Source organism: Streptomyces sp. NPDC051569, from assembly GCF_044454085.1.
Classification (GTDB): domain Bacteria; phylum Actinomycetota; class Actinomycetes; order Streptomycetales; family Streptomycetaceae; genus Streptomyces.
Genome location: NZ_JBITDJ010000017.1, coordinates 1 through 55771, shown reverse-complemented (window position 1 = coordinate 55771; position 55771 = coordinate 1). Strand labels below are relative to the sequence as shown.

Genomic DNA, 55771 nt, shown 5'->3' with positions numbered 1-55771 from the left:
TCCCCAGCGCTCCTCGCGGACCCGCTCGAAGGCCTCCTCGATGGCCTGGCCGCGCTCCAGCAGCGAGGACGGCGGCAGCGTCGTCCTGATGACCACGACCGCGTTGAAGTACGACGGCTGGGAGCCGGGCTCGACGCCCCACGGCTCCGTCTCGTAGACCGGGGAGACCGCCTTCACCCGCAGACCGGGGGTGTCCTCCAGGGCATCGACGGCGCCCTGGAGGGTCTCCAGCCGGTTGCCGAGATTGGAGCCGAGGGAGACCACGGCCCGCTGCGGATTGGAGAGCGTGACGTCCGCCGCGTCCACCTGCGCGACCACGGAGGCGGGCACCGGCTGAACGGTCGGGTCGCTCTGCCCGTCGGTGGAGAACACACTCATACTCGGCTCCGCGTGATGGTGATGGTGACATCGTCGAAAGGCACGGTGATCGGGGCGTCGGGCTTGTGGACGATCACCTCGACCTCCTGGACGCCGTCGTGCTTCAGGCACTGCTGGGCGATGCGTTCCGCGAGGGTCTCGATCAGATTGACCGGCTCGCCCTGGACGACCTCGACGACCTCCTCGGCCACGATTCCGTAGTGCACCGTCTTCGCCAGGTCGTCGTCTACGGCCGCCGGGCGGGTGTCCAGGCCGAGGACCAGATCCACGATGAAGGTCTGCCCTTCCTCGCGCTCCCGGGGGAAGACGCCATGGTGCCCACGGGCCTTGAGGCCGCGCAGCGCGACACGATCCACGCGAATCACTCCTGCTGTCGTTGGTCGTCGGGTCATCCGGCCGCGTGCGGGCGGCGCGGTGCCCTTCTTCGAATCTACCCGCGGGCACCGACAGAGCCCGCCCGTGGGGGCCGGGACGCGGTGTGCGACTGGTAGCCGCCCATACCCATGGAGCCACGAACCAATCCCCGTGGGCGGTGACCCGCTCAGGCGGGTGTCTCGTCGTCCGCTTCCTCGTCGGTCTCCGTCAGGACGGGGGAGCCGTGGTGCGACCACAGCTTCCAGCCGTCGGACGTGCGCCGGAACACATTGGTGGCGACGACCAGCTGCCCGACGAGCGGTCCCAGCTCACCGGCCTCCTCGGCGGGGCCGCCGCTGAGAATGTTCTCGGTGCAGGTCACCACGGCGGTGTCGGCGGCGACCGAGACCACCACATCCGTGAGGAAGAACTGGATGTACTCCGTGTTCGCCATGATCAGGGCGTACGAGCGGAGCACCTCGCCGCGACCGCTGAGCACGGGCCAGCCCGGATGGACGCAGGAGACCCCGTCGCCGTCACCGTCGCCGTCCAGCCAGAGCCCGGACAGGATGTCGAAGTCGCCGCTCTCCATGGCCTCGTAGAAGGTGGTGTTGGCCAGTTCGACCCGCTCGCGTTCCGTCCGGGCGCTCACTGGGCCGTGCCTTCCGCCGTGTGGTGCGCCGCGCCCCCGGGGGTGTACTCCGCCGCGCCCTCGACCGCGCGCGCGACGCGTACGGCGTCCGCCGTGGCCCGTACCTCGTGCACCCGGACGGCCCAGGCGCCCTGGTGGGCGGCGATCGCGGAGATCGCGGCGGTGGCCGCGTCCCGTTCGCGGGCGGGCGGCGGGGAACCCTCGCCCGCGAGGACATGGCCGAGGAATCGTTTGCGCGAGGCGGCGACCAGCAGTGGGCGGCCCAGGGCACGCAGCTCGGCCTGGTGCGCGAGGAGCGCGAGGTCGTGCCCGGCCTGCTTGGCGAAGCCGAGGCCGGGGTCGACGACCAGGTGTTCCGGGGCGATGCCGCCCGCGATCACCGCGTCCATCCGCTCCCGCAGCTCCGCGACGACCTCGGTGACGACGTCGGTGTAGACCGCGCGGCTGTTCATGTCCTGGCTGAAGCCGCGCCAGTGCATGACCACGAAGGGCACCCGGGCGGCGGCGACGGCGGGCACCATGGCCGGGTCGGCGAGACCGCCGCTGACGTCGTTGACCAGGACGGCGCCGGCCGCGACGGCCTGCTCGGCGACGGCGGCGCGCATGGTGTCGACGGAGACGATGACGCCTTCGGCCGCCAGGCCGCGTACGACGGGGACGACCCGCCTCAGCTCTTCTTCCTCGTCGACCCGGGAGGCTCCGGGCCGGGTCGACTCGCCGCCGACATCCACCAGGTCAGCGCCCTCGGAGGCGAGATCGAGGCCACGTTTGACCGCGGCGGTCGTGTCGAACCAGCGGCCGCCGTCGGAGAAGGAATCGGGCGTCACGTTGATGACCCCCATGACCGCACAGCGGTCCCACTCGGGCAGGCCCTGGACGGTGCCGCGTCCGCGCAACGTACTCATATGTCCACCCTATGGGGTGTCGCGCGTGCGGACCGGCGAAGCCTTCGGAGGGGGCCCGGGCCCTGTCCGGCCGCGCGCGCCTCGTGGCCGGCCGGGGCCTGGACGGCGTGCGTGCAGGGCCGGGGGCGGTCGCCGGGAGTGAGGCGGCGCAGGGGGCGGGGCAGCGCGAGCGTCACGAAGCCCTCCGCCCGCATCGCGGCGAGGCCGATCCGGGGCAGTTCGCGGCTGGAGCGGAAGACCACGTAGCGCGGCTCCCAGCGCGGCCGGAACTTGGCGTTGAAGCGGTACAGCGACTCGATCTGGAACCAGCGCGAGAGGAAGACGAGCACCCCTCGCCAGCCGCGCAGTACGGGGCCGGCGCCCAGGCGTTCGCCACGGGCGAGCGCCGAGCGGAACATCGCGAAGTTGAGGGAGACCCGCGCCACGCCCATCCCGGGGGCGGCCCGCAGGGCGGCGACGATCAGCAGTTCGTTCATGCCGGGATCGGCGGACCGGTCGCGGCGCATCAGGTCCAGCGACATGCCGTCCGTACCCCAGGGGACGAAGTGGAGGACGGCCTTCAGGTCGCCGTACGGTCCCGGCGTGTCCTCGCCGGGCCGGTGGGCGGTGGCGATCACCGCGTCGCCGTCGGCGGGGTCGCCGATCCGGCCGAGCGCCATGGAGAAGCCCCGTTCCGTGTCGGTGCCCCGCCAGTCGGCGGCGGCCCGGCGGATCCGCTCCAGCTCTGCTTCGGAGAGGTCACGGACCCGCCGGACCCGCGTCTCGTAGCCGGCCCGCTCGATGCGCGTGACCATCTGGCGTACGTTCCGCATGGCGCGTCCGCGCAAGGAGAAATCCGGCACGTCCACCACCGCTTCGTCACCCAGCTCCAGCGCGTCGAGTCCCGTCTCACGGGTCCAGACCTCGCCGCCGGTCTCGCTGCAGCCCATCACGGCCGGCGTCCAGGAGTGGGCCGTCGCCTCGTCCATGAAGCGTTCGATGGCGCCCGGCCAGGCCTCCACGTCGCCGATGGGGTCGCCGCTGGCGAGCATCACCCCGGAGACGACGCGGTAGCAGACGGCCGCCTTGCCGCTGGGGGAGAAGACGACGCCCTTGTCTCGGCGGAGCGCGAAGTGGCCGAGCGAGTCCCGGCCGCCGTGCGCCGTGAGCAGGACGCGCAGCCGCCGCTCGTCGTCCTCGGTGAGGAGCGCGGCCGGGTGTTCGGGACGGAGGGCCAGATAGATCGTGGTCAGAGCCGTGAGCAGGCCGAGCGCGCCGAGGGAGTAACCGACCGTGCCACCGACGATGCCGCTGTAGTCGACCGGGCCCTCGAAGCCGAAGAGGCCGTACAGCACATGCTCCAGACGCTCGCTCAGGCCGGGGCTGCCGAGGGTCCGGTGCGGATGGGCACTGACGATGACCAGACCGAGCCCGATGGATCCCGCGCCCATCACCACGAAGTTCGCCAGCGCCCTCCAGCGGCTGCGTGGGTCGGGCAGGGCCGCGAACTGCCCCCGGTGGCGCAGCAGGAGAGCGAACAGCGCCAGTGAGAGTACGGCTCCGACGACGGAGTGCCGGTAGAGCTGCGCCGCCGCGCCGGCCGGCAGCAGGAGGACGGCGGCCCGCCAGGCGCGGCGCTTGCGCCGCTTGAGACCGTGGGCGAGCAACAGCAGGAGGACGCCGACGCTCAGGGACAGAGCCGCGGCGAACGGGCCGAGCGCGCCGGGCAGTACTTCGGCGACGCTGTGCATGCGGCTGTGCCGGAAGCGCGGGAAGACACCGGCGGCGATGTCGAGCAGGCCGATGAACGTACAGGCGGCGCCGACCAGCGCGGGGACGGACTCCGGGCGCGGGCGGCCGGACAGACGCCCTGTCACCACCCGGCCGGGATGATCCCGATCCGGAACCGAACCTGATTTATCCCCATCTAGCGTGACAGACATCGCTTCCCGGCTTCCCGTGGCTCTGTGAGAGAGCATGGTGCCCGCGTCGCCCTTTCAGGCGGCACCGGACATTTGTGACCTCTAGGACGGGGCTTGCGGGAGACGGGTTCACCCGCGTCAAGGAAAATCTCCCGCGAGAAAGCTCGGTCGATATGGGTCTTACCAGCCGCACCCTCCTCGCTCTGGCTGTCCTGCTGGCCGTGCTGCTGTTCGGTGCCACCATCCGGCTGTGGCCGCGGCTGTCGCGGCGCACGCCGCGCGCCGTCGCGGGCAGGGTCGTCCTGCTCCTCGCGACGCAGGTGGCGGTCTTCGTCGCGATCGGCCTCGCCGCGAACAACTCGTTCCTCTTCTACGGCTCCTGGGCGGATCTCGTCGGCCGCCGGCAGGAGCTGGGCGCGGTCGTCGACCAGGCGGCCGGCGGCCGTCACATCACGGTCGTCGACCGGCGGCGGCCGCCCGTGCCGGGTGCCGCGAGTCCTCTGACGGCCGGCCAGATCCAGAAGATCGTCGTCGGCGGCGTGGCCTCGGGAATCGACAGCTCCGCCTACGTCTACCTGCCGCCCGAGTACTTCCGGCCGCGGTACGCGCACACGACGTTCCCGGCGGCCGTGGTGCTCACCGGCTACCCGGGCATGGCGGAGAACCTGATCCAGGCGCTGCACTATCCGGAGACGGCCTGGCGGCTGGCCAAGGAAGGCAGGATGCGGCCGATGGTCCTGGTGATGCTGCGGCCCACCGTGGCGCCGCCCCGTGACACGGAGTGCGTGGACATCCCGGGCGGCCCGCAGACCGAGACGTTCTTCGCCAAGGACCTCCCCAGGGCGGTCTCCCAGACCTACCGGGTCGGGACCGCGGCCCGGAACTGGGGCTTCGTCGGCAACTCCACCGGCGGCTACTGCGCGCTGAAGATCGCCCTGCACCACCCGGAGCAGTTCGCGGCGGGCGCCGGGCTCTCCGCGTACTACAAGGCCGCCGAGGACCCGACGACCGGCGATCTCTTCCACGGCGACCAGCGGCTGCGCGACCGGGCCGATCTCCTCTGGAGCCTGGACCATCTGCCCCGGCGCGCGTCGTCGTTCCTCGTCACCAGCTCCGAGCGGGGCGAGGGGAATCTGAAGGAGACGCGGAAGTTCATGGCGGCGGTGAAGGCGCCCGCGCGGGTCTCGTCGATCATCCTCGACAGCGGCGGGCACAACTTCACCACCTGGCGCCGGGAGATCCCGCCCACCCTGGAGTGGCTGAGCGGCCGGCTCAGCTCCGACTGACCGTCCGGCCGCCGCCCCTCCCCCGTCGCTTTCCCGCCGGGCCGCCGGCGCCCGGTCAGCCGATGGTGTCCAGCTCGACCTCGGTACGGGGAATGGCGTGCGCGTCCGCGTCGATGGAGCGGCGCAGCGCCTCGTGCAGCCGGGCCGGGGTGAGGACGCCGAGGAACCGCCCGGTCTCCTCCTGGTCGATGACCGCGATCCAGCCCGCGTCGTGCTGGAGCATCGTGGCGAACGCCTGCTTGAGGGAGGCGCCGACGGGCAGCCAGGCCTCCATCCGCCGGGCGTGCTCCCGTACGGTCCCCTCCGCGCCGGTCTGCTCGCAGGAGATCCAGCCGTGCAGCTTGTCCGCCGAGTCCAGGACGACGGCCCAGCGTGCCCCGTCGGCGGCGAGCTTCGCCGCGGTCCGCCGCAGCGGGTCGTCGAGGTGCACGACGGGCGGCTGCTCCAGGTCGCCCTCCTCGATGGGGGTGACCGAGAGCCGCTTGAGGCCGCGGTCGGCGCCCACGAAGTCGGCGACGTACGGGGTGGCGGGGGTGCCGAGCACGGCGGCCGGGGGGTCGAACTGCTCGATCCTGCCCTGCCCGTAGACGGCGATACGGTCACCGAGGCGGACGGCCTCCTCGATGTCGTGCGTGACGAAGAGCACGGTCTTGCGGACCGCCGCCTGCAGCTTGAGGAACTCGCTCTGCAGATGGTCGCGTACGACGGGGTCGACCGCGCCGAACGGTTCGTCCATCAGCAGCACGGGCGGGTCGGCGGCGAGTGCGCGGGCCACTCCGACGCGCTGGCGCTGCCCGCCGGAGAGCTGCTCGGGATAGCGGTCGCCGTAGACGGACGGGTCGAGGCCGACCAGGTCGAGGAGCTCGGCGGCGCGTGCCCGGCCCTTGGCGCGTTTCCAGCCGAGGAGATGCGGGACGGTCGCGGTGTTCTCCAGGACCGTTTTGTGCGGAAAGAGGCCGACCTGCTGGATGACGTAGCCGATGCGGCGCCGGAGTTCGACCGGGTCGATGGCGGATATGTCGTCCCCGTCGAGGAAGATCCTTCCCTCGGTGGGCTCGATGAGACGGTTGACCATTTTCATGGTGGTGGTCTTGCCGCAGCCTGAGGGTCCGACGAGCGTGACCAGTTCGCCCTGGGAGACCTCGAAGGAGAGGTCGTCGACAGCGGTCGTGCCGTCCGGGTACCGCTTGGTGACGTGCTCGAATCGGATCATGGTTCCCCATTGTGAGCCGTGTGTTGTGAAGGCCATGTTGCTGGAATGTGGCGGACTTCCGAGAATGTCACTGGTTCGAGTTAGGGTCCTGTGACAGGTGAAAAACATACGTGAGCGATGACGGGGGAGGTGGGGGTGGATGAACACGCAGGGATGTCTGGCGGCGAACGACTGGATCTGTGGCGAATATCTCCGCTCCCGTAGCCAGGAGTTGATCGACGCCACGGTCCAGCACGTCTGGATCACGGTGATCTCGGTCGCTGTCGGGCTGCTGGTGGCTTTTCCGCTCGCGCTGCTGGCACGGAGCAGGCCCCGATCCGCCGGACCCGTACTGGGGCTGACGACCCTGCTCTACACGATCCCCTCGCTGGCCATGTTCTCGCTGCTGCTGCCGTTGTTCGGGCTGTCGGCCGGTCTCGTGATCACCGGCCTGGTGCTCTATTCCCTGACCATTCTTGTGCGGAACATCATGGCGGGACTCGCATCGGTCCCGGAAGAGGCGCGGGAGGCGGCCCGTGGAATGGGTTACGGACCCGGGCGGCTGCTCTGGGAGGTCGAGCTGCCGCTGGCACTGCCCGCGCTGATGGCGGGCCTGCGGATCGCGACGGTCTCGACGATCGCCCTGACGACGGTCGGTTCGATCATCGGCAGGGGCGGGCTCGGCAATCTCATCGCGGACGCGCTGCCGAGCTTCTTCAAGGCCCAGGTGCTGACGGCGTCCGTGCTGTGCGTGCTGCTCGCCGTCGCCGCGGATCTGCTGCTGCTCGGGGCGCAGCGGATGCTGACCCCCTGGACCCGAATACGTACGCCGCGCGCGACGAAGGCGGTGGGCTGACCATGGGTGTTCTGGGAGAGGCCTGGGCCTGGCTGGCGACCGGTGCCAACTGGTCCGGTGACAGCGGAGTCCGGCACCGGCTCATGGAGCATGTGTACGTCAGCGGCGTCGCGCTCGCCCTCGCCTGCGCGATAGCTCTGCCCCTCGCCCTCTTTCTCGGCCACATCGGCAAGGGCGGCGCGCTCGCGATCAATATCTCCAACGTGGGCCGGGCGATCCCCGTCTTCGCCGTGCTCGCCCTCTTCATGGTCTCGCCGCTGCGCAACGCGGGCTATGTGCCGACGATCATCGCGCTCGTCCTCTTCGCCGTCCCGCCCCTGCTGACCAATGCCTACGTCGGCATGCGGGAGGTCGACCGCTCGGTGGTCGAGGCGGCCCGGGGGATGGGCATGTCCGGGCGCCAGCTCTTCGTACGGGTGGAACTGCCCCTCGCGTACCCGCTGATCATGACCGGCCTCAGGTCCGCCGCCGTGCAGGTGGTGGCCACCGCCACCATCGCGGCCATGGTGGGCCAGGGCGGTCTCGGCCGGATCATCACCCTCGGCTTCAACACCTACAACACCGCGCAGGTGGTCGCGGGCGCGCTCCTCGTCGCGCTGCTCGCGCTCCTCGTCGAAGGTGCCCTGGTGGTCCTGGACCGGGTCGTCGACCCGTCCCGCACCACCGCACCGGCCTTCGGAGCCCGGGCCTCCCGCGCCCCGGCTCCGGCCGCCCCGGCTTCCGCCGCCTCAGCTTCCTCCGGCGCGTCCAGCGCGTCCGGGGACGATCACTCGCCCGGCGACCGGACACCCGTCCGCAAGACCGTGTGACGACCGGCCTTCTGGCCTCTTGGAGATGGTGAACCTCATGAGCAAGACCTCACGCATCGCGGGTGCGGTAATCGGAGCAACGGTTCTGGCCGTGTCACTCGCCGCGTGCGGCGGTGACAGCCTGGAGAAGGACAAGGGCGGCGCGGCCCCCGCGTCCGGCTCCGGCTCGGGCGCCGGCTCCGGGAAGAAGATCCCGCTCGTCATCGGTGCGGCGGCCTTCACGGAGTCCAAGGTGCTGGCGGAGCTGTACGCGCAGGTGCTCGGCGACGCCGGCTACGCGACGTCCATCACCACGGTGAACAACCGTGAGCTGTACGAACCCTCCCTGGAGAAGGGCGAGATCGACGTCGTACCGGAATACGCGGCGACGATCACGGAATTCCTCAACGCCAAGGTGAACGGCGCCAACCCGAAGCCGCTCGCCTCCAGTGACGCGGCGGCGACCGTCGCCGAGCTGAAGAAGCTCGCGGAGCCGCGCGGGCTGAAGGTGCTGTCCGTCGGCGAGGCCGTCGACCAGAATGCCTTCGCCGTCACCAAGGAATTCGCCGAGAAGAACAAGATCACGACGCTTTCCGATCTTGGTAAGTCGAAGATCAAGGTGAAGATCGCGGCCGGCGACGAGTGCGAGGTCCGGCCGTTCTGCGCGCCCGGTCTGAAGAAGGTCTACGGCATCGACGTCACGGGAATCGACCCCAAGGGTGTCGGTACCCCGCAGGCCAAGCAGGCCGTCAAGGACGGTGTGGACCAGGTGGTCCTCTCCACCACCACCGACGGCACGCTGGACAGCTTCGGACTCGTGGTGCTGGAGGACGACAAGAAGCTCCAGAACGCCGACAACGTGGTGCCGGTGGTCAATGCCAAGGACGCCGGTTCGCCGGAGATAGCCGACATCCTCAACAAGCTGACCGCCGCGCTGACGACCGACGATCTCGCCAAGCTGAACCTCAAGGTCGACGCCGAGCGCGCCAAGCCGGCGGACGTCGCGAAGGAGTACCTGGAGTCCAAAGGTCTGGTCAAGAAGTAGCCCCGGATCGGCCGGCGCGGCGTAAATCGCGTCAGGCAAAACGGAGTTCTGTAGAGGAAACAGAAGTGGAAGGGGAGGGGAGTCGGCAACGGGCCGGGAAAGATTGTCGGACCGATCCCCCGTTCGGCCTCCACGCACGGTAAATTTCAGGCCATGCCACGTGGACGCCACCGCCATTCCCCACCCCTCCACAAGCTTCTGACGCCGGCCTCGGTCGCCGGGGCCGCGCTTGTCTGCGCCACGGGCGCCTGGCTGTTCGCCGATCCCGTGGTACTCCGCTCGCTGGTCGCGGCGACGGCCGTGGCGGCCGTCAGCGGTGCCGTCCTCATGCGGGGCTGGGACCGGAGCGCCGGCCGCCGCGTCGCCGAGCTGACCCGCGCGCGGGAGAGCGACCGGTGGAAGACCGAGGAGCGCGTGGCCGAACTGGAGGCGGAGGCGGAGGAGTCGCGCGAGCTGCGCCTCAAGCTCGACACGAAGCTGCGCGCCAAGCGGGTCGAACTCGCCGGACTCCGGGGCGAACACGCCGCGCTGCTGCGGCGGTACGCCACGGCGGAGACCGAGCGGGCCAGCGCGCTGGAGGGACGGCGACAGCTCGCCCTGGAGGCGTCCGCCACCCCCGCAGCCCTGCCCGTGGCGGGCGGTACGCTCCCGGCGTCGGCGTACGTCAGTGCCGCGCGGGCCCTGGACGACCTGCCGCGCAACGGCGCGGCCCAGCAGGTCAAGCGGACCGTCGAGGCCGCACGCGAGCGTGATCTGGCCGAGCGGGCCCGGGAGGCTGAGGAGCCGCAGGGGAAGCACGCGGCGGCCGTCGGGGGAGAGCAGCACAGCCGCCCGTCGTCCGCCCTCCCCGCCCTCCCCGCCCTTCCCGCGCCCCCCGCTCTCCCGGTGCCCCGGGTCGCCGCCGCGTCCGCGATCGTTCCGTACGAGCCGCTGCGCCGCCCGGTGCGACGGCCCGAGGGAAGGTTCGACTTCTTCGGCGCGCAGGCCGCGCAGGCCGCCCAGGCCGCCCAGAGCGGGCTCCGGACGGCCGAGGTGGTGGAGGTGCCCGCGCCGACGGCCCAGTTGGCGCGGGTGGCGCGTGAGGACCTCGCCGACGTGGTGGGCGAGGAGGCCCTCGCCGAGCGGCGGCCCGAGGACCGGGTGGCCGGTCAGGTCATCGATCTGACCGCGCACGACGAGACCGAGCAGCTCGACCTGGTCCGGCTGCGCGACGCGGTCAGTTCCTGACTCCCGCTGACTCCCGCTGACCCCCGCGGCCCCTGCCGACCGCGCGAGCGTGGCGAGCGTGGCGACCGCGCGAGCGTGGCGACTACTTGTCGATGTCGCCGACGACGAAGAACAGCGATCCCAGGATCGCCACCATGTCGGCGACCTGCGTCCCGGGCAGCAGTTCCGTCAGCGCCTGGATGTTGTTGAACGAGGCGGAGCGGAGCTTCAGCCGGTACGGCGTCTTCTCGCCCTTCGACACCAGGTAGTAGCCGTTGATGCCGAGCGGGTTCTCGGTCCAGGCGTACGTGTGACCCTCCGGGGCCTTCAGCACCTTCGGCAGCCGCTGGTTGATCGGTCCGGGCGCCAGCTCCGCGATCCGGTCCAGGCAGGCGTCCGCCAGGGCCAGCGCGTTGTGCGTCTGGTCCAGCAGGCATTCGAAGCGCGCCAGGCAGTCGCCGTCCTCGCGGGTGATCACCTTGAGCGTGTCCTGGAGCTCGCCGTACGCCAGATACGGCTCGTCGCGGCGCAGGTCGAAGTCGACGCCCGAGGCGCGCGCGATGGGGCCGGACACCCCGTAGGCGTGGACCGCCTCGCGCGACAGCACCCCGACACCGCGCGTGCGGGCCCGGAAGATCTCGTTGCCGAGGACCAGCCGGTCGTACACGTCCATCCGGGACCGGACGTCGGCCACCGCGTCCCTGGCCCGGCCGAGCCAGCCGGCCGGCAGGTCCTCCTTGAGGCCGCCGACGCGGTTGAACATGTAGTGCATCCGGCCGCCGGAGACCTCCTCCATCACGGTCTGCAGCTCCTCGCGCTCCCGGAACGCGTGGAACACCGGGGTGATCCCGCCGAGTTCGAGGGGGTACGAGCCGAGGAACATCAGGTGGTTGAGCACCCGGTTCAGCTCGGCGAGCAGTGTCCTGGTCCAGACGGCTCGCTCCGGCACCTCCATGCCGAGCATCCGCTCGACGGCCATCACCACGCCCAGCTCGTTGGAGAACGCCGACAACCAGTCGTGGCGGTTCGCGAGCATCACGATCTGCCGGTAGTCGCGCGCCTCGAAGAGCTTCTCCGCGCCCCGGTGCATGTAGCCGATGACCGGCTCGGCGTGCCGGATCACCTCTCCGTCGAGGACGAGACGGAGGCGGAGCACACCGTGTGTGGAAGGGTGCTGGGGCCCGATGTTGAGCACCATGTCGGTGCTTTCCGCCGCGCCGCCGATGCCGACCGTCGTCCGGGTGGTCTCCGTCATGGGCGACAGTCTCTCAGAGCGCTGTGCAAGGCGGGCAGCGTGGTGCCGACGGGCTGGGTCAGCCAGCCGAAGTCGCCGAGGCCGCCCCGCGCCGTGAGTTCCGCCGCCTCCCCGGCGCCCGCGAGCGCCCGCACGTACCCGGCCGGGTCGGTCGCGGCGAGGGACAGCGCCGGGCGGCGGCCGCTCACCCCGAGCCGGTGCAGCGCCTCACGCTGGGAGGTGAGCTCCGCGCCGGGCAGCGCGCAGGCGTCCAGTGCCACATGGGCGGTGAGATCGCAGCTCCCGTCCGGGACGGGGGGCACCTCCCGGCCCGCCCGGAAGCCGGTCAGCGTACCGAAGGGCGGCCGGGCCTCCCGTACGTGCGCGTAGTCGGCCGCGACCGCGTACCCCCGCTCCAGCGAGGCGACGGCCGCCGCCCACGCCTCGTCCCGGGGCCGGCCGATCTCGGCCCGGCTGCCGGGCCCGGCAGCCGGCCACCAGCGCTCCAGCCAGTGCGCGTCCTCGCCCGCCACCGGCTCGCCCAGCTCCTCGGAGCCGTCCGGCCGGACGAGGACGTACCGGACGACGCCGTCCTCGTCGGTCTCGGCGATGTCGACGGGGACGTTGTCCAGCCACTCGTTCGCGAAGATCAGCCCGCGGACGCCGGCGGGCGGCTCCGCGCACCACTCGACGCGCGGGTCCAGACCGGCGGGGCGCGGCGCGCGCTCGACGGCGTACGGCCGCACCGCGAGCCCGCCGGGGACGGCGGCCAGGACCCCGGTCAGCAGTTCACCGCGGCCCGCGCCGATGTCGACGAGCGCGACCTCGTCGGTGCCCAGCGCGCGGGCGGCGGCGGTCAGCAGCCGGGCGACGGCGGCGGCGAAGAGCGGGGAGGCGTGCACCGAGGTGCGGAAGTGCCCGGCGGGTCCCTCCGGTCGCAGGTAGAAGCCTTCGGGGCCGTACAGCGCCTCCTCCGAGGCCGTACGCCACCGGCGCGGCCGGGCCGCCGGATCCGGCGGCCCGGCCCCCCGCGAACCGTCTTCCTCGCCCCGCGGCCCCGCCCACCGACACGTCTCATCCGTCACGGCGTCAAGTGTCCACCTTGGGGAGTAGGCTCCGGCCGACCGGATCGGCCCCCCGGGTGACTCCCCCGCCTTCCCCGCCTCCCTACGCTGGGTGACGTGCAGCGCTTCTACGACTTTCTCCGCCGACACCCGACGGGCGTCGACAGCTTCTGGGCTGTCCTGCTCTTCGGGTTCTCGCTGCTCTGGGCGGTCGTGGCGAACACGGGTGTCGGCCCCCGGCTGCTGGCCATCGCGGTGGTGCTGCTGCTGAGCGTGACCGTGGCGCTGCGACGCCGGGCTCCCGAACAGATGCTGCTGCTGGTGGCGGGACTGGGCGTCGCCCAGACCGCGCTGAACGTCCGCGCCAATCCGGCCGACTTCGCGTTGCTCGTCGTCATCTACACGGTGGCCGCGCAGGGTGGCCCGCGCTGGGCCAGCCTCTTCGCGCTGATCGGCGGACTCACCGCGGCGCCGGCGTCGCAGCTGCGCTGGCCGATACAGGACGGCAGTGTCGCGGGACGGGTCTTCTTCACCGTCGTGATGAGCGTGCCGTTCGTTCTCGCCTGGGTGCTGGGCGACTCCATGCGCACCCGCCGCGCCTACTTCGACCAGCTGGAGGAACGCGCCACCCGGCTGGAGAAGGAACGCGAGGCGCAGGCCAAGGTGGCCGTCGCCGCCGAGCGGGCCAGGATCGCCCGTGAGCTGCACGATGTCGTCGCGCACAACGTCTCGGTGATGGTGGTCCAGGCGGACGGCGCCGCTTACGTGCTGGACGCCGCCCCCGACCAGGCCAAGCAGGCGCTGGAGACCATTTCCAGCACCGGCCGCCAGGCGCTCGCCGAGATGCGCCGGCTGCTGGGGGTACTGCGGACCGGCGACGCCCAGGAGAGCGGCGAATACGTACCGCAGCCCGATGTCCAGCAGATAGAAGACCTGGTCGAGCAGGTACGGCGCGCGGGCATCACCGTGGACTTCAAGGTCGAGGGCACCGCGCGGTCACTGCCCAGCGGGGTGGAGCTGACCGCGTACCGGATCGTGCAGGAAGCTCTCACCAACAGCCGCAAGCACGGCGGCCCGGACGTCGGCGCGAGCGTGCGGCTGGTCTACTTCGACGACGGTCTCGGGCTGCTCGTCGAGGACGACGGCCGGGGCGCGGCCCACGAGATGTACGTGGACGGCGGCGCCGACGGGCGCGGTCACGGGCTCATCGGGATGCGGGAACGGGTGGGCATGGTCGGGGGCACACTGGACGCCGGGCCGCGCCCGGGCGGCGGCTTCCGGATCAGCGCCCTGCTCCCGCTGAAACCGGCGCACTGACCGAGCCCCTTACGCCGCCGAGCCGCCGCCGTCACCGAGCCGCCGCCGTCACCGAGACCCGCCGTCACCGAGACCCCGTCATACGAGACCCGCTGTCACCGAGACCCGCCGCCACCTCCGATCCGATGGACAAGGACCCCCAGATGTCGATCCGCGTGATGCTCGTCGACGACCAGATGCTCCTGCGCACCGGTTTCCGCATGGTGCTGGCCGCGCAGCCGGACATGGAGGTCGTCGCGGAAGCCGGGGACGGCGCCGAGGCGATCGCCAACCTCCGCACGACCCCCGTCGACGTCGTGCTGATGGACGTACGTATGCCCCGGCTGGACGGCGTCGAGGCGACCCGCCGTATCTGCGCCGAGCCCGGCGCCCCGAAGGTGCTCATCCTGACCACCTTCGACCTGGACGAATACGCCTTCTCCGGGCTCAAGGCGGGCGCCAGCGGCTTCATGCTCAAGGACGTGCCGCCGAGCGAGCTGCTGAGCGCGATCCGCTCGGTGCACAGCGGTGACGCGGTCGTCGCGCCGTCCACCACCCGGCGACTGCTCGACCGCTTCGCGCCCCTGCTGCCGAGCGGCGGCCGGCGGCAGCACCAGGAGCTGGACCGGCTGACCAGCCGGGAGAGCGAGGTGATGCTGCTCGTCGCGCAGGGTCTGTCGAACGGTGAGATAGCGGGGCGGCTGGTGCTCTCCGAGGCGACCGTGAAGACCCATGTCGGCCGGATCCTCACCAAGCTCGGCCTGCGCGACCGGGTGCAGGTGGTCGTCCTCGCCTACGAGTCGGGGCTGGTGCGGGCCGGCGGCAGGGGCTGAGGCGCGGCATCCCGGCCGGGCACCCGGCCAGGTCAGCGCCGAAACCCCTCCTCAACGCGGCGCTGGCCCGGCCAGGTCAGCGCCGTACCCCCTCCTCGGCGCGGCACTCCCTCGTCAGCGCAGCATCCCCTCCAGGAAGTCGCTCCCGAGCCGGGCCACCACGGCCAGATCCAGCTGGTGCAGCACATAGCGGCCCCGGCGCTGGGTCGTCAGCAGCCCCGCCTTCTTCATGACCGCCAGGTGCCGGGAGACCTCGGGCGCGGTGATGCCGCACGCGTCGGCCAGCTCGCCCGTCGTGTACGCGCCACGGGCGAGGCTTCGGCACAGCCGCATCCGCAGGGGGTGGGCGATCGCCTCAAGACGCAGCTTGACCGTCTCGACGGGGGCCGCGCCGGTCAGCTCACGGGTCGACACCGGGTACTGCACGACGGGCTGCCGGCCGGGCGCGTGCAGGGCGAACAGATGCGGTCTGCCGAAGGTCGTCGGCAGGAACGTCAGGCCGGTGTCCCGGGCGGTCGTGACGCCGTGGCACAGCTTGTCCACCACGACCCGGGTACGGAGCCCGTCCGCCTCCAGCGTGGTGGCCGGGGAGACGGCGGCGAGGGCCGCCGCGAGGCCCTCGTGGCGCAGCAGCTCCGTCTTGTGGCGGGCGTCGGCGGCCAGCTGGACCCGGATGCGCCGCCAGGTGTCCGCGAAGAACGCCTCCTCGCAGTCCTCGAAGAGCCGCCGTATCCAGGCCCTGACGGCCGGTGGGTCGGTGAGCATGCGCTGGATGAACGCGGCCTGGTGGGGTCCGCGCGCCGCCGCCAGCTCCAGCACGCGCCGCCGCACGCCCTCGTCGACCAGAGGGGACGGGAAGCCGCTGTACTGATCGGCCGAGGAGATCTCCAGCGCCGCCGCCACATAGCTCTCGTCGTCCAGCAGGTCGAGATCGTCCAGCTCTTCCGCGAGCGTCTCCCGTGGCCTCGCGGGCAGCAGAAGGTCGGAGCGGGTGGACCGCCAGAGGAAGTCCGCCTCGTGCAGCCGGTCGGCCAGCTCGGGTTCGAGCGCGGCGGAAGTGGTCGTGATCCAGCCGTGCAGCCGGGCGTGATGGGCCGGCTCGGAGAGTGTGTGCAGCGCGGCACCCAGCTCGGCCAGCGGGGACGGGCCGAAGGTGATCCGCTCGTGGGGCAGACCGGTGATGTCGATGAACACGCTCATGGGTCCATGCTGCCCGCCGGCACTGACAACCGGGCCGCCGGTGCCGGTGCGGGCGCCCGTCCCCGGCCACCGGCTCCCCGGGGCCCGTCCGGCCGGGAGGCCCGGGAAGCCGACCGGGCGCAGGCTTGAAGGCGGGGACGGCATCCAGCGCACAGGCTCGACGGCTGCCGCACGGCACGGCCTCCCGGCGGGAGAGGCCGACCCGGCTCCCTACGCCCCGCGATCCCGCTCCGTACGCCCCTGATCCCCGCTCCGTACGGCCCTGACCCCGGCCCCGAGCCCGGTCCGCGGGGACCGCCGCTCATTCCGGACCGGTTATTCCGGACCGGGCTTTACACAGGCTTTTACACAGCCACGGAGCGGTGCGAAACGCTGGCGTAGCATGACCAGAAATCGTCCGGTACCCCCCGCGGACTGGAACGGAAGGCGCCGCCGCGTGAACCCATCAGCAGCACAGGACCCCCTCGACCCACGGGACCGGCCCGCCCGGCTCACCGTCGGTGTCGTCGGCGCGGGCCGGGTGGGCCCCGCCCTCGCCGCCGCCCTGCGGCTCGCCGGCCACCGTCCCGTCGCCGTCTCCGGGGTCTCCGACGCGTCCGTACGCCGAGCGGCGGCCCTGCTCCCCGACGTCCCGCTGGTCACCCCCGCCGAGGTCTTCGCGCGGGCCGAACTGGTGCTGCTGACGGTGCCCGACGACGCCTTGCCGGGACTGGTCGAGGGGCTCGCCGAGACCGGTGCCGTACGACCCGGGCAGCTGCTCGTCCACACCTCGGGCCGGTACGGCGCCCGGGTCCTGGATCCCGCTCTGCGCGCCGGCGCCCTGCCGCTCGCCCTGCACCCCGCCATGACCTTCACCGGCAGCTCGGTGGACGTCCAGCGGCTGGCCGGCTGCTCGTTCGGGGTCACCGCTCCCGAGGAGCTGCGCCTGGCGGCCGAGGCGCTGGTCATCGAGATGGGCGGCGAGCCCGAGTGGATCGCGGAGGAGTCCCGTCCGCTCTACCACGCGGCCCTGGCGCTGGGCGCGAACCACCTGGTCACGCTGGTCGCCCAGTCGATGGAGCTGCTGCGTACGGCCGGGGTCACCGCCCCCGACCGGATGCTCGGCCCGCTGCTCGGCGCCGCCCTGGACAACGCGCTGCGCTCCGGCGACGCGGCCCTCACGGGACCGGTCGCGCGCGGCGACGCGGGCACGGTCGCCGCGCACGTCGCGGAGTTGCGCAAGCACGCGCCCGCCACCGTCGCCGGATACCTCGCGATGGCCCGGACCACCGCCGACCGGGCGCTGGCGCACGGCCTGCTCAAGCCGGAGCTGGCGGAGGACCTGCTCGGTGTCCTCGCGGCGCACGGCGAGGGTCCGGGTTTCGGGGGCGGTTCCGGGGAAGGCCCCGGAGAGAGCACGGGGGGCACCCGATGAGCTTCGAACTCGCTCCCACGCGCGCGGACCTCGACCGCCTGCTCGACCGGCGCCCCACGCGGGGCCGTACCGCTGTCGTGATGACCATGGGCGCGCTCCACGACGGACACGCGACCCTGGTGCGGGCCGCCCGCGCCCATGTCGGACCGGACGGCTTCGTCGTCGTCACCGTCTTCGTCAACCCGCTCCAGTTCGGCGCGGGCGAGGACCTCGACCGCTATCCGCGCACCCTCGACGCGGACCTGAGGACCGCCGAGGGCGCGGGCGCGGACGCCGTGTTCGCGCCGTCCGCCGACGAGGTCTACCCCGGGGGCGCGCCCCAGGTCCGCATCACGGCGGGCCCCATGGGCGAGCGGCTCGAAGGCGCCTCGCGCCCCGGCCATTTCGACGGCATGCTCACCGTCGTCGCCAAGCTGCTGCACCTCACCCGGCCCGACGCCGCGTTCTTCGGCGAGAAGGACGCCCAGCAGCTGGCCCTGATCCGCCGGATGGCCCGCGACCTGAATTTCCCGGCCGAGATCGTCGGCGTACCGACCGTCCGCGAGGACGACGGGCTCGCGCTCTCCAGCCGTAACCGCTATCTGTCCCCGGCCGAGCGGCGGACCGCCCTCGCCCTGTCCCGGGCGCTGTTCGCGGCCCGTGACCGCCTCGGCGCCCAGCACGCCCTGCGCGCCCGTGCCGAGTCCCTGCCGGCGGCCGGCTCCCGCGCCGCCGCGCTCGCCGCGCTGGGCGAGGCACGGCTCGCGGCCGACGCGCACGCGGTGGCCGCCGCCCGGCCGTCGGAGACCTCCGCCCCGGCCGAGCACGAAGGTGCCCGCCCCTGCGGAGCCGATGCCGTACGGGCCGCCGCCCGGGACGTCCTCGACCTGGCGGTGCGTGCCGTGCCCCCGCTGACCCTCGATTACCTGGCCCTCGTCGACCCCGCCGACTTCACCGAGGTACCGGACGGCCACACCGGCCGGGCGATCCTCGCGGTCGCCGCGAAAGCCGGCTCCACCCGGCTGATCGACAACATCCACCTGACCTTCGGAGCCCCCCAGTGACCGGAACCGGAATACGGCTGACCGCCCCCGCGCCCGGCTGGGCCGTCGAAGCCGACGTGGTCGTGGTCGGCTCCGGCGTGGCCGGCCTGACGGCCGCCCTGCGCTGCACCGCCGCCGGGCTCCGTACGGTCGTCGTCACCAAGGCCCGCCTCGACGACGGCTCCACGCGCTGGGCGCAGGGCGGTATCGCCGCGGCGCTCGGCGAGGGTGACACCCCCGAGCAGCACCTGGCCGACACCCTCGTCGCGGGCGCCGGCCTGTGCGACGAGGAAGCGGTGCGCACCCTGGTCACCGAGGGCCCGGCCGCCGTACGCCGGCTGATGGAGACCGGCGCGCGCTTCGACACCTCCGCCACCGGCGAGCTCCAGCTCACCCGGGAGGGCGGCCACCACCGGCGCCGTATCGCCCACGCCGGAGGCGACGCCACCGGCGCCGAGATCTCCCGGGCCCTGGTCGAAGCGGTCCGCGCCGCCGCGCTCCACACGGTCGAGAACGCGCTGGTGCTCGACCTGCTGACGGACGAGCAGGGCCGCACGTCCGGTGTCACCCTCCATGTGATGGGTGAGGGGCAGCACGACGGGGTCGGCGCGGTCCACGCCCCCGCCGTAATCCTGACCACCGGCGGCATGGGCCAGGTCTTCTCCGCGACGACCAACCCCGCCGTCTCCACCGGGGACGGTGTGGCGCTGGCGCTGCGGGCGGGCGCGGAGGTCTCGGACCTGGAGTTCGTGCAGTTCCACCCGACGGTGCTGTTCCTCGGCGCCGGGGCGGAGGGCCAGCAGCCCCTGGTCTCCGAGGCGGTACGCGGCGAGGGCGCCCATCTCGTCGACGCCGACGGGGTCCGCTTCATGCTCGACCAGCACGAACTGGCCGAGCTGGCGCCGCGCGACATCGTCGCCAAGGCGATCATGCGCCGGATGCGCGAGCAGGGCGCCGCGCACATGTACCTGGACGCCCGGCACTTCGGCGCCGAGATGTGGGCGAGCCGTTTCCCCACGATCCTGGCCGCCTGCCGCGCCCACGGCATCGACCCGGTCACCGAGCCGATCCCGGTGGCCCCGGCAGCCCACTACGCGTCGGGCGGGGTCCGTACGGACCTGCGCGGCCGGACGACCGTGCCGGGGCTGTACGCGTGCGGTGAGGTCGCCTGTACGGGGGTGCACGGCGCGAACCGGCTGGCCTCCAACTCCCTGCTGGAGGGCCTGGTCTTCGCGGAACGCATCGCCGCCGACATCGTCGCCGACACCGGGTGGGCGCCGCGCGGCGTTCCCGAGTGGCAGGCCCTTCCGGCGGAGCCCGCCGGCACCCTCCATCCGCCCCTCATACCGGCCGACGCGCGCGCCGGGATCCAGCGCATCATGTCCCAGGGCGCCGGCGTGCTCCGATCCGCCCGCAGCCTCGGGGAAGCCGCCCGGGCGCTGGAGGCGGTCCATCTGAGCGCGCTCCGGACGGACACCCGGGACGTCCAGGCCGCCCAGGACACCCGGGACGCCCAGGACACCCGGAACGCCCAGAACACCCGGGCCACCCCGATCCACGCGGGTCCCGGCAAGCCCGCCGTCCCCGGCGTCGACTCCTGGGAGACGTCGAACCTCCTGTGCGTCGCGCAGGTGCTGGTCGCCGCCGCGCTGGAGCGCGAGGAGACCCGCGGCTGCCACTGGCGCGAGGACCGGCCCGAGCGGGACGACACCGACTGGCGCCGCCATCTGGTCATCCGGCTGCTGCCCGACCGGCGGCTGGTGGTGCGCCGTACCGGGACGGCCGCCTTCCCGCCCGTGGACCCCGTATTCGTACCTGTCCCCGCAGACCCCGACGCCCCCAGGGAGCCGTAACCGTGAGCACGCCCGAAGAGAATCCGCGTCCCGAGCCGGTGGACGTACCGCTGATCCAGATCGGCGCCCCGGCCGCTGCCGCGGGCGGCTGCGGCGACGGCTGCGGATGCTCCGGCGGCGAGGACGGCTACGAGCTCGACGACCTGGAGTGCGGTCTCGACCCCGCCCTCGCCCAGCTCCTCGCCGACGCGGGCCTGGACCCCGTCCAGGTCGAGGACATCGCGCACGTCGCCATCGAGGAGGACCTCGACGGCGGGGTCGACATCACGACCGTCGCGACCGTCCCCGAGGACGCCGTCGCCACCGGTGACTTCACGGCCCGCGAGGACGGCACGGTCGCGGGCCTGCACATCGCCGAGGCCATCATCTCCCTGGTCTGCACGGAGGAGTTCGAGGTCGAACGGCACGTCCTGGACGGTGACCGCGTCGAGGCCGGCCAGACGCTGCTGAGCGTCACCACCCGCACCCGCGACCTGCTCACCGCCGAGCGCAGCGCGCTCAACCTCCTGTGCCGGCTCTCCGGCATCGCGACCGCCACGCGCGCCTGGGCCGACGCCCTCGAAGGCACCGGCGCCAAGGTCCGCGACACCCGTAAGACCACCGCGGGGCTGCGCGCCCTGGAGAAGTACGCGGTGCGCTGCGGCGGCGGTGCCAACCACCGGATGTCGCTCTCCGACGCGGCGCTCGTCAAGGACAACCACGTGGTCGCGGCCGGCGGTGTCGCGGAGGCGTTCAAGGCCGTACGGCAGCAGTTCCCCGACGTACCGGTCGAGGTGGAGGCCGACACCCTCCACCAGGTGCGCGAGGTCCTGGACGCGGGAGCCGATCTGATCCTCCTGGACAACTTCACGCCCGCCGAGACGGCGGAGGCCGTCGCCCTCGTCGCGGGCCGCGCGGCCCTGGAGTCCTCCGGCCGGCTGACGCTCGGCAACGCGCGCGCCTACGCCGAGACGGGCGTCGACTTCCTGGCCGTCGGCGCGCTGACCCACTCCTCCCCGATCCTCGACATCGGCCTGGACCTGCGAGAGGCCACCGCCTGATGCTGCTCACCATCGACGTGGGCAACACCCACACCGTGCTCGGTCTGTTCGACGGTGAGGAGATCGTCGAGCACTGGCGCGTCTCCACCGACGCCCGCCGTACCGCCGACGAACTCGCGGTGCTCCTGCAGGGTCTGATGGGGACGCACCCGCTGCTCGGCGACGAGCTGGGGGACGGTGTGGCGGGCATCGCGATCTGCTCGACGGTCCCCTCCGTCCTGCACGAGCTGCGCGAGGTGACCCGCCGCTACTACGGCGACGTCCCCGCCGTGCTCGTCGAGCCGGGCATCAAGACGGGCGTACCGATCCTCGTGGACAACCCCAAGGAGGTCGGTGCCGACCGCATCATCAACGCCGTCGCGGCGGTCGAGCTGTACGGCGGCCCGGCGATCGTCGTCGACTTCGGTACGGCGACGACCTTCGACGCGGTCAGCGCGCGCGGGGAGTACGCGGGCGGTGTCATCGCGCCCGGCATCGAGATCTCGGTGGAGGCGCTCGGCATCAAGGGCGCCCAGCTCCGCAAGATCGAGCTCGCGCGCCCGCGCAGTGTGATCGGCAAGAACACCGTCGAGGCGATGCAGGCGGGCATTCTGTACGGCTTCGCGGGCCAGGTCGACGGCGTCGTGACCCGGATGGCGCGCGAACTGGCCGACGACCCGGAAGAGGTCACGGTGATCGCGACCGGCGGCCTTGCCCCGATGGTCCTCGGCGAAGCCTCCGTGATCGACGAACACGAGCCGTGGCTGACGCTGATCGGCCTGCGCCTGGTGTACGAACGGAACGTCTCCCGCATGTGATCCCGGCGGCCGCCGCTCACAGCGCCCGGCCCGGCGAGATCGGCCAGGCGAGATCGGTCCGGCGAGAACGGCCAGGCGAGAACGGCCCACCCGGCCCGGAGCGGCGGGTGGGCCGTTCGGCGGGCGGGCCGCGCCCAGGGGTGGGTGTTAGGCCGATTTTGTCCCTTTGGCGCGTAGTGTCGCCGCATGCCCACGCCCTACGGATCCCGCGGCGGCATGGCCTTCGGCGCTGACGAGCTGTGTGTGCTCCGACGTGCCCTCGCCGTTGCCCTCCAGCCCGCCCCGCTCGCCGACGAGGACCTCCAGGCGTGCCTGCGGCTCGCCGACTCCGTGGACGAGGCGGTACGGGAAGCGGGCCGTCTGCGGGCGTTCCTGGTGGCCGATCTCGGCCGGTACCGCGCGGCGCTCCCCGGCTCCCTCACCGGTTACCTGGAGCTGCTCCAGGACGCCCTGGCGGCCGGCTACCTCCCCCGGCCCGACGACCTGGCGGCCCTGCGCGCACTGCGCGGCAATCCGGTCGCGGCGGCGCTGCTCGACCGCTGCCGGCGGCTCGCCGAGGAGTCGGTACGCGCCCGCTTCGCGGGACACGCGATGGCCGCGCCCCCCAACCCCACCGCCCCGGCGCCCCGCATCCGGCTCCTCGCCCTCCCGGGCGGGCTCTCCGGCGGCCACCGCGCCGCCGACGACCGGCCGCAGCAGCCCCGGACCCCCCGCGAACCCGCCCCGTCCCGGCCGCCCACGCCCGAACGGCCGGTCCCCAAGCCGTCGGAGGTCTTTCCGCCACGCCGCCGCCCCGCGCCCCCGCCGGAACAGCGGGCCGCCGGATAGTTACTCTGGTCGGTATGGACTATGTATCCGCGCTTGTGCCCCCCGTGGTGATGGCCGCTTTCTTCATCGGTCTCGTGGTGACGATCGTCAAGAGTCAGGGTGGCCCGAACAAGGCCAAGGAGGACGCCGCCGTGGACGCGGCGATCGCCCGCGCGGACGCCGCCCAGCAGCAGGGCCGCACCCCGGACGCGCAGGGCGTCTGACGCACACATATGACCTGGACGTACGACTGATTTTCGGTCGTACGTCCTTTTTGTTACGTCATTAACCTTTCATTGCGACTTCTCCCACTATGGTGACGCTGTGCCCCGACAATTGGGAGATCTGGAAGACACGGTCATGACACGCGTCTGGCAATGGAACCGTCCGGTGACCGTCCGAGAAGTCCTCGAAGACCTTCAGCAGGAACGCTCCATCGCCTACACGACGGTCATGACCGTAATGGACAATCTCCATCAGAAGGGCTGGGTGCGCAGGGAAGTGGACGGCCGCGCCTATCGATATACGGCGGTCTCCACTCGCGCCGCCTACGCGGCGGCACTGATGAACGACGCCTGGTCGAAGAGCGACAACCCCGCCGCCGCCCTGGTCGCCTTCTTCGGCATGATGTCGCCCGAGCAGCGCCAGTCGCTGGAGGACGCCGTCCGTATGGTGCGCACCGACAACCCGGAAGAGGCTCCCGGAGAGGCCACGGAAGAGGCTCCCGGAGAGGCGGTCGAAGAGGCGGTCCAAGGGGCCCCCGAAGAGCCCCCCGAGGGCGCCGACCGCGACCAGGAGACCGGGAGATAGCGTCCCTGTCATGCCCTCAGCGCTTCCGCTTCCCAATGCCGCAGCAAATGCCCTCACCATCCGGCGGGCCAGGACCAGGGATGTACCGGCTGTCCGCCGTCTCGTCGACCCTTACGTGAGCGAAGGCATCCTGCTCGACAAAGCGCCGGTGACGCTTTACGAGGACATCCAGGAGTTCTGGGTCGCGGAACGCGACGAGGACGCCTCGGTCATCGGCTGCGGGGCCTTGCACGTGATGTGGGAAGACCTCGCCGAAGTGCGCACGCTCGCCGTGGATCCCACGGTCAGAGGCGCCGGCGTGGGGCATCACCTGCTGGACAAGCTGCTGGAGACCGCCCGCTGGCTCGGAGTGCGGCGCGTATTCTGCCTCACCTTCGAAGTCGAGTTCTTCTCGAAGCGCGGCTTCGTGGAGATCGGCGAGACTCCCGTCGGGGGAGATGTCTACAGAGAGCTGCTGCGTTCCTATGACGAGGGCGTTGCGGAGTTCCTCGGTCTCGAACGGGTGAAGCCGAACACCTTGGGCAACAGCCGGATGCTTCTGCACCTGTGACCGCCGGAAGCAACCGGAGCCCTATGTCCGAATCGCGCACGTTTCCCGTCTTCTCACGGCACTGAACCTCTGCCGAGGGTTTGTGTTTTCCTGAGAAAAGCGGTTTCCTTTCCGCGTACTGCATTTTTCGATGAAAGGAAATCCGGTGGCACAGAAGGTTCAGGTCCTTCTTGTCGATGACCTCGACGGTGGCGAGGCGGACGAGACAGTCACGTTCGCTCTGGATGGCAAGACGTACGAGATCGACCTCACGACCGCCAATGCGGACAAGCTCCGTGGCGTCCTTGAGGCGTACACGAAGAGCGGTCGGCGTACCGGTGGCCGCGCCGCCGGCGCCCGCGGCAAGGCCCGCATCGCGGCCGGTGGGAACAAGGACACCGCGGAAATCCGCAAGTGGGCCAAGGAGAACGGCTACAGCGTCAACGACCGCGGCCGCGTTCCCGCCGAGATCCGGGAAGCCTACGAGAAGGCCAACGGCTGAGCGGTCGGCATTTGAGTCGGCCGCGCATGAGAACCGACGTCATTTCCGCGCAGCAAACGGGCCCGGTGGCACTCCGTCGCCGCCGCGTCCACGAGCCGTACGAGATCGGGGGCATCCCCACCCCTGCCCCCGCCGCCGGTGCCACGCCCGGTCAGGGCGAGCGTCGGGAGCGTCGGCTCCACCTCGCGCCCAGGCTCGGGGGGCCGCAGCCATACGGCGGCCCCCCGCGCGGCGGCGTGCGGCGACCACGGTGGTGCGGGGGCGGCCATCCGCCCGTCCGCCCCGAGCACGGTCAGACCCAGGGCGATGCCGCCCCATTCCAGCCAGTCGAGCAGCCCAGGCAGCTCGTCCGCGCTCCCTGCGGCCACCAGTAGCCGCATCCGCTCCCCGCAGAGCGCCACAGGCCCCGTCATGGGCGCCGCCGGGCCGGTCCGTCGCAGCAGCGCCGCCCCCGCGTCCGCGGGCAGCTCCAGCACATCGAAGCGGAGTCCGGTCAGCAGCTGCACGGGAGGCCCGTCCGCCGTGGCCCAGCCGAGTTCGTATCCGTACCAGCGCGCGTGACCGCCGTCGAGCGGACGGCGGGGCAGCGGGAACGGGAGCGCCATGCCCCGAGCAACTCCCGAGCCGTGCGCGGAGTTACGCTGCGTCCGCGACCGGTCGCGGGGTGTTCCCATATCCGGACGCGCGGGCGCACTCCGGAGCGCAAGGGTGTTCGCCCGTAGCTGAGGGAATCGGGGCACTCGGCATGGAGTGTGAGTCCCCGCGGGTAAGACATTCCTCGTGAGAGGGGGCGACACGCGGTTTCGGGCGTCTCACGTTCGCCATCGGCGTACTGGTGGTGAGGGTATCTGCCTGGCCTGCGGGAACATCATCTCGCACCATCGAGTTGGAGCAGTTGTCCGGCGTTCGGGGCATGGTGGCCTGGGACAGGTGTCGGCAGTTGGAATGAGCGGTCCCCGCTTGCGGGACTAAGCTGCGGAAGGACAGGGAGGGGACCGACCCCTTTACTGCCTGACCGCTCTGAGGAGCGATTAACGATGTTCGAGAGGTTCACCGACCGCGCGCGGCGGGTTGTCGTCCTGGCTCAGGAAGAAGCCCGGATGCTCAACCACAACTACATCGGCACCGAGCACATCCTCCTGGGCCTTATCCACGAGGGTGAGGGTGTCGCCGCTAAGGCCCTGGAGAGCCTCGGGATTTCGCTCGAGGCGGTCCGCCAGCAGGTGGAGGAGATCATCGGCCAGGGCCAGCAGGCCCCGTCCGGACACATCCCCTTCACCCCTCGTGCCAAGAAGGTCCTGGAGCTGTCGCTCCGCGAGGCCCTTCAGCTGGGCCACAACTACATCGGCACGGAGCACATCCTCCTCGGCCTCATCCGCGAGGGCGAGGGCGTCGCCGCCCAGGTCCTCGTGAAGCTGGGCGCCGATCTCAACCGAGTGCGGCAGCAGGTCATCCAGCTGCTCTCCGGCTACCAGGGCAAGGAGGCCGCCACCGCCGGCGGTCCTGCCGAGGGCACGCCCTCCACGTCCCTGGTCCTCGACCAGTTCGGCCGGAACCTCACCCAGGCCGCTCGCGAATCCAAACTCGACCCGGTCATCGGGCGCGAGAAGGAGATCGAGCGGGTCATGCAGGTGCTGTCCCGCCGTACGAAGAACAACCCGGTCCTCATCGGCGAGCCCGGCGTCGGCAAGACGGCGGTCGTCGAGGGACTGGCGCAGGCCATCGTCAAGGGCGAGGTGCCCGAGACCCTCAAGGACAAGCACCTCTACACCCTCGACCTGGGCGCGCTCGTCGCCGGTTCCCGCTACCGCGGTGACTTCGAGGAGCGTCTGAAGAAGGTCCTCAAGGAGATCCGCACCCGCGGCGACATCATCCTGTTCATCGACGAGCTCCACACCCTGGTGGGTGCGGGCGCCGCCGAGGGCGCGATCGACGCCGCCAGCATCCTCAAGCCGATGCTGGCCCGTGGCGAGCTGCAGACCATCGGTGCGACGACACTCGACGAGTACCGCAAGCACCTGGAGAAGGACGCGGCCCTGGAGCGCCGTTTCCAGCCCATCCAGGTCGCGGAGCCGTCGCTGCCGCACACGATCGAGATCCTCAAGGGCCTGCGCGACCGCTACGAGGCGCACCACCGCGTGTCCATCACGGACTCCGCGCTGGTCGCCGCCGCGACGCTCGCCGACCGCTACATCTCGGACCGCTTCCTGCCGGACAAGGCGATCGACCTGATCGACGAGGCCGGCTCCCGGATGCGTATCCGCCGGATGACCGCGCCGCCGGACCTCCGCGAGTTCGACGAGAAGATCGCGGGCGTCCGCCGCGACAAGGAGTCGGCCATCGACTCCCAGGACTTCGAGAAGGCAGCTTCTCTCCGCGACAAGGAGAAGCAGCTGCTGGCCGCGAAGACCAAGCGGGAGAAGGAGTGGAAGGCCGGCGACATGGACGTCGTCGCCGAGGTGGACGAGGAGCTGATCGCCGAGGTCCTGGCGACCGCCACGGGCATCCCGGTCTTCAAGCTCACCGAGGAGGAGTCCTCGCGGCTGCTCCGCATGGAGGACGAGCTCCACAAGCGCGTCATCGGCCAGAAGGACGCCATCAAGGCGCTCTCGCAGGCGATCCGCCGTACGCGAGCCGGTCTGAAGGACCCCAAGCGTCCCGGTGGCTCGTTCATCTTCGCCGGCCCGTCCGGTGTCGGTAAGACCGAGCTCTCCAAGACGCTCGCCGAATTCCTCTTCGGCGACGAGGACGCGCTGATCGCTCTCGACATGTCGGAGTTCAGCGAGAAGCACACGGTTTCCCGTCTCTTCGGCTCTCCCCCCGGCTACGTGGGTTACGAAGAGGGCGGCCAGCTCACCGAGAAGGTCCGCAGGAAGCCGTTCTCCGTCGTCCTCTTCGACGAGGTCGAGAAGGCCCACCCCGATATCTTCAATTCCCTTCTCCAGATCCTGGAGGACGGTCGGCTGACCGACTCCCAGGGCCGGGTCGTGGACTTCAAGAACACGGTCATCATCATGACGACCAACCTCGGGACCCGGGACATCTCCAAGGGGTTCAACCTGGGCTTCGCGGCCCAGGGCGACACCAAGACCAACTACGAGCGGATGAAGAACAAGGTCAACGAAGAGCTCAAGCAGCACTTCCGGCCCGAGTTCCTCAACCGTGTCGACGACACGGTGGTCTTCCACCAGCTCACCGAGGAAGACATCATCCAGATCGTCGACCTCATGGTCGCCAAGGTGGACGAGCGCCTGAAGGACCGGGACATGGGCCTTGAGCTCAGCCCGTCCGCCAAGTCGCTCCTCGCCAAGAAGGGTTACGACCCGGTCATGGGCGCCCGGCCGCTGCGCCGGACGATCCAGCGCGAGGTCGAGGACATCCTCTCCGAGAAGATCCTCTTCGGTGAGCTGCGCCCCGGTCACATCGTGGTCGTGGACACCGAGGGCGAGGGTGAGGACAAGAAGTTCACCTTCCGTGGCGAGGAGAAGTCGGCTCTGCCGGACGCTCCTCCGATCGAGCAGGCGGCCGGCGGCGCCGGTCCGAACCTGACGAAGGACGTGTGACGCCGGCGCTCACGCCGCTGGGCTGAGTGACCGCAGGGGCTGCCCCGGACCGTAGGAAACGGTCCGGGGCAGCCCCTTCGGCATGCCTGTCCGGCGGTGTCCCGGTGGTGTTCCGGCGGTGATCCGGGGCGGCGGGGCCTTGGTCCTGAAACGGGCAGGCTTCCGGCCCGGCGGCCGTGACAAGCCGCACAGGGGTTCGCGCGCCTACTAGCCGGAGTAGTGGCGGAGCCGGGCGGGGCCCGGGTCCTCGGTCCGGCCGCGGCCGGGACCTTCGGCCCCCGGCCGGGCCGGGCACCGGCCGACCGGGTCGGTTCTCCGGTGCCGCAGGCGCCCGCCTGCCGCCGAACCCTGCCAAATCGGCACCTTCCGGGCGGCTTCCGCCGGAGTGGCGCGGCCCGTCAAGGGGCGGATTGCCCGGGAACCACCTACGGCGCTATGTCGTAGATGGGGGGTTTGGTCTGAGATGGTGTCCGGGTTACCAAGGTGAGGCAAGCCGGTGCTGGTGTGCCGGTCCGCTCATGCACGGAGGTTTCCCGAATGTCGCAGCGCAACCTGTCCCGTATCTCCCTCCCGCCCGTCCTGCGTACCCGGGCCGGCGTCGTCGCCGCCGGAGTCGGCGTGACGCTGGCGGTCGGAGCCGGGTCCGCGTTCGCCGCGACCGGCGACAGTGGCAGTGTCAGTGCCAAGGTGACCGCCACCGCGACCGCCACCTCGGTGGCCTCGGCCGTGCAGCAGCAGGCCGTCGCGCAGGGCAAGGCCGCGGTGAATGCCCACGAGGTCGCGGTGAAGGCCCACGAGGCCAAGCTCCAGCAGGCGAAGGCCGCGGCGGTCCAGGCCAAGGCCCAGGCCCGGGCCAACGCCAAGAAGGCGGCCTCCTGGATCGACCCCGTCAAGCACTACAAGCTGAGCGCGGGCTTCGGCCTCGGCGGCAACATGTGGCAGCACAAGCACTCCGGCCAGGACTTCGCCGTACCCACCGGCACGGCGGTCCACGCCACGCACGGCGGCACGGTGGTGAAGGCCGGCTCCAACGGCGCCGGTGACGGTCCCGCGTACGGCAACGCCATCGTGATCAAGCACAAGAGCGGCACGTATTCGCAGTACGCGCACCTCTCGAAGATCAAGGTGCACATCGGGGAGCGTGTCAACACCGGTGAGCTGATCGGGCTCTCCGGCGACACCGGCAACTCCACCGGCCCGCACCTGCATTTCGAGATCCGCAAGACCGCGAACTACGGCTCGGCCATCAACCCGGTGCCGTTCCTGCGCGCGCTCGGCACCAAGGTGTGACGTTCCGGTCCGGCGCCGCCGCGCGTCGGTCCGCCGCGCGTCAGGGCGTGACCAGGTGGGCCTGGCTCACCAGGCCGATGGAGACCTCAAGGATGGCTTCGCGCTTCTCTTCGGGGTCTCCTTCGACGTCCCGGAGGGCGAACGCCCCGGCGTGCATGGTGAAGAGCGCGCTGGCGCAGCGGACCCGGTTCGTCATGGACGCGTTCGGGTCCTGGATCAGGTCGAGCATGCCCAGCATGCGGTCCTTGAAGCTCTCGCCGATGCTCAGGTCGCGGACGGTCGCCTGGTTCTCCTGCATGAAGCGGAAGAGCGGGGTCGCGGCCGTCATCGCCTCGCTGTAGCGGCGCAGGATCTCCTGCTTGGTCTCCAGGGTGTGCGGCTGGGTCCCGCCCCACGCGATGAGCTCGTCGATCGGCCGGGTCAGATCCTGGAAGAGGCTGATCAGGATGTCTTCCTTGGTCTTGAAGTGGTAGTAGAGCGCCGCCTTGGTGACATCCAGCCGTTCGGCGATCTCCCGCAGCGACGTCTTCTCATACCCCTGTTCGGCGAAGAGCTCCAGGGCAATGTCCTGGATGCGCTGGCGGGTGTTGGTCCGCCGCGACTGCTGCGTGCTGCCCATGGTGCTCTCCCGACATTACTTACTTGACGCCCGGTAAGTTAAAGGTCTACCTTCCCCAGTGTAGTAACTTGCCGGGCGGCAAGTAAGTGTCAGGGAGTTCAGGGGAGTGGGAAAGATGAGTACGACGGGGAAGACAAGTCCGGCCGGGAAGCCGGAGAAGGCCGAGCCGCAGCCGCGCAGTGTGCGCGTGGTGCTGCTCGCGCTGATGATCGCGATGTTGCTGGCCATGCTGGACAACATGATCGTCGGGACCGCGATGCCGACGATCGTCGGAGAGCTGGGCGGCCTCGCACATCTGTCCTGGGTGGTCACCGCGTACACGCTGGCGACGGCCGCCTCCACCCCCATCTGGGGCAAGCTCGGCGACCTGTACGGCCGTAAGGGCGTTTTCCTCAGCTCGATCGTGGTCTTCCTGATCGGCTCCGTCCTCAGCGGCATGGCCCAGGACATGGGCCAGCTCATCGGCTTCCGCGCCGTCCAGGGTCTGGGCGCGGGCGGTCTGATGGTCGGCGTCATGGCGATCATCGGTGACCTGATCCCGCCCCGCGAGCGCGGCAAGTACCAGGGCATGATGGCCGGCGTCATGGCGCTCGCCATGATCGGCGGACCGCTGGTCGGCGGCACCATCACCGACCACCTCGGCTGGCGCTGGAGCTTCTACATCAACATCCCGCTGGGCGCGGTGGCCCTCGCGATGGTGACGGCCGTCCTGCACCTGCCCGCCAAGGACCGGTCGAAGGCCAAGGTCGACTACCTGGGTGCCGGGTTGCTGACCGTCGGCATCACCGCGATCGTGCTGGTCACCACCTGGGGCGGTACGGAGTACGACTGGACCTCGTCGACGATCCTCGGCCTCATCGCGCTCGGCGTCGCCGCGCTCGCCGCCTTCATCTTCGTCCAGACCAGGGCTGCCGAACCGATCCTGCCGCTGCACATCTTCCGCAACCGCAACTTCACGCTGATGTCCGTGATCGGCTTCCTGACCGGCTTCGTGATGTTCGGCGCGGTGCTGTTCCTCCCGCTGTACCAGCAGTCCGTCCAGGGCGCCTCGGCCACCAACTCCGGCCTGCTGCTCCTGCCGATGCTCCTGTCGATGATGGTCGTCTCGCTGATCGCCGGCCGGGTCACCAGCAGCAGCGGCAAGTACAAGATCTTCCCGATCATGGGCGGCGGGCTGATGGTCGTCGGTCTCTTCCTGCTCGCGCAGATGGACACCGAGACCTCCCGGCTCACCTCCGGGATCTACATGGCGGTGCTCGGCGCCGGCATGGGCTTCCTGATGCAGATCACCATGCTCGTCGCGCAGAACAGCGTCGAGATGAAGGACATGGGCGTCGCGTCCTCCTCCACCACCCTGTTCCGTACGCTCGGCAGCTCCTTCGGTGTGGCCATCATGGGCGCGCTGTTCACCAGCCGGGTGCAGGACGAGATGACCGCCCGGGTCGGCTCCGGCGGCAGCCTGCAGTCCGCCCAGCTGGACGCCGCGAGCCTGGCGAAGCTGCCGGCCGTCGCGCGCGAGGCCTACCAGCAAGCGGTCTCGTCCGGCACGCATGCCGCGTTCACCCTGGGTGCCTCGATCGCGGTGCTCGGCTTTGTCGCGGCCTTCTTCGTCAAGGAGATCCCGCTGCGCGGCGCCGGCCCCAAGCCGGTGGACGAAGCGCTCCCGACGACGGACGGCAAGGTCACCCAGTCCGCCTGACCTCCTCCGGCACGGCACCATCGACCTGCTGACACGGCCCCGGCGCACCCGCGCCGGGGCCGTGTCAGCAGGTCGTGCTGTCCCTCCGTCATCACGCCCCTGCTGCCCGGCCGAATGCCGCCCGGCTGAATCGGCGGCGACGTCAGGGCGTGCCCGGGCCCTGACCGGGGATGACCGGGAAGGTGCCGGTGGCTGTCGGGGCCTGCTCCGGGAGCCAGAGGACCGCGATCGCGCCTCCGGTGCCGTGCGGCGCCACATTGCGGAAGGTGAGCCTGGCCCCCAGGACGCGGGCCTGGCCGGCGGCGATGGTCAGGCCGAGACCGTGGCCGTGGCCCGCCCGGTCGCTCGCGCCCGTACGGAAGCGGCTGGGGCCCTCGCGCAGGAGTGCCTCCGGGAAGCCGGGGCCGTGGTCGCGTACGCGTACCACCCGGCCCTCGACCGTGACCTCGATGGGGGTACCGCCGTGCTTGGCGGCGTTGGCCAGCAGGTTGCCCAGGATGCGTTCCAGCCGCCGTGGGTCGGTGTTGACCCAGGACTCGTGCACCACGTGGACCGTGATCTCCGGATCCAGTGCGGCGACCCGCCGCGCGACGAACTCGCCGAGGGAGAGCTCCTGGAGTTCGGCGCGCTCCGACGCGCTGTCGAGCCTGGCCACCTCCAGGACCTCCTCGACCAGCGTCCGCATGGCCCGGGCCCGGTCCTGCACCAGCTCCGTGGGGCGGCCCGGCGGCAGCAGTTCGGCCGCCGTGAGGAGCCCCGTCACCGGCGTGCGCAGCTCGTGGGCGATGTCGGCGGTGACCCGGCGCTCGGCCTCGATCCGTTCGTTCAGCGCGTCGGTGAGCGCGTCGACCGCGCGGGCCAGGTCGTCCGTCTCGTCGCGTACGACCCCGCCGACCGCTTCCCCGACCCGTACCTCCGTATTGCCCTGCGCGACCCGGCCCGCCGCCGCGGCGGCCCTGCGCAGCCGACGGGAAAGCTGTCCGCCGATCAGCACACCGAGCGCGCAGCCGCCGAAGACCACCGAGACCGAGCCGATGATCAGGGCCCGGTCCAGGTCTTTCATGATCGCCGTGGAGCGGTCGGCGAACGGGTTGTGCAAGGAGAGCACCGTGTCGCTGCCCACCGGGACGGCCGCCCAGACATCGGGCGCGCCGTGCGCGGTCTCCTGGAGGTACGTCGCGCGCCGCCCCTGTTTCATCTTGCGCATCAGGTCGTGCGGCAGCGCCGGGTCATTGACCTTCGTGCCGAATTTGGGCTCCTTCGTCGACTCGTAGATCCGCTCCGCGAGCAGCAGCCGCTCCAGCTGCACCTCGCGCGCGTTGTCGAGCATCGAGACGCGGGCCGCGTTGTGCACGACGAGGCTCAGCGCCATCGCGACCAGCGCGCCCACGACCGCGATCGCGATGCTGATCTTCCACCGGACGCCGGTGCGCAGAGCGAGCCTCTTCATATCTTCAGTTTCATGCCTTGAGCTTGTAACCGAAGCCGCGGACCGTGTCGATGCGGTCCTGTCCGATCTTGGTGCGCAGCCGCTGGACATGGACGTCCACCACCCGCGTGTCACCGCCCCAGCCGTAGTCCCAGACCCGTTCGAGCAGCTTGTCGCGGGAGAGCACGGTGCCGGGCGCGGACGAGAACTCCAGCAGCAGGCGCATCTCCGTCGGCGTCAGCGCCACCGGCAGGCCCGCCCTGCGCACCTCCATGCCCTCCGTGTCGATCTCCAGATCACCGAAGGACAGCACCCCGGGCTCCCCGGGCTCCCCGGGCCCGCCCGTCCCGCCGCCGCCCGCCGCCCCACCCGCATGTCCGAAACGGCGCAGTACGGCCCGGATCCGGGCGACCAGCACCGCACCGTCGAAGGGCTTGGTCACGTAGTCGTCGGCGCCCGCCTCCAGGCCGAGCACCACGTCGATCGAGTCGGCGCGCGCCGACAGCATGATCACGGGCACGGTCGACTCGTCGCGGATCCGCCGGCACAGACTGACCCCGTCCAGGCCCGGCAGCATCACGTCCAGCAGGGCGATGTCCGGCCGGTCCGCACGGAACGCGTCGAGACCGGACAGCCCGTCCGGCATGGCGGTGACCACGAAACCGTCGCGCTCCAGCGCGAGCTGGGTCGCTTCGCGGATCACGTCGTCGTCCTCGACGAAGAGCACATGGGTGTCGGCCATCCCTGCCCTCACCTCTCGCTCGGCGCGGTCGGCCGAGGCACGGAGACGTCTCCGTGGCCGACCGTCGGGCTGAAGTCGTTACGCACCCGGAAGCGCTCGCCGAACGTGTCACCGGTCCAGCTGTAGGTCACCACTTCCTCGGCGGAGGGGTACGACAGCGGGTCGCCCTTCGCGTACACCTCCTGGGTGATGACCAGTTCGCCGCGATCGATCGCGGCGTGGATCGCGGGCTGCTCGGAGGTGAAGACGTTCTCGTACCGATCGTCCTCCACGCGGTACACGTACGTCCCGATGCCCACCGCGTCACCGCAGGTCATCACGTTGATCACCACATCGGGGACGGTGCCGCCGGTGAGACGCCCGTACGAGGTGTCCACCGGGTACGCGTCCTCGGCGCACGGCTTGAGGTCGGCCTTGATCCGCTCGCTCACCCTGGGGTCGTGCCGGAGCAGCGACACCGGGTCGACGGTCCTGGCGGCCGGCGCCCGGGACGCCGTCGGTGCCGGGGTGTTCCGCGTCACCGGCGCGGCCACGGCCGCGCCCTCGTCCCTGGTCCCGGTCCCGCCGGTCGAGCAACCGGCCGCGAGTACGCCGAAGGCGGCGAGCCCGGCCATGGCCGATGTACCCGCCGCGAACGATCTGCGCCCCGCCCTGTCAGGACCTCTCAGGCCGCGCACCTTTCCTGCCCCCGTTCCTCACGACCGGTACGACGATGACGGTCGCTCCGCCGGTCCCGCCCGTCACGCCGGAAGACCGCGCTCTGCTCCGCGTCCCGCCGGACGCGGGCCGCCGACTCCCGGCTCTCCAGCTCCTGACGGAGCCGGGCCAGTGCGCGGTGCAGGGTGCTCTTGACCGTGCCCGCCGACATTCCGAGCGCCGCGGCCGTCTCTTCCGTACTCATCTGCTCCCAGTGTCGCAGCACGACGACGCTGCGCTGCTTGGGAGCCAGCACGCCGAGGATGTCCATCAGCAGGGCGCGGTCGGCGCGCTGTTCGGCGCCGTCCTCCACGCTCGCGTCGGGCAGCTCCTCGGTGGGCACCTCATCGAGCTTGCGCGCCCGCCACCACTCCGTACGGGTGTTGATCATGACGCGGCGCAGATAGGCGTCCGCGAGGGACTTGTCGGCGATGCCGTCCCAGCGGCCGTACGTACGGGCCAGCGCCGTCTGCAGCAGATCCTGCGCGTCGATGGGGTCGGCCACGAGGCGCCGGGCGCTCCGCAGCAGGGCCTCCTGCCGGGTACGGACGTACTCCTCGAATCCGAGTACCTCACCCTGCGCCATGCCGACCGCCTCCGACCCCGTGACCATCCACGCCATTTCCCCGACGCCCCTGAAATTACGGAGCGCGTGTCACGGAGCTGTGCGGGACAGCCGTCGGCGGACGCACGGCTGCCCATCGGTTGTGTAACGACCGGACGAATCGCCCGGCGGCCGCCCCCAGGGGCCCCTCGGGTCACGTGGGTCGTCGTGTCCCTCGGTCTCGCGGGCCCCAGGGCCGGCTCTCAGGTCACGGGGTCACGGGGGGCACGGGGATCACGGGGGTCACCGGGGTCACGGGCGAACCGGTGTCGGGCCGGCCCAGCGGCAGCCGGTACACCCCGCTTTCCATGGGTTCGACCAGTCCGTCGGCCACCAGCCCGTCCAGTGCCCTGGCCCGCTGGACCGGCTCGTCCCACACCGCGTCGAGAGCCCGCTGCGGTACGGGGCCGACCGCGTCGCGCAGGACGGCGAGCAGCTTGCCGCGCACCTGGCGGTCCGTGCCCGCGTAGGTCTGGCCGCGCCGCTGCGGCCCGTCGTGCGCCGGTTTCCCGGCCAGCCGCCAGGCGCAGTGGGCCGCGATCGGACAGGGCGCGCAGGACTCGTTCCGCGCCGTGCAGAGCAGCGCGCCCAGCTCCATGGAGGCCGCGGCCCAGCGCGACGCGGTCGGTTCGTCCTCGGGCAGCAGGGCGCGGGCCAGCTTGCGCTCGGCGGCAGTGGTCGCGGTCGGCGGGTACTGCACGCCGGTCACCGCGCGGGCGAAGACCCGGCGCACATTCGTGTCGAGGACGGCATGGCGCTGCCCGTACGCGAACGAGGCCACCGCCGCGGCCGTGTACTCACCGATCCCGGGCAGCGAGAGCAACTGCGTGTGATCGCGGGGGACGTCACCTCCGAACCGCTCCGTTATCGCCTGGGCGGCGCCGTGCAGGCGCAGCGCGCGGCGCGGATAACCGAGCCGGCCCCAGGCGCGGACCGCTTCGCCGGGAGGCTCGGCCGCCAGATCGGCGGGGCGCGGCCAGCGGGCGAGCCACTGCTCGTACACCGGCAGCACCCGGTTCACCGGGGTCTGCTGGAGCATGAACTCGCTCACCATGACCCCCCAGGCGCCTGCCTCGGGGCGGCGCCAGGGGAGGTCGCGGGCGTTCGTCTCGAACCACGCGATGACGGGGGTGTGGAGGGCGGCCGGCTCACCGGCCGCCGCTGGGGTCGCGGAAGTCGCAGGGGTAACAGTCATGGCACCACCGATCCTGGCACGTTCCGGAGCGTGGACGGTGCAGCCGGCGGGCGGATGCCGGAGGTTGTCGCCCGTTCCCGGTCCGCGGGGCCCCGCCCGGGGGCCAGGCATTCCCCGGCGGCGGACCGTACGGAACGTGCCGGGGCGTTCACGTGACGCGATTGCCGGAGTGCGCCCCGGCGGAAGGAGGGCCGCCTCCGGCCACTCCGGGATGATGATCCGTAAAACTTGCGAAGACGGGCGGCATGTGGGGCGGGAGTTGGCGACGATCTCTCGTAGAGTTCGGGCCGTGGGATCTTTGCGCAATCCGGTCGGGCCGCTTCCCTCCACCATCTACTGGCGTCGGAGGGCAGTAGCGGCGACGCTGATCGCGCTGCTCGCGTTGCTGGTCGTATGGGTCGTCAGCTTCGGTGGAGGCGGCGGCAAGAAGGGCGGCGGCGACCGGGCGGACGGCGCCGGTCCCGCGACGACCATCACTCCGGGACCCACCCCTTCCGGCCCCGCCATCAGCGAACAGCCGGGCGGACGTGACGAGTCGGGCGGTTCCGGCGAGAACGGCGGCGACGGCGGCACGGGCACGGGCACCGGCGGTGGCGACGGCGGCGGCGACAGCGGCAAGAACGGCGATCCCGCCGCCACCGGAGGCGCGGGCGGTACGGACGGCGCCGGCGGCGCGGCGGGCACCGGCGCGACGGGCGGCAGCGGTACGGGGAGCAGCGGCACGGGCGGCAGCGGCAGCGGCAGTACGGGCCGTCAGGTGCCGGCCGGCTCCAGCCTCCCCAACTGCCCCCCGGCCCAGCTGACTCTGCGGCTGGACACCACGAAGGTGGCCTACGAGCCGGGCGAGAAGCCCGCGTTCCGCCTGATCGCCACGAACACCTCGGCCACCACCTGCAAGGCGGACTTCGGGCCGAAGGCCGTGGTGCTGACGATCACCGACGCCGACGACGACCAGGTCTGGTCCTCGAAGGACTGCCCCAAGGCCGGCAGCCTGCTCTTCGAGGTCCCGGCGGGCGCGACCATCACCCGCACCGTCGAATGGGACCGCAAGCAGAGTGCGCCGAAGTGCGCCACCCCGCCCGCGGCGGCGGTCGGCGCCGGGACTTATCTGGTGGAGGCCAAGGCGTCGGGCGCGTCGGTGAAGCAGGGCCAGAAGTCCATCCGGCTGGAAAAGGACTGACCGGCCCACCGGCGGAGGCGGAAGCCCACCGCGACGAGAACGCCCCGGCCATGACGGCCGGGGCGTTCCGCGTGTCACATCCGGCGCGTGTCACGTCCGGCGCGTGTCACGTCCCGCGCGTCAACGCGCGGTGCCCGCCGGGCTATACGTACCGCTCCAGGATCGACGACTCCGCCAGCCGCGACAGGCCCTCCCGCACGCTGCGGGCCCGTGCCTCGCCGACGCCGTCCACCGTCTGCAGATCGTCGACGCTCGCCGCCAGCAGCTTCTGCAGCCCGCCGAAGTGCTCGACCAGCCGCTCGATGATGGCGCCCGGCAGCCGCGGCACCTTGGCCAGCAGCCGGTAACCACGCGGCGAGACCGCGGAGTCGAGCGTCTCGGGCGATCCGCTGTATCCCAGGGCCCGCGCCACGACCGGCAGTTCCAGCAGCTCGCCGTGGCTCAGCGAGTCCAGCTCGGCGAGCGCCTCGTCGACCGTACGGGACCGCTTCGCGGTCGGCTCAGGGACGTAGTCGCGGGCGACCAGATCCCGCTCCGGCTCCACACCCGCGATCAACTCGTCCAGCTGGAGGGAGAGCAGCCGGCCGTCGGTGCCCAGCTCGACCACGTACTCGGCGATCTCCGTGGCGATCCGGCGGACCATCTCCAGCCGCTGCGCGACGGCCGTCACGTCCCGGACCGTCACCAGGTCCTCGATCTCCAGCGCGGAGAGCGTGCCCGCGACCTCGTCGAGCCGGAGCTTGTACCGCTCCAGCGTGGCCAGCGCCTGGTTGGCCCGGGACAGGATCGCCGCCGACTCCTCCAGGACCCTGCGCTCCCCGTTCACGTAGAGCGCGATCAGCCGCATCGACTGCGATACGGAGACCACCGGGAAGCCGCACTGCTTGGACACCCGGTCCGCCGTGCGGTGGCGGGTGCCCGTCTCCTCGGTGGGGATGGAGGACTCCGGGACCAGCTGGACACCGGCCCGCAGAATCTTGGTGATGTCCTTGTCGAGGATCAGCGCGCCGTCCAGTTTGCACAGCTCACGCAGGCGCGTGGCGGTGAACTCCACGTCCAGCACGAAACCGCCCGTGCACATCGATTCGACGGTCTTGTCCATGCCGAGGACGATCAGACCGCCGGTGTTGCCGCGCAGGATCCGCTCCAGCCCGTCGCGCAGCGCCATACCCGGCGCGACAGCGCTCAGGGAGGCGCGGATCAGCGCTTCGTTGCCGGAGCCCGCGCCGGACTTTCCGGGCGATGATGCCCGGTCGTTGGCTGCCACTGCACTCCTCCGGCTCGTACGGATGGGCGAGACCAGGGCAAAGTCTACCGGCGCGCGTTGTCCTCCCGTGGGGGCTCCGCGCGACCCCGGCGCGGCAGCACTCTCAGGGCCTCGCCCATATTGGCGACTTCCGTGACCTTCATACCGGCCGGGATCTTTCCCGGATCGCTCGGAACGAGGGCCTGGGTGAAGCCGAGCCGGTGCGCCTCGGCGAGTCTGCGCTGCACGCCCGTGACCCGCCTGACCTCGCCCGCGAGGCCCACCTCGCCGATCGCGACCAGATTCTTCGGCAGCGGGGTGTCGCTGGCGGCGGAGGCCAGCGCGAGGGCGATCGCGAGATCGGCGGCGGGCTCGGTGAGCTTCACCCCGCCGACCGTCGCGCTGTAGATGTCGCGCTTGCCGAGGGCGCTGATCCGGCCGCGCTGCTCCAGCACGGCGAGCATCATCGAGACCCGGGAGGTCTCCAGACCGGAGGTGGTACGCCGGGGCGAGGGGATCTGCGAGTCGACCGTCAGCGCCTGCACCTCGGCGACGAGCGGACGGCGGCCTTCGAGGGTGACGGTGAGACAGGTGCCGGGCACGGGCTCGTCACGGCGGGTCAGGAACAGCCCTGACGGGTCGGTGAGTCCGGTGATCCCCTCGTCGTGCAGCTCGAAGCAGCCGACCTCGTCGGTCGCCCCGTACCGGTTCTTGATGCCCCGGACGAGCCGCAGCCGGGCGTGCCGGTCGCCCTCGAACGACAGCACGACGTCCACCAGATGTTCGAGCAGGCGGGGGCCCGCGATCGCGCCGTCCTTGGTGACGTGGCCGACCAGCAGCGTCGACATGCCCCGCTCCTTGGAGGCCCGGATGAGGGCGCCCGCGACCTCCCGCACCTGGGCCATGCCGCCCGGCGCCCCGTCGATCTCGGGCGAGGCCACGGTCTGTACGGAGTCCAGGATGAGCAGCGCCGGCTTGACCTCGTCGAGGTGGGCGAGGACGGCGGAGAGATCCGTCTCGGCGGCCAGATAGAGATGGTCGCTGATCGCCTTGATCCGGTCGGCGCGCAGCCGTACCTGGCTGGCGGACTCCTCGCCCGTGACGTAGAGCGTGCGGTGCTCCTCGTCGGCCGCCTTCGCCGCGACGTCGAGCAGCAGCGTGGACTTGCCCACGCCCGGCTCGCCGGCGAGCAGGACGACGGCGCCGGGCACCAGCCCGCCGCCGAGCACCCGGTCCAGCTCGGCCACGCCGGTGGAGCGCGCGGTCGCCGTCCGGACGTCGACCTGGCCGATCGGGAGCGCGGCGGCGGAGACCCGGCCGGCGGAGGTGGTCCGTACAGCGGGCGCGCCGTACTCCTCGACCGTGCCCCAGGCCTGGCATTCGGGGCATCGGCCGAGCCACTTGACGGTCGTCCAGCCGCACTCGGTGCAGCGATAGGACGGCCGGTCCTTCGTGGATTTCGTACGGGCAGCCATGACGTCACCGTATAGGCCCCCACCGACAGTGCCCGTCCTCGCGGCCCGTCCTCACGCCCCGTCCTGGCGTCCGTCGTCCCCGTCACGACACCGTGCGGGATACATTCATCCGTAAGGATTAAATGCGCTCAAGAGGTGTGAAGGGCGCACGTCACCCTGTCTACCGTCGCCAGGTGACGAGCAGCAGCCCCGAGACCCCCACACACCCGACCGGCGCACATCGCACACACCGCGCACCCCGGCGTGCGCCCCGGGCGGCGGCGCAGCGCCCGGGGCGCACGCCGGGGTACGAGCCTCATCTGGACGGCCTGTTCACCTACTGCCTCTCCGTGCTCTGCGACCACGACGCGGCGACCGAGGTACTCGGCGACGTCCTCGTCGTCGCGGAGCGGCAGTACGGCCGCGGGCCCTCGGAAGCGGGGGAGCGCAAGGCATGGCTCTACGCGCTCGCCCGCTGGGCGTGTCTGCGCAAGCTCACCGAGCTCCGCGTGAGCCGGCCGGGGGCGCACGCGGGTCACGGCGTACCGGATCCCGCTCCGGCGCCCGACATCGCCCCGGAGACCGCCGACCGCAGGAGGCGGGAGCTCGCCCTGCTGGCCTGGCCCGAGGCCGCCGGTACCACGCCGGAGCAGCGCGAGATCCTGGAGCTGGCCGTACGCCATCAGCTCGGCCCGCACGAGGTCGCCGCCGTGCTCTCCATGGAGCTGCCCGCCGCCCGTGAGCTGCTCGCCGCCGCCGTCGGCGAGGTGGAGCGCACCCGCGCGGCGCTCGCCGTCGTCGAGACGGGCGGCTGTCCCTCCGTCGCCCGGCTGACCGGGGACAGTCAGGTGCTGCTCTCCGCCGCGCTCCGGCGCGAACTGGTCCGGCATGTCGACGACTGCCCGCGCTGCCGCCGCGCGGCCGAGCGCGCCGACGCGGCCCGACCCTGGCCGGGACCGCGTACGGCGTCCGGTGCGCGGCCCCCGGAGGCGAAGCGGTCCGAGGCGCGACCGTCCGGCCCCCGCACCTCACCCGCCGTCCTGCCGCTCGTCGAGGCGCCCCGGCCCGCCACGTACCTCGCCATGACCAGGTCCCCGCGGGCCCGCGGGCCTGCGCCGCGCTTCGGCCCCAACGGCTTCCCCATGGACCCCAAGGACCACGCGGCCCGTCGGCACCGCCTGCGCGCACGCGCCATCACCACCACCGTCGTGGCGACCGTCGTCGCCGCCCCGGTGTTCGCCCTCTGGGCGGCCTACCGAGGCGCGCCGCAGACCGGTGAGGGCCACGGCGGTTCCTCGGTCAGCACGGGCGAGAGCGGCGGGCCGCACGGCCGGGAGGAACCGCCGTACGGCCACTACGAGAACGCGGGCAACGCCCAGGACCGGCCCGGCGGCCTCGCCGGAGGCAGCGCCTTTCCCGGTAGCTCCGGTGTCTCGGTCGAGGTGATCAGCGACAGTACGTCCGCGCCGCCGTCAGGACCGGGACACCCGGGGCAGCCGGGGCAGTCAGGGCAGCCGGGGCAGTCAGGGCAGCCGGGAGAGCCGGCCTCCGCCCGGCTCACGGTCGAGGCACGGTCGTCGGGCGACACGACCACGATCACGCTCACCGCGTCCGGCGGCGGCCCGGTCTCCTGGTCCGCGAAGACGGGCGCCCGCTGGTTGCTGCTGAGCCGCGACCACGGCACCCTCGCCGCCGGAGCGTCCGTCACGATCCGCGTCGTCGTGGACCACCGGCGCGAGCCGGCCGGGCCCTGGAGCGCGCGGATCGCGCTGCGCCCGACCGGACCGGCGGGTTCGGCGGGATCCGTCGTGAAGATCGACGGCTACGGCGTCACCCCGCCCACCCCGGACGGTCCGGACGGTCCGGGCGGTCCGACCCGCCCGGGCCGTCCGGGGCAGCACGGCCCCGGGGAGCACCACGGCCACCCCGGGCCCGGCAGGCCGACCCGACCGCACCCGTCGCACCCCTCGCACCCAGCTGACCCCTCGGACCCGTCGGACCCCTCTGCCCCCGGCCCCTCCGACCCCACGGCCCCGGCCGATCCCGGCCCGGCCGACTCGCAGCCCGGCCCGGCCGACCCGGGACCCACGGATCCCGGGGATTCGCCGCCGAGCAGCCCGGACACTCCGCCCGCGTCGGTCTGACCCGCGTCGGTCTGACCTGCGTCGGTCCGACCGGCGGCGTCGCACCGGGCGGGCGTCGCACCCGGCGGGCGTCGCACCCGGCGTACGGGCCACCGGGACCAGGCGTGACGAGCTACGCCCGCGCCGGATCCGCCGGATGCGGCGCCACCAGGGGCAGCTCGCTCGCCAGGCGCTGCTCGCACAGCCCGACCAGCCGGTCGTACCCCTCCTGCCCCATCAGCTCGACCAGCTCGGGCCGGTACGTCTTGTAGACCGGGTCGCCCGCCCCGTGCGCCGAGGTCGCCGACGTGCACCACCAGTGCAGGTCGTGGCCGCCGGATCCCCAGCCGCGCCGGTCGTACTCACCGATCGACACCTGGAGGACCTTCGTGTCGTCGGGCCGCTCGATCCAGTCGTACGTACGCCGGACCGGCAGCTGCCAGCAGACGTCCGGCTTCGTTTCGAGCGGCTCGCGTCCCTCGCTCAGCGCGAGGATGTGCAGCGAGCATCCGGCACCGCCCGCGAAGCCGGGCCGGTTCTGGAAGATGCAGGAGCCCTCCCAGCGCCGGGTCTGCCGGTCGCCGTCCTCGTCGGTCTGCGTCCAGCCGGTGGTCGTCCCCTCCTCGTGGAACTGCCACATCTCCGGCGTGAGGCGTGCCACATGCGTGGCGACCCGCTTCTCGTCGTCCTTGTCGGAGAAGTGCGCGCCCAGCGTGCAGCAGCCGTCATCGGCGCGGCCCGCCTGGATGCCCTGGCAACCGCTGCCGAAGATGCAGTTCCACCGTGAGGTGAGCCAGGTCAGGTCGCAGCGGAACACCTGCTCGTCGTCGGCGGGGTCGGGGAATTCGACCCAGGCGCGGGCGAAGTCCAGACCCTTCTCGTCAGGAGTGACGTGACGTACCTCCTGCTGCTGATCCTGCTTCTTCGGGCCCTTGGCTTTGCCCGGGTTCGCCTTTTTCGTCTTTGGCACGAGTCCAGCGTATGCGCGCGGTCGCAGTAGCGTTTCCGTCCATGAGACTCGGAGTCCTCGATGTCGGTTCCAACACCGTTCACCTGCTGGCCGTCGACGCCCACCGCGGCGCCCGTCCGCTGCCCGCCCACTCGCACAAGGCCGAGCTGCGCCTGGCCGAGCTCCTCGACGCGGACGGCGCCATCGGACCGGAAGGCGTCGACCGCCTGGTGGCCACGATCGCCGACGCCGTCCAGGCCGCCGAGGACAAGGGCTGTGAGGATGTGCTGCCCTTCGCGACCTCCGCCGTACGGGAGGCCGGCAACGCGGACCAGGTCCTCGCGCGGGTCAAGAGCGAGACCGGCGTGGACCTCGAAGTCCTCACCGGCGAGCAGGAGGCCCGGCTCACGTTCCTCGCGGCCCGCCGCTGGTTCGGCTGGTCGGCCGGGAAACTGCTGGTCCTGGACATCGGCGGCGGGTCGCTGGAGATCGCGTACGGCATCGACGAGGAACCGGACGCCGCCGTGTCGCTCCCGCTCGGCGCGGGCCGGCTCACGGCCGGATGGCTGCCCGGAGACCCGCCCGACCCGATCGACGTGAAAGCGCTGCGCCGCCATGTGCGGGCGCGGATCGCCCGTACGGTCGGCGAGTTCGCCCGGTTCGGCACCCCGGACCATGTGGTGGCGACATCGAAGACCTTCAAGCAGCTGGCCCGGCTCGCGGGGGCCGCGCGGACCGCCGAGGGCCTGTACGTCCAGCGCCGGCTGCGGCGTTCGGCCCTGGAGGAGTGGGTGCCCAGGCTGGCCACGATGACCGCGCTCCAGCGCGCCGGACTGCCCGGCGTCTCCGAGGGCCGGTCCTCGCAGCTGCTGGCCGGGGCGCTGGTCGCGGAGGCGGCGATGGACCTGTTCGGCGTCGAGACGCTGGAGATCTGCCCCTGGGCGCTGCGCGAGGGCATCATCCTGCGCCGCATGGACCAGCTGCCGGCCGGCTGACGGACCGGAACGGACCGGCGGGAGGCCGGACCGGCGGACCGGCTCCCGTGCCGCCGAGAATCGGGCGCCTGCCACCCGGCCACGGCCCGTACGCTGTCACCGTGGCAGAACCAGTGGTACGCGTTCCGGATGCGAAGGTCGCGCTTTCGACGGCTTCGGTCTATCCGGAGTCCACGGCTACGGCCTTCGAGATCGCCGCCCGCCTGGGGTACGACGGCGTGGAGGTCATGGTCTGGACCGACCCCGTCAGCCAGGACATCGAGGCGCTGCGCCGGCTCTCCGACCTTCACCAGGTGCCGATCCTCGCCGTCCACGCGCCCTGTCTGCTGATCACCCAGCGGGTCTGGTCGACGGATCCCTGGGTGAAGCTCCAGCGGGCACGGGCGGCGGCCGAGCGGCTCGGCGCCTCCACGGTGGTGGTGCATCCGCCGTTCCGCTGGCAGCGGCAGTACTCTCGCGACTTCGTCGCCGGCATCTGGCGGATGGCGGGGGAGACGGACGTACGGTTCGCCGTCGAGAACATGTATCCGTGGCGCTACCGGGACCGCGAGATGCTCGCGTACGCGCCCGACTGGGACGTCACCAAGGACGACTACCGCCACTTCACCGTCGATCTCTCGCACACCGCGACCGCCCGCACCGACGCCATGGCCATGGTCGACCGGATGGGCGACCGGCTCGGGCATGTCCATCTCGCGGACGGCATGGGCTCGGCGAAGGACGAGCACCTGGTGCCCGGCCGGGGCACGCAGCCGTGCGCCGAACTGCTGGAGGGGCTGGCGCGCGGCGGGTTCGACGGGCATGTGGTGATCGAGGTCAATACGCGGCGGGCGATGTCCTCGGCCGAACGGGAAGCCGATCTGGCGGAGGCGCTGGCCTTCAGCCGACTGCATCTGGCCTCGTCCCCGACGCCCTCCCGGACGCCCTCCCGGACGCCCTCTCCGGCCCCGGCCCCGGCGTACACGGCCCGGACCCCCCGTACCCGCCGCGGCTCACCCGGAGTGGAGAAGGGCGCTGGGGGAGCCGGGGACGCCTCCGGTACGTCTCCACGATGACGGACAAGGCGACGGGTCCCGACAAGGCGACGGGTCCCGACAAGGCGACCGGCACCGACAAGGGGCCGGGTCCCGACCCTGACCAGGTCCCCGGTCCCGGTGCGGCGCCGCGCCGCCGTGGCAGGCCCGCCCGCAAGGACACGGACACCGGCCCCGGCGCCCGGCAGCGGATCCTGGAAGCGGCCCGGAGGGAATTCGCCGAGCGCGGCTACGACAAGGCGTCCGTCCGGGGGATCGCCAAGGCCGCCGATGTCGACCCGGCGCTCGTCCACCACTACTTCGGCACGAAGGACGAGGTCTTCGCGGCCTCCGTCGAGGTCTCCTTCGAACCCGCCCTGGTGGTCCCCGCACTGCTGGCCGGCGGCCAGGACGGCGTCGGCGAGCGCCTCGCCCGCTACTTCATCGGTGTCTGGGAGAACCCGGTGACGCGGGCCCCGCTGCTGGCGATCATCCGCTCGGCGCTCACGCACGAGGCGGCGGCGAAGGTGCTGCGTACGTTCGTGCTGAGCAGGCTCCTGGAGCGGATCGCGGAGGAACTCGACGTACCGGACCCGACGTTCCGCGCGGAGCTGGCCGCCTCCCACATGATCGGGATCGCGTTCCTGCGGTACGTGATCAAGGCGGAGCCGCTGGCCTCCGTGGACACCGAGGAGATCATCGCGCTGGTCGCGCCGACGCTCCAGCGGTACCTGACCGAAGGCTGAACCGCTGTCCCGTATGGCGGACAATGTGTCCAGATCTTGGAGCCGGGGCGTACGCTCGAAGGCAGTCATTTCTGCTGAAGGAGCGAGCGACGATGCCCGAGCTGCGGTCCCGCACTGTCACCCACGGCCGGAACATGGCGGGCGCGCGCGCCCTGATGCGGGCATCGGGCGTAGCGAGCGCGGACATCGGCAAACCGATCGTCGCGGTGGCCAACTCCTTCACCGAATTCGTGCCGGGCCACACGCACCTCGCACCGGTCGGCCGGATCGTCTCCGACGCGATCAAGGCGGCGGGCGCCGTGCCGCGCGAGTTCAACACGATCGCCGTCGACGACGGGATCGCGATGGGCCACGGCGGGATGCTGTACTCCCTGCCGTCCCGCGATCTGATCGCCGACTCCGTGGAGTACATGGTCGAGGCGCACTGCGCCGACGCGCTGATCTGCATCTCCAACTGCGACAAGATCACCCCGGGCATGCTGATGGCCGCGATGCGCCTCAACATCCCCACGGTCTTCGTCTCCGGCGGCCCGATGGAAGCCGGCCAGGCCACCCTCGTGGACGGTACGGTCCGCAAGCTCGACCTGATCAACGCGATCACGGACGCGGTCAACGAGAACGTCTCGGACGAGGACATCCTCCGTATCGAGGAGAACGCCTGCCCGACCTGCGGCTCCTGTTCCGGGATGTTCACCGCCAACTCGATGAACTGCCTGACCGAGGCCATGGGCCTCTCGCTGCCCGGCAACGGCTCGGTCCTGGCCACCCACACCGCCCGCAAGGGGCTGTACGAGAGCGCCGGCCGCACGGTCGTCGAGATCACCCGGCGCTACTACGAGCAGGACGACGCCTCGGTCCTGCCGCGCTCCATCGCCACCCGCGCGGCCTTCGAGAACGCCATGGCGCTCGACATCGCCATGGGCGGCTCCACCAACACCATCCTCCACCTGCTCGCCGCCGCCCAGGAGGCCGAGCTGGACTACGACCTCGGCGACATCGACGCCGTCTCGCGCCGCGTCCCCTGTCTGAGCAAGGTCGCGCCGAACGTCGCCCCCGGCGGCACGTACTACATGGAGGACATCCACCGGGCCGGCGGCATCCCCGCCATCCTCGGCGAGCTGTACCGCGGCGGTCTGCTCAACGAGGACGTGCACAGCGTCCACTCGCCGAGCATCAAGGACTGGCTCGACACCTGGGACGTGCGCGGCGGCTCGCCGTCCGAGGAATCCGTCGAGCTGTGGCACGCGGCGCCCGGCTGCGTCCGCTCCGCCGAGGCGTTCTCGCAGTCCGAGCGGTGGGACACCCTCGACACCGACGCCGCCGGCGGCTGCATCCGCGACGTCGCCCACGCGTACTCCAAGGACGGCGGCCTGGCGGTCCTGAAGGGCAACCTCGCCGTCGACGGCTGTGTGGTGAAGACCGCCGGTGTGGACGAGTCGATCTGGACCTTCGAGGGCCCGGCCGTCGTCTGCGAGTCGCAGGAGGAAGCCGTCGACAAGATCCTCCGTAAGGAGATCGCCGAGGGCGATGTCATCGTCATCCGCTACGAGGGCCCGCGCGGCGGCCCCGGGATGCAGGAGATGCTCTACCCCACGTCCTTCCTGAAGGGCCGCGGCCTGGGCAAGTCCTGCGCGCTCGTCACGGACGGCCGCTTCTCCGGAGGCACGTCGGGTCTCTCGATCGGCCACGCCTCACCGGAGGCGGCCTCGGGCGGCACGATCGCGCTCGTCCACGACGGCGACCGGATCAGGATCGACATCCCCGGCCGGTCGATCGAACTCCTCGTCCCCGACGAGGAGCTGGCGACCCGGCGCGACGCGCTGAACGGGGTGTACGCCCCCGCGAACCGCGACCGCAAGGTCTCGGCGGCGCTGCGCGCGTACGCCGCGATGGCGACGAGCGCCGACAAGGGCGCGGTCCGGGACGTCTCCCGCCTCGGCTGACGTCTTCGTACAGCTCCCGCACAGCCAGCTCCCGCACAGCTTCCGTACAGCTTCCGTACAGCCGCCGTGGCCCGCCGGGCCCGGCCGAGCGCCCCGGATCCCCGCAGTGGGGTCCGGGGCGCCCGTCGTGGCGGAGATCACCCGCCCCCCGCCTTGTTGAAGGTCCCTACAAAGGCAAAGGTACGGTGTACCGGCCGGGCCAGGGGCGGGACGGCCCAGGCCCCCGCGAGCCGGGGCACCGCCCTGCCCACCGGCCGGACCGGCACACTCCGACTCCGAGGGAACACCACCACATGAACGCTGTCGCCGCACTCGCCGCCCCCGCCGCCAAGGCCCCCCTGGAGCGCACCGTCATCGAGCGGCGCGAGGTGGGCGAGCACGACATCCTCATCGAGATCCACTACGCCGGGATCTGCCACACCGACATCCACCAGGCACGCGACGAGTGGGGCCGGGCGGCCTTCCCGATGGTGCCGGGCCACGAGATAGCCGGCGTCGTCACCGCGGCCGGGTCCGCCGTCACCCGGCACGCCGTGGGCGACCGGGTCGGCGTCGGCTGCTTCGTCGACTCCTGCCGGGAGTGCGAGAACTGCCTCGCAGGCGAGGAGCAGCACTGCACCGCGGGCGAGACGCCCACGTACAACGGCATCGACCGCCAGGGACGTCCCACCCTCGGCGGATACAGCACCCACATCGTCGTCGACGAGAACTACGTCCTGCGCGTCCCCGAAGGGCTCGACCTGGCCGCCGCCGCCCCGCTGCTGTGCGCCGGGGTCACCCTCTACTCCCCGCTGAAGCGCTGGAACGCCGGCCCCGGCTCCCGCGTCGCGATCATCGGCATGGGCGGCCTCGGCCACGTCGGCGTCAAGATCGCCCACGCCCTCGGCGCCGAGGTCAGCGTGCTGAGCCAGACCCTGCGCAAGAAGGACGACGCCCTGCGCCTGGGCGCCGACCACTACTACGCCACCAGCGACCCCAAGACCTTCACCGAGCTGGCCGGCCGCTTCGACCTCATCATCAACACCGTCTCCGCCAACCTCGACATCAACGCCCACCTCAAGCTGCTCGCGCGGCACGGCACCCTCGTCGTCGTCGGCGTGCCCAGCGACTCGGACAGCTACCACGCCGTGTCGCTCCTGACGGGTGGCCGCGCCCTCGCCGGGTCGAAGATCGGCGGTATCCGCGAGACGCAGGAGATGCTCGACTTCTGCGCCGAACACGGCATCGTGGCCGAGATCGAGCAGATCGGCGCCGACGAGGTGAACGACGCCTACGACCGTGTCGTCGCCGGCGATGTCCGCTACCGGTTCGTCGTGGACATCGCCACCCTCCGCTGACGACCGGGCGCCCACCGGGGCCCGTCGTCCGGGCCCCGGCCGAGCTCCCTCCCGCACCGGGCGGCCACCATGGATACTCGATTCTGTGAGCGAGCAGCCTGAGCGACCCGGACAGCGCCAGAACCCCGAGAACGCCAAGAACCCCGAGAGCGCCAAGAACTCCCACGCCACCGTGACCACGGCCGGCCACGGCCAGGGCCGCGGTGGCCCGGAGCCCGAGACGATCCCCTTCTTCGGTACGACCTGGGTCGGCCACGACGGCGGCTACGCGCTGCGGCGCGCGGGAGTGGCCGTCGGCTCGCTCGCCACCGCCTTCGCCGCCTGCTTCATCCTCCGCTTCGCCTTCCAGGGCCTCCAGATCGCGGACGTCGGCTCCTTCGTGGGCGCGCTCGTCATCGCGGTGTTCGCGGTGTGCAGCGCCGTCGCGTTCCGCAGGACCTGGGACGGCTTCCGCCGCCGCCCGGCCGACCAGAGCCGCGAGGACTCCCTGCGCACCGTCAAGATGATCGGCTTCATCGGCTCGCTGATCGCGTACTTCCTGCGCTCCCTCGCCGAAGCCCCGGGGGAGGGTCTGCGCCGTCAGGAGTACGAGAGTGCCGTCGCCCAGTACGAGCGGCGCCGCACCGTCCGCACCGGCAACCCGGCCGGCCGCCGGGGCGGCGCGGGCGGGAAGGCCAAGCGCGGGTAGCCCGCCCCCGGATCCCCTGCCCCTCAGGATGAGGGGCATGACGTATCGCGCCCTCTCCTTCGACGCCGTCGCGGACCAGTACGACGCCGCCCGCCCCGGCTATCCCCCCGCCCTCTTCGACGCCATCGAGGAACTGACCGGCCGCCCGCTGCACGGCTCCCGCGTCGTCGACGTCGGCGCGGGCACCGGTATCGCCACCCGCCTGCTGCGCGAGCGCGGCGCCCGGGTCACCGCCGTGGAGCCGGGCCCCGGCATGGCGGGCCTGCTGCACCGCACCCTCCCCGATGTCCCGCTCGTACGGGGCCTCGGCGACGCCCTGCCCCTCGCCGACGGCTGCGCCGACCTCGTCACGTACGCCCAGGCCTGGCACTGGACCGACCCGGCCCGCTCCGTCCCCGAGGCCCGGCGGGTGCTCGGGCCCGGTGGCGCGCTCGCCCTCTGGTGGAACGTCTCGGACGGTGCCGTGCCCTGGATCGCCGCCCAGGACGGACGCCTGCGCCGGCTGGCCGGCGACGGCGCCCACGGCGCCCACGGCCGGGCACGGAACCTGCCGGACGGACTGTCCCCCACCGAGCGCCGCGTGCCCTGGAGCCGCCGCGTCCCTCTCGACGGCCATCTCGCCAACCTCGGCAGCCACTCCGTCTTCCGCGTACTCGGGGAACCGGCCACCAGCGCCTTCCTCGCCAACGAGCGCGCCGAACTCCTCAGGCTCTTCCCCGACGGGATGGTCGAGGAGGTGTACCAGGTCGAGCTGACCGTCCTGCGCCCTTGACGGCGCCCCCGGCCACGCACATTATTCATCACATGATGAATTCTTCCGGGGCCGCCGTCCGCGCCCACGGGCTGACCGTCCGGCGAGGCGACCGCACCGTCCTGCGCGGCCTCGACCTCACCGTCCAGCCCGGCCGGATCACCGGACTCCTCGGCCCCTCCGGCTGCGGCAAATCAACCCTGATGCGCGCGATCGCCGGCACCCAGGCCAACGTCACCGGCACCCTCGACGTCCTCGGCCGGCCCGCCGGCGACCCCACACTGCGCGCCCGGATCGGCTACGTCACCCAGGCCCCCTCCGTCTACGACGACCTGACCGTCCGGCAGAACCTCGACTACTTCGCGGCCGTACTCGACCCGGGCCGGGCCCGCCGCGACGCCCGCCGGGAAACCGTCGCCCGCGCCCTCACCGACGTCGACCTCTCCAGCCACGCCGACGCACTCGCCGGCCGCCTCTCCGGCGGCCAGCGGAGCCGCGTCTCCCTCGCCGTCGCCCTGCTCGGCGCCCCCGAACTCCTCGTCCTCGACGAGCCCACCGTCGGCCTCGACCCCGTCCTGCGCCGCGACCTCTGGAACCTCTTCCACCGCATCACCGCCGAACGCGGCGCCACGATCCTCGTCTCCTCCCACGTGATGGACGAGGCCGAACGCTGCCACCGCCTCCTCCTCATGCGCGACGGCGAGATCCTCGCCGACGACACCCCGGACGCCCTGCGCGCCCGTACCGGCTCGGAAACCGTCGAAGCGGCCTTCCTCCACCTGGTGGACGCGGCCGACGCACCCCAGGAGAGCGCCCGATGACCACCGCGATCCCCACGGCCACCACGACCCGGCCGCCCACCGTGCCCCCGGTCTCCGCCGCCCGGACCCTCGCCACCGCCGCCCGCGTCCTGCGCCAGCTGCGCCACGACCCGCGCTCCATCGCGCTGATGATCCTCGTGCCGTGCGTGATGCTCTTCCTGCTCCGCTACGTCTTCGACGGCAGCCCGCGCACCTTCGACTCCATCGGCGCCTCACTGCTCGGCATCTTCCCGCTGATCACGATGTTCCTGGTGACCTCGATCGCCACCCTGCGCGAACGCACCTCCGGCACCCTGGAACGCCTGCTCGCCATGCCGCTCGGCAAGGCCGACCTCATCGCCGGCTACGCCCTCGCCTTCGGTCTGCTCGCCGTCGTCCAGTCCGCCCTCGCCACCGGCCTCGCGGTCCGGTTCCTCGGCCTCGACATCGCCGGATCCCCCTGGCCGCTGCTGCTGATCGCGCTCCTCGACGCCCTCCTCGGCACCGCCCTCGGCCTCTCCGTCTCCGCCTTCGCGGCGTCCGAGTTCCAGGCGGTTCAGTTCATGCCCGCGGTGATCTTCCCCCAGCTCCTCCTCTGCGGACTCTTCACCCCGCGCCCCGCCATGCAGCCCGTCCTGGAGGCGGTCTCCGACGTCCTCCCCATGTCGTACGCGGTCGACGGCATGAACCAGGTCCTGCGCCACCCCGACCTCACCGGCGACTTCGTCCGCGACACCCTGATCGTCGCGGGCTGCGTCCTGCTCGTCCTCGCCCTGGGCGCGGCGACACTGCGCCGCCGCACGGCCTGACGGGCCTGACGCCCCAGCCCCTGTGCCGCCGTACCGCCCCTCGGACACCTCGCGCCCGGCGCCCGTTCCCGGTGCGAGGATGGGTTCCGGACGAAAGCCGCACGCCACCCACCGGTGAGGTGACCCCCGTAATGACCCAGACAGTCGCAGTCCTCGGCACCGGCAAGATCGGCGAGGCTCTGCTCAGCGGCATGATCCGGGCCGGCTGGCGCCCCGACGCCCTGCTGGCCACCGCCCGCCGCGACGAACGCGCGGAGGAACTCCGCAACCGCTACGGCGTCGAGACCGTCACCAACGCCGACGCCGCCAAGCGCGCCGACATCCTCATCCTCGCCGTCAAACCGCAGGACATGGGACGGCTCCTGGACGAACTCACCCCCCACCTCGCCGCCGACCGACTGGTCATCAGCGCCGCCGCCGGGATCACCACCGCCTTCATCGAGGAACGCCTGACCGCCGGGGCCCCCGTCGTACGCGTCATGCCCAACACACCCGTCCTCGTCGACGAGGGCATGTCCGTCATCTCGGCCGGCCGCCACGCCCTCCCCGTGCACCTCGCCCACGCCGAGAAGATCTTCGGCGGGGTCGGCAAGACCCTCCGCGTCCCCGAGTCCCAGCAGGACGCGGCCACCGCGCTCTCCGGCTCCGGGCCCGCCTACTTCTACTTCCTCGTCGAGGCGATGACCGACGCCGGCATCCTCCTCGGCCTGCCCCGTGCCCAGGCCGCCGACCTGATCGTCCAGGCCGCCATCGGCGCCGCCGTCATGCTGCGCGACAGCGGCGAGCACCCCGTGAAGCTCCGCGAGGCGGTCACCTCACCGGCCGGCACGACCATCAGCGCCATCCGGGAGCTGGAGAACCACGGCGTACGGGCCGCCCTCATCGCGGCCATCGAGGCGGCCCGCGACCGCAGCCGCGCCCTCGCCACCGGCAACGGCTGACCAGGGCCGCGCCCCCGGGCGGGTCGCGGCCCGGGGGCGAACCGCCCGGGCCGCGACCCGGCTCCGTTCAGCCGGCCGGCAGCAGCCCGATCGCGCGATAGGCCGCGTCGACCACGGGCCGGGCCATCCCCCTGGCCCGCTCCGCGCCCTCGCGCAGCACTCCGTCCACATGCCCGGGATCCGCGGCCAGGGCCGCATGGCGTGTCCGCAACGGCCGCAGCAGCTCGACGACAGCGTCCGCGGTGTCCTTCTTCAGCGCGCCGTACGAGTCGTACGCGCCGGCCAGCTCATCCGGTCGCCCGTTCTCGCAGGCCGCCAGGATCTCCAGCAGATTCGACACCCCCGGCTTGGTCTCCCGGTCGTACTCGACCCCGCTCCCGCTGTCGGTGACGGCCCGCATGATCTTCTTCCGCACCACATCGGCGTCGTCCAGCAGATAGACGATCCCGGCGCCGGGCTCGTGCGACTTCCCCATCTTCGACGTCGGGTCCCGCAGGTCCATCACCCGCGCGGCCACCGGCGGCCGGACCGCCTTCGGCACGGCGAAGGTATGCCCGTACCGCTCGTTGAACCGCACCGCGAGATCCCGGGTCAGCTCCACATGCTGCGTCTGGTCCTCACCGACCGGCACCTCCTCCGTGCGGTACGCCAGGATGTCGGCGGCCATCAGCACCGGATACGACAGCAGCGACAACCGCACGCCGTCACCGGACGCCAGCGCCCGCGCGCTCTTCTCCTTGTACTGGATCATCCGTCGCAATTCGCCGTCCGTGGCCGTGCACTCCAGCAGATACGAGAGCCGGGTGTGCTCGTCCACGTGGCTCTGGACGAATACGGTGCACAGGACGGGGTCGAGACCGGCCGCCAGCAGGAGCGTGGCGGCCTGTCGACTCAGTCTGCGCACCCGGGCCGGATCGTGTTCCACGGTCAGGGCGTGCAGATCCACCACGCTGAACAGCGCGTCGTCCCGGTGCTGATCGACCTCGACCCACCGCCGCACGGCCCCGAGGTAGTTGCCCAGCGTCAGATGCCCGGTCGGCTTGATCCCACTGAAGATCCGCGTCATCTCTCGTCACCCTCCTGATCGGAGCCGCCGCCGTCGGCGGCCGGACTCCCGGGAGGGGAGAAACGCGAACGGCCGCCGGAGCGGCGGCCGTTGAGTGCATGCGTGTCGGGCGGCCGCCGTCAGGCGGCCCACCACTGAAGGATGCGCGCATGCGTTGTCATGGGCCTCAGCGTAGTGGCCTACCCACGAAGTTGACATGCCCAACACGCATCCGTAAGGTTCTCCGAGCTGTCCGACGTGAGTACCGGCCCAGGCCGGCCCCGGAGAGCCATTCCGCAGGACCCACAACAAGCGAGCGACCAGCTGGTCGCGTTGTTTTGCGTGTGCCTTTGCGAAATGAGGATTCAGCGTTCGAAGGGACGCGGCCCCGATTAGCTTCGGAGCCACGGATTCGCTAAAGTCTCACTCGTCGGAAGGGCCGAACAGCCCGGAAGGCAAACCCCGCTGACTGGGAATCAGGCCCGAAAGGATCTGGTAGAGTCGGAACCGCCGGAAAGGGAAACGCGAAAGCGAGAGCCTGGAAAGCGCCGAGGAAGTCGGAAGCGAAAAGCATCTGATAGAGTCGGGAACACGAAGTACAGAACAAAATGAAACACCGAAGGGAAGCGCCCGGAGGGCCCCGGTGAAACGGGACCGAAGGAAGCGTCCGTTCCTTGAGAACTCAACAGCGTGCCAAAAGTCAACGCCAAATATGTTGATACCCCGACCTACCGCAAGGTGGGTTGAGGTTCCTTTGAAGAAACACAGCGAGGACGCTGTGAACCACGGGTCTTATTCCGACCCGCTGGTTCCGCTCTCGTGGTGTCACCGACCCTCTCTTTATTGAGCGGGGCTCGGGTAAACATTCACGGAGAGTTTGATCCTGGCTCAGGACGAACGCTGGCGGCGTGCTTAACACATGCAAGTCGAACGATGAAGCCTTCGGGTGG

At 71.7% G+C, this 55771-nt stretch carries 52 protein-coding genes and 1 rRNA gene (1 of these 53 cut by a window edge); 33 read left to right on the top strand and 20 right to left on the bottom strand.

Annotated elements, in window-relative coordinates; all coding sequences use genetic code 11:
* From folK to ACIBAE_RS22340, 5 genes are all read right to left on the bottom strand, one after another.
* On the bottom strand, positions 1 to 378 hold the 5' portion of the coding sequence (folK, locus tag ACIBAE_RS22360) for a 2-amino-4-hydroxy-6-hydroxymethyldihydropteridine diphosphokinase (RefSeq protein WP_399288310.1). Its footprint begins 234 nt before the window's first position; only the first 378 of its 612 coding nucleotides appear in the window; its start codon is at positions 376 to 378; its stop codon lies beyond the left edge, outside the window.
* Positions 375 to 734 (bottom strand): dihydroneopterin aldolase, encoded by a 360-nt coding sequence (folB, locus tag ACIBAE_RS22355; protein WP_399288307.1) that lies wholly within the window; start codon positions 732 to 734, stop codon positions 375 to 377. The genes folK and folB overlap by 4 nt, the downstream gene beginning before the upstream one ends.
* Positions 735 to 919: 185 nt before the next feature.
* Positions 920 to 1384: a nuclear transport factor 2 family protein gene (locus tag ACIBAE_RS22350; protein ID WP_399288304.1), complete on the bottom strand. Its 465-nt coding sequence runs from the start codon at positions 1382 to 1384 to the stop codon at positions 920 to 922.
* A complete protein-coding gene (gene folP / locus ACIBAE_RS22345; protein ID WP_399288301.1) occupies positions 1381 to 2289 on the bottom strand; it encodes a dihydropteroate synthase in 909 nt (302 codons plus the stop codon). Before folP ends, ACIBAE_RS22350 begins: the two co-directional genes overlap by 4 nt.
* A complete protein-coding gene (locus tag ACIBAE_RS22340) occupies positions 2286 to 4211 on the bottom strand; it encodes a phosphatidylglycerol lysyltransferase domain-containing protein (protein ID WP_399288299.1) in 1926 nt (641 codons plus the stop codon). The genes folP and ACIBAE_RS22340 overlap by 4 nt, the downstream gene beginning before the upstream one ends.
* A 152-nt stretch (positions 4212 to 4363) precedes the next feature.
* On the opposite strand from ACIBAE_RS22340, the gene ACIBAE_RS22335 reads away from it, so the two are divergent.
* Complete coding sequence (locus tag ACIBAE_RS22335) at positions 4364 to 5476, top strand: alpha/beta hydrolase (protein ID WP_399288296.1); 1113 nt, start codon at positions 4364 to 4366, stop codon at positions 5474 to 5476.
* Between the two features lie 55 nt (positions 5477 to 5531).
* On the opposite strand, the gene ACIBAE_RS22330 is transcribed toward ACIBAE_RS22335, so the two are convergent.
* Positions 5532 to 6689, bottom strand: coding sequence for an ABC transporter ATP-binding protein (locus ACIBAE_RS22330; RefSeq protein ID WP_399288293.1), 1158 nt, complete (start codon positions 6687 to 6689; stop codon positions 5532 to 5534).
* A gap of 139 nt (positions 6690 to 6828) precedes the next feature.
* On the opposite strand from ACIBAE_RS22330, the gene ACIBAE_RS22325 reads away from it, so the two are divergent.
* The 4 genes from ACIBAE_RS22325 (at position 6829) to ACIBAE_RS22310 (ending at position 10584) form a co-directional block, all read left to right on the top strand.
* Positions 6829 to 7524, top strand: a complete 696-nt coding sequence (locus ACIBAE_RS22325) for an ABC transporter permease (protein ID WP_399288290.1) — start codon at positions 6829 to 6831, stop codon at positions 7522 to 7524.
* A gap of 2 nt (positions 7525 to 7526) precedes the next feature.
* Positions 7527 to 8333 (top strand): ABC transporter permease, encoded by an 807-nt coding sequence (locus tag ACIBAE_RS22320; protein WP_399288287.1) that lies wholly within the window; start codon positions 7527 to 7529, stop codon positions 8331 to 8333.
* 37 nt (positions 8334 to 8370) lie between these two features.
* Positions 8371 to 9357 (top strand): ABC transporter substrate-binding protein, encoded by a 987-nt coding sequence (locus tag ACIBAE_RS22315; RefSeq protein ID WP_399288285.1) that lies wholly within the window; start codon positions 8371 to 8373, stop codon positions 9355 to 9357.
* 153 nt (positions 9358 to 9510) lie between these two features.
* On the top strand, positions 9511 to 10584 hold the full coding sequence (locus ACIBAE_RS22310; protein WP_399288282.1) for a hypothetical protein: 1074 nt from the start codon (positions 9511 to 9513) through the stop codon (positions 10582 to 10584).
* A gap of 82 nt (positions 10585 to 10666) precedes the next feature.
* Here the strand turns inward: ACIBAE_RS22310 and ACIBAE_RS22305 are convergent, their stop codons facing one another.
* Both ACIBAE_RS22305 and ACIBAE_RS22300 read right to left on the bottom strand, forming a co-directional pair.
* Complete coding sequence (locus tag ACIBAE_RS22305) at positions 10667 to 11818, bottom strand: NADH-quinone oxidoreductase subunit D (RefSeq protein ID WP_399288279.1); 1152 nt, start codon at positions 11816 to 11818, stop codon at positions 10667 to 10669.
* Positions 11815 to 12762 (bottom strand): SAM-dependent methyltransferase, encoded by a 948-nt coding sequence (locus tag ACIBAE_RS22300; RefSeq protein WP_399288540.1) that lies wholly within the window; start codon positions 12760 to 12762, stop codon positions 11815 to 11817. The genes ACIBAE_RS22305 and ACIBAE_RS22300 overlap by 4 nt, the downstream gene beginning before the upstream one ends.
* A gap of 216 nt (positions 12763 to 12978) precedes the next feature.
* Here ACIBAE_RS22300 and ACIBAE_RS22295 point away from each other — a divergent pair, with 216 nt between their 5' ends.
* Both ACIBAE_RS22295 and ACIBAE_RS22290 read left to right on the top strand, forming a co-directional pair.
* The gene (locus ACIBAE_RS22295) at positions 12979 to 14178 is read left to right on the top strand and encodes a sensor histidine kinase (protein ID WP_399288276.1); all 1200 of its coding nucleotides are present in this window, start codon (positions 12979 to 12981) and stop codon (positions 14176 to 14178) included.
* 143 nt (positions 14179 to 14321) lie between these two features.
* Complete coding sequence (locus ACIBAE_RS22290; RefSeq protein ID WP_399288273.1) at positions 14322 to 14990, top strand: response regulator; 669 nt, start codon at positions 14322 to 14324, stop codon at positions 14988 to 14990.
* Between the two features lie 114 nt (positions 14991 to 15104).
* On the opposite strand, the gene ACIBAE_RS22285 is transcribed toward ACIBAE_RS22290, so the two are convergent.
* Positions 15105 to 16190 (bottom strand): DUF5937 family protein, encoded by a 1086-nt coding sequence (locus ACIBAE_RS22285; RefSeq protein WP_399288270.1) that lies wholly within the window; start codon positions 16188 to 16190, stop codon positions 15105 to 15107.
* 436 nt (positions 16191 to 16626) lie between these two features.
* On the opposite strand from ACIBAE_RS22285, the gene ACIBAE_RS22280 reads away from it, so the two are divergent.
* The 10 genes from ACIBAE_RS22280 to ACIBAE_RS22235 all read left to right on the top strand — a co-directional run bounded on the left by ACIBAE_RS22280 (position 16627) and on the right by ACIBAE_RS22235 (position 24964).
* A complete protein-coding gene (locus ACIBAE_RS22280) occupies positions 16627 to 17604 on the top strand; it encodes a Rossmann-like and DUF2520 domain-containing protein (RefSeq protein WP_399288267.1) in 978 nt (325 codons plus the stop codon).
* Positions 17601 to 18647, top strand: a complete 1047-nt coding sequence (gene panC, locus ACIBAE_RS22275; protein WP_399288264.1) for a pantoate--beta-alanine ligase — start codon at positions 17601 to 17603, stop codon at positions 18645 to 18647. The genes ACIBAE_RS22280 and panC overlap by 4 nt, the downstream gene beginning before the upstream one ends.
* The gene (locus ACIBAE_RS22270; protein WP_399288261.1) at positions 18644 to 20479 is read left to right on the top strand and encodes an L-aspartate oxidase; all 1836 of its coding nucleotides are present in this window, start codon (positions 18644 to 18646) and stop codon (positions 20477 to 20479) included. The genes panC and ACIBAE_RS22270 overlap by 4 nt, the downstream gene beginning before the upstream one ends.
* Before the next feature lie 2 nt (positions 20480 to 20481).
* A complete protein-coding gene (gene nadC / locus ACIBAE_RS22265; protein WP_399288259.1) occupies positions 20482 to 21519 on the top strand; it encodes a carboxylating nicotinate-nucleotide diphosphorylase in 1038 nt (345 codons plus the stop codon).
* The gene (locus tag ACIBAE_RS22260; RefSeq protein ID WP_399288256.1) at positions 21519 to 22316 is read left to right on the top strand and encodes a type III pantothenate kinase; all 798 of its coding nucleotides are present in this window, start codon (positions 21519 to 21521) and stop codon (positions 22314 to 22316) included. The genes nadC and ACIBAE_RS22260 overlap by 1 nt, the downstream gene beginning before the upstream one ends.
* Positions 22317 to 22532: 216 nt before the next feature.
* Positions 22533 to 23144, top strand: a complete 612-nt coding sequence (locus tag ACIBAE_RS22255; RefSeq protein ID WP_399288537.1) for a hypothetical protein — start codon at positions 22533 to 22535, stop codon at positions 23142 to 23144.
* 14 nt (positions 23145 to 23158) lie between these two features.
* The gene (locus ACIBAE_RS22250; RefSeq protein ID WP_399288254.1) at positions 23159 to 23347 is read left to right on the top strand and encodes a hypothetical protein; all 189 of its coding nucleotides are present in this window, start codon (positions 23159 to 23161) and stop codon (positions 23345 to 23347) included.
* A gap of 136 nt (positions 23348 to 23483) precedes the next feature.
* A complete protein-coding gene (locus ACIBAE_RS22245) occupies positions 23484 to 23933 on the top strand; it encodes a BlaI/MecI/CopY family transcriptional regulator (protein ID WP_399288252.1) in 450 nt (149 codons plus the stop codon).
* Between the two features lie 10 nt (positions 23934 to 23943).
* Complete coding sequence (locus ACIBAE_RS22240) at positions 23944 to 24483, top strand: amino-acid N-acetyltransferase (RefSeq protein WP_399288249.1); 540 nt, start codon at positions 23944 to 23946, stop codon at positions 24481 to 24483.
* Positions 24484 to 24628: 145 nt separating this feature from the next.
* Positions 24629 to 24964 carry an Lsr2 family protein gene (locus tag ACIBAE_RS22235; RefSeq protein WP_399288246.1) on the top strand — a complete coding sequence of 112 codons (336 nt, stop codon included), beginning with the start codon at positions 24629 to 24631 and terminating at the stop codon, positions 24962 to 24964.
* On the opposite strand, the gene ACIBAE_RS22230 is transcribed toward ACIBAE_RS22235, so the two are convergent.
* Positions 24943 to 25569 (bottom strand): SCO3374 family protein, encoded by a 627-nt coding sequence (locus tag ACIBAE_RS22230; protein ID WP_399288243.1) that lies wholly within the window; start codon positions 25567 to 25569, stop codon positions 24943 to 24945. The genes ACIBAE_RS22235 and ACIBAE_RS22230 overlap by 22 nt on opposite strands.
* Before the next feature lie 432 nt (positions 25570 to 26001).
* Here ACIBAE_RS22230 and ACIBAE_RS22225 point away from each other — a divergent pair, with 432 nt between their 5' ends.
* Together ACIBAE_RS22225 and ACIBAE_RS22220 are read left to right on the top strand one after the other, a co-directional pair.
* Positions 26002 to 28527, top strand: a complete 2526-nt coding sequence (locus ACIBAE_RS22225; RefSeq protein ID WP_399288240.1) for an ATP-dependent Clp protease ATP-binding subunit — start codon at positions 26002 to 26004, stop codon at positions 28525 to 28527.
* A gap of 537 nt (positions 28528 to 29064) precedes the next feature.
* Positions 29065 to 29817 (top strand): M23 family metallopeptidase, encoded by a 753-nt coding sequence (locus ACIBAE_RS22220; protein ID WP_399288237.1) that lies wholly within the window; start codon positions 29065 to 29067, stop codon positions 29815 to 29817.
* Positions 29818 to 29857: 40 nt separating this feature from the next.
* On the opposite strand, the gene ACIBAE_RS22215 is transcribed toward ACIBAE_RS22220, so the two are convergent.
* Complete coding sequence (locus tag ACIBAE_RS22215) at positions 29858 to 30436, bottom strand: TetR/AcrR family transcriptional regulator (RefSeq protein ID WP_399288234.1); 579 nt, start codon at positions 30434 to 30436, stop codon at positions 29858 to 29860.
* Between the two features lie 115 nt (positions 30437 to 30551).
* Here ACIBAE_RS22215 and ACIBAE_RS22210 point away from each other — a divergent pair, with 115 nt between their 5' ends.
* A complete protein-coding gene (locus ACIBAE_RS22210) occupies positions 30552 to 32135 on the top strand; it encodes an MDR family MFS transporter (RefSeq protein ID WP_399288232.1) in 1584 nt (527 codons plus the stop codon).
* Between the two features lie 142 nt (positions 32136 to 32277).
* On the opposite strand, the gene cseC is transcribed toward ACIBAE_RS22210, so the two are convergent.
* From cseC to ACIBAE_RS22185, 5 genes are all read right to left on the bottom strand, one after another.
* Positions 32278 to 33585 (bottom strand): two-component system sensor histidine kinase CseC, encoded by a 1308-nt coding sequence (cseC, locus tag ACIBAE_RS22205; protein WP_399288230.1) that lies wholly within the window; start codon positions 33583 to 33585, stop codon positions 32278 to 32280.
* 10 nt (positions 33586 to 33595) lie between these two features.
* Entirely contained in the window at positions 33596 to 34306 is a 711-nt protein-coding gene (cseB, locus tag ACIBAE_RS22200) for a two-component system response regulator CseB (protein ID WP_399288227.1), read from the bottom strand.
* An 8-nt stretch (positions 34307 to 34314) separates the two neighbouring features.
* The gene (locus tag ACIBAE_RS22195) at positions 34315 to 34920 is read right to left on the bottom strand and encodes a hypothetical protein (protein ID WP_399288225.1); all 606 of its coding nucleotides are present in this window, start codon (positions 34918 to 34920) and stop codon (positions 34315 to 34317) included.
* A gap of 50 nt (positions 34921 to 34970) precedes the next feature.
* Complete coding sequence (locus tag ACIBAE_RS22190) at positions 34971 to 35588, bottom strand: SigE family RNA polymerase sigma factor (protein WP_399288534.1); 618 nt, start codon at positions 35586 to 35588, stop codon at positions 34971 to 34973.
* Between the two features lie 226 nt (positions 35589 to 35814).
* Positions 35815 to 36801, bottom strand: coding sequence for an A/G-specific adenine glycosylase (locus ACIBAE_RS22185; protein WP_399288222.1), 987 nt, complete (start codon positions 36799 to 36801; stop codon positions 35815 to 35817).
* A gap of 289 nt (positions 36802 to 37090) precedes the next feature.
* Between ACIBAE_RS22185 and ACIBAE_RS22180 the strand changes: the two genes are divergently transcribed.
* Positions 37091 to 37981, top strand: coding sequence for a hypothetical protein (locus tag ACIBAE_RS22180; RefSeq protein WP_399288219.1), 891 nt, complete (start codon positions 37091 to 37093; stop codon positions 37979 to 37981).
* A gap of 142 nt (positions 37982 to 38123) precedes the next feature.
* Here ACIBAE_RS22180 and disA read toward each other — a convergent pair whose 3' ends face one another.
* Together disA and radA are read right to left on the bottom strand one after the other, a co-directional pair.
* Positions 38124 to 39248, bottom strand: a complete 1125-nt coding sequence (gene disA / locus ACIBAE_RS22175) for a DNA integrity scanning diadenylate cyclase DisA (RefSeq protein WP_399288216.1) — start codon at positions 39246 to 39248, stop codon at positions 38124 to 38126.
* A 44-nt stretch (positions 39249 to 39292) separates the two neighbouring features.
* Positions 39293 to 40702, bottom strand: a complete 1410-nt coding sequence (radA, locus tag ACIBAE_RS22170; RefSeq protein WP_399288213.1) for a DNA repair protein RadA — start codon at positions 40700 to 40702, stop codon at positions 39293 to 39295.
* A 173-nt stretch (positions 40703 to 40875) separates the two neighbouring features.
* On the opposite strand from radA, the gene ACIBAE_RS22165 reads away from it, so the two are divergent.
* A complete protein-coding gene (locus ACIBAE_RS22165) occupies positions 40876 to 42825 on the top strand; it encodes a hypothetical protein (protein ID WP_399288210.1) in 1950 nt (649 codons plus the stop codon).
* A gap of 112 nt (positions 42826 to 42937) precedes the next feature.
* On the opposite strand, the gene ACIBAE_RS22160 is transcribed toward ACIBAE_RS22165, so the two are convergent.
* Complete coding sequence (locus ACIBAE_RS22160; RefSeq protein ID WP_399288208.1) at positions 42938 to 43774, bottom strand: hypothetical protein; 837 nt, start codon at positions 43772 to 43774, stop codon at positions 42938 to 42940.
* 41 nt (positions 43775 to 43815) lie between these two features.
* Between ACIBAE_RS22160 and ACIBAE_RS22155 the strand changes: the two genes are divergently transcribed.
* The 10 genes from ACIBAE_RS22155 to proC all read left to right on the top strand — a co-directional run bounded on the left by ACIBAE_RS22155 (position 43816) and on the right by proC (position 53776).
* Positions 43816 to 44748 (top strand): Ppx/GppA family phosphatase, encoded by a 933-nt coding sequence (locus ACIBAE_RS22155; RefSeq protein WP_399288206.1) that lies wholly within the window; start codon positions 43816 to 43818, stop codon positions 44746 to 44748.
* Between the two features lie 101 nt (positions 44749 to 44849).
* Entirely contained in the window at positions 44850 to 45803 is a 954-nt protein-coding gene (locus tag ACIBAE_RS22150; RefSeq protein ID WP_399288204.1) for a sugar phosphate isomerase/epimerase family protein, read from the top strand.
* Entirely contained in the window at positions 45800 to 46507 is a 708-nt protein-coding gene (locus ACIBAE_RS22145; RefSeq protein WP_399288201.1) for a TetR family transcriptional regulator, read from the top strand. The genes ACIBAE_RS22150 and ACIBAE_RS22145 overlap by 4 nt, the downstream gene beginning before the upstream one ends.
* Positions 46508 to 46599: 92 nt before the next feature.
* Positions 46600 to 48450, top strand: coding sequence for a dihydroxy-acid dehydratase (gene ilvD, locus ACIBAE_RS22140; protein ID WP_399288198.1), 1851 nt, complete (start codon positions 46600 to 46602; stop codon positions 48448 to 48450).
* 293 nt (positions 48451 to 48743) lie between these two features.
* On the top strand, positions 48744 to 49787 hold the full coding sequence (locus ACIBAE_RS22135; RefSeq protein ID WP_399288195.1) for an NAD(P)-dependent alcohol dehydrogenase: 1044 nt from the start codon (positions 48744 to 48746) through the stop codon (positions 49785 to 49787).
* A gap of 172 nt (positions 49788 to 49959) precedes the next feature.
* Positions 49960 to 50475, top strand: coding sequence for a hypothetical protein (locus ACIBAE_RS22130; protein WP_399288531.1), 516 nt, complete (start codon positions 49960 to 49962; stop codon positions 50473 to 50475).
* A gap of 28 nt (positions 50476 to 50503) precedes the next feature.
* Positions 50504 to 51247: a class I SAM-dependent methyltransferase gene (locus ACIBAE_RS22125; RefSeq protein WP_399288193.1), complete on the top strand. Its 744-nt coding sequence runs from the start codon at positions 50504 to 50506 to the stop codon at positions 51245 to 51247.
* Positions 51248 to 51279: 32 nt separating this feature from the next.
* Positions 51280 to 52047 (top strand): ABC transporter ATP-binding protein, encoded by a 768-nt coding sequence (locus ACIBAE_RS22120; protein ID WP_399288190.1) that lies wholly within the window; start codon positions 51280 to 51282, stop codon positions 52045 to 52047.
* Entirely contained in the window at positions 52044 to 52835 is a 792-nt protein-coding gene (locus ACIBAE_RS22115; protein ID WP_399288188.1) for an ABC transporter permease, read from the top strand. Before ACIBAE_RS22120 ends, ACIBAE_RS22115 begins: the two co-directional genes overlap by 4 nt.
* Positions 52836 to 52966: 131 nt before the next feature.
* Positions 52967 to 53776, top strand: coding sequence for a pyrroline-5-carboxylate reductase (gene proC / locus ACIBAE_RS22110; protein WP_399288187.1), 810 nt, complete (start codon positions 52967 to 52969; stop codon positions 53774 to 53776).
* Between the two features lie 67 nt (positions 53777 to 53843).
* Here the strand turns inward: proC and trpS are convergent, their stop codons facing one another.
* On the bottom strand, positions 53844 to 54842 hold the full coding sequence (gene trpS / locus ACIBAE_RS22105; RefSeq protein WP_399288184.1) for a tryptophan--tRNA ligase: 999 nt from the start codon (positions 54840 to 54842) through the stop codon (positions 53844 to 53846).
* Positions 54843 to 55686: 844 nt separating this feature from the next.
* Between trpS and ACIBAE_RS22100 the strand changes: the two genes are divergently transcribed.
* A 16S ribosomal RNA gene (locus tag ACIBAE_RS22100) occupies positions 55687 to 55771 on the top strand; the annotation flags it as partial.

What these genes read in the sequence shown, in the direction of transcription:
- ACIBAE_RS22305 (WP_399288279.1), bottom strand. Translation starts at nt 11,818, where the DNA reads ATGACGGAGACCACCCGGACGACGGTCGGCATCGGCGGCGCGGCGGAA.
- ilvD (WP_399288198.1), top strand. Translation starts at nt 46,600, where the DNA reads ATGCCCGAGCTGCGGTCCCGCACTGTCACCCACGGCCGGAACATGGCG.
- ACIBAE_RS22155 (WP_399288206.1), top strand. Translation starts at nt 43,816, where the DNA reads ATGAGACTCGGAGTCCTCGATGTCGGTTCCAACACCGTTCACCTGCTG.
- ACIBAE_RS22260 (WP_399288256.1), top strand. Translation starts at nt 21,519, where the DNA reads ATGCTGCTCACCATCGACGTGGGCAACACCCACACCGTGCTCGGTCTG.
- ACIBAE_RS22310 (WP_399288282.1), top strand. Translation starts at nt 9,511, where the DNA reads ATGCCACGTGGACGCCACCGCCATTCCCCACCCCTCCACAAGCTTCTG.
- ACIBAE_RS22285 (WP_399288270.1), bottom strand. Translation starts at nt 16,190, where the DNA reads ATGAGCGTGTTCATCGACATCACCGGTCTGCCCCACGAGCGGATCACC.
- ACIBAE_RS22340 (WP_399288299.1), bottom strand. Translation starts at nt 4,211, where the DNA reads ATGTCTGTCACGCTAGATGGGGATAAATCAGGTTCGGTTCCGGATCGG.
- ACIBAE_RS22125 (WP_399288193.1), top strand. Translation starts at nt 50,504, where the DNA reads ATGAGGGGCATGACGTATCGCGCCCTCTCCTTCGACGCCGTCGCGGAC.
- cseC (WP_399288230.1), bottom strand. Translation starts at nt 33,585, where the DNA reads ATGAAGAGGCTCGCTCTGCGCACCGGCGTCCGGTGGAAGATCAGCATC.
- ACIBAE_RS22220 (WP_399288237.1), top strand. Translation starts at nt 29,065, where the DNA reads ATGTCGCAGCGCAACCTGTCCCGTATCTCCCTCCCGCCCGTCCTGCGT.
- proC (WP_399288187.1), top strand. Translation starts at nt 52,967, where the DNA reads ATGACCCAGACAGTCGCAGTCCTCGGCACCGGCAAGATCGGCGAGGCT.
- ACIBAE_RS22230 (WP_399288243.1), bottom strand. Translation starts at nt 25,569, where the DNA reads ATGGCGCTCCCGTTCCCGCTGCCCCGCCGTCCGCTCGACGGCGGTCAC.
- ACIBAE_RS22240 (WP_399288249.1), top strand. Translation starts at nt 23,944, where the DNA reads ATGCCCTCAGCGCTTCCGCTTCCCAATGCCGCAGCAAATGCCCTCACC.
- radA (WP_399288213.1), bottom strand. Translation starts at nt 40,702, where the DNA reads ATGGCTGCCCGTACGAAATCCACGAAGGACCGGCCGTCCTATCGCTGC.
- ACIBAE_RS22120 (WP_399288190.1), top strand. Translation starts at nt 51,280, where the DNA reads ATGATGAATTCTTCCGGGGCCGCCGTCCGCGCCCACGGGCTGACCGTC.
- ACIBAE_RS22190 (WP_399288534.1), bottom strand. Translation starts at nt 35,588, where the DNA reads ATGGCGCAGGGTGAGGTACTCGGATTCGAGGAGTACGTCCGTACCCGG.
- ACIBAE_RS22320 (WP_399288287.1), top strand. Translation starts at nt 7,527, where the DNA reads ATGGGTGTTCTGGGAGAGGCCTGGGCCTGGCTGGCGACCGGTGCCAAC.
- ACIBAE_RS22115 (WP_399288188.1), top strand. Translation starts at nt 52,044, where the DNA reads ATGACCACCGCGATCCCCACGGCCACCACGACCCGGCCGCCCACCGTG.
- cseB (WP_399288227.1), bottom strand. Translation starts at nt 34,306, where the DNA reads ATGGCCGACACCCATGTGCTCTTCGTCGAGGACGACGACGTGATCCGC.
- panC (WP_399288264.1), top strand. Translation starts at nt 17,601, where the DNA reads ATGAGCTTCGAACTCGCTCCCACGCGCGCGGACCTCGACCGCCTGCTC.
- ACIBAE_RS22195 (WP_399288225.1), bottom strand. Translation starts at nt 34,920, where the DNA reads ATGGCCGGGCTCGCCGCCTTCGGCGTACTCGCGGCCGGTTGCTCGACC.
- ACIBAE_RS22215 (WP_399288234.1), bottom strand. Translation starts at nt 30,436, where the DNA reads ATGGGCAGCACGCAGCAGTCGCGGCGGACCAACACCCGCCAGCGCATC.
- ACIBAE_RS22255 (WP_399288537.1), top strand. Translation starts at nt 22,533, where the DNA reads ATGGCCTTCGGCGCTGACGAGCTGTGTGTGCTCCGACGTGCCCTCGCC.
- ACIBAE_RS22330 (WP_399288293.1), bottom strand. Translation starts at nt 6,689, where the DNA reads ATGATCCGATTCGAGCACGTCACCAAGCGGTACCCGGACGGCACGACC.
- ACIBAE_RS22185 (WP_399288222.1), bottom strand. Translation starts at nt 36,801, where the DNA reads ATGACTGTTACCCCTGCGACTTCCGCGACCCCAGCGGCGGCCGGTGAG.
- ACIBAE_RS22315 (WP_399288285.1), top strand. Translation starts at nt 8,371, where the DNA reads ATGAGCAAGACCTCACGCATCGCGGGTGCGGTAATCGGAGCAACGGTT.
- ACIBAE_RS22325 (WP_399288290.1), top strand. Translation starts at nt 6,829, where the DNA reads ATGAACACGCAGGGATGTCTGGCGGCGAACGACTGGATCTGTGGCGAA.
- ACIBAE_RS22245 (WP_399288252.1), top strand. Translation starts at nt 23,484, where the DNA reads ATGACACGCGTCTGGCAATGGAACCGTCCGGTGACCGTCCGAGAAGTC.
- ACIBAE_RS22135 (WP_399288195.1), top strand. Translation starts at nt 48,744, where the DNA reads ATGAACGCTGTCGCCGCACTCGCCGCCCCCGCCGCCAAGGCCCCCCTG.
- ACIBAE_RS22225 (WP_399288240.1), top strand. Translation starts at nt 26,002, where the DNA reads ATGTTCGAGAGGTTCACCGACCGCGCGCGGCGGGTTGTCGTCCTGGCT.
- ACIBAE_RS22250 (WP_399288254.1), top strand. Translation starts at nt 23,159, where the DNA reads ATGGACTATGTATCCGCGCTTGTGCCCCCCGTGGTGATGGCCGCTTTC.
- ACIBAE_RS22210 (WP_399288232.1), top strand. Translation starts at nt 30,552, where the DNA reads ATGAGTACGACGGGGAAGACAAGTCCGGCCGGGAAGCCGGAGAAGGCC.
- ACIBAE_RS22335 (WP_399288296.1), top strand. Translation starts at nt 4,364, where the DNA reads ATGGGTCTTACCAGCCGCACCCTCCTCGCTCTGGCTGTCCTGCTGGCC.
- folP (WP_399288301.1), bottom strand. Translation starts at nt 2,289, where the DNA reads ATGAGTACGTTGCGCGGACGCGGCACCGTCCAGGGCCTGCCCGAGTGG.
- ACIBAE_RS22145 (WP_399288201.1), top strand. Translation starts at nt 45,800, where the DNA reads ATGACGGACAAGGCGACGGGTCCCGACAAGGCGACGGGTCCCGACAAG.
- ACIBAE_RS22290 (WP_399288273.1), top strand. Translation starts at nt 14,322, where the DNA reads ATGTCGATCCGCGTGATGCTCGTCGACGACCAGATGCTCCTGCGCACC.
- trpS (WP_399288184.1), bottom strand. Translation starts at nt 54,842, where the DNA reads ATGACGCGGATCTTCAGTGGGATCAAGCCGACCGGGCATCTGACGCTG.